Genomic DNA, 57,671 nt, shown 5'->3' with positions numbered 1-57,671 from the left:
AAGTAATGGTCCAATGTCGAGCGTTTTAATGACATGACCCATATGCTCGTCATATTGCTGATCCGATACTTTATACACTTTTTTCAGTAATCTGAATGATTCTTGAACGGCAATATCCCACCATAATTGCGAGCGTTGACCAAATACAACACCGATGGTCCGAGTGAATTTTTCCCGTTCACGATGTGGATCCATTCCATTTACGCGTACTTTTCCTGAAGTTGGTTCTAGGATTCCTGTCAACATTTTAATCGTTGTTGATTTACCCGCTCCATTTTCGCCAATATAAGCTACCATCTCGCCTTGTTTTACAGTAAAATTAATATCGTTTACTGCTGGGACAATTTTATAGTTTCGTGTCAACAAATCACGAAATGCACCTTTTAATCCTGTACGACTGGAATATGATTTGAATTCCTTTCGCAGTTGAGTTACTTCAATTGCATTGTTCATATACTATTCCTCCAATTGCCTTAGTTCCCAATGAATTAGTCTATCTAAAGCTAAGATGTAAAACAATAAAAATGCCTAGAAGGTTTGATACCCATTGAAAGCGAGTTGAGTTGAATGAATGAAATTGGTTCTGTACAACAATTCATATTATCACAAGTTGAAAAGCTGGCTCAAAACAGCGGATACGATTTTCTTTTTGAAGCAGATTATGGAGAGCTGCTAGCACAAATTATTGAAAGAGATGATTCAGGTTCCATTACCGGAACACCTATCAGCTTTAAGTTATTTGTTAATGAGGAAAAAGGTGCTGGTAAAATTATACCTTACAATCCCAAAGGCGAACTACGCCACCAGGAATTCAACATCCAAAACCCCCAAACCATTATCGCACTTCTCACCTTTATCAAGACGTATCTTTAGGGGGCAGACCCTATTTCCCAGGTTTTCTTCCCCTTCACAAATTCGCTTTTAGCAAGGGGGGATGGATGTAAAGGCAGGGGCCAGACCCCATTTCCCGGATTAATGGTATGATAGGAATGAAGTTATTTTAGGAGGTTGGTTTTGAGTGAATTTTACGAATTCGGAGCGTTTACATAAGGAAGCGTTAGAGCATATTGTTGGAGGGGTTAATAGTCCTTCTCGTTCATATAAAGCGGTTGGCGGTGGTTCGCCGGTTGTGATGGAGCGCGGCGAGGGTGCTTATTTCTGGGATGTAGACGGCAATAAGTATATTGATTACTTAGCTGCATATGGCCCAATCATTACAGGTCACGCACACCCCCATATTACAGAAGCGATTAAGAAAGCTGCTGAGACAGGGGTCCTCTATGGAACTCCTACTCCTCATGAAGTGAAGTTCGCGAAATTGCTTAAAGAAGCTATGCCTTTTATGGATAAGGTTCGTTTTGTCAATTCAGGTACAGAGGCAGTCATGACTACAATACGCGTAGCACGTGCTTATACAGGCCGCGATAAAATCATTAAATTTGCTGGCTGCTACCACGGCCATTCTGATCTTGTTCTTGTTGCTGCTGGTTCTGGCCCAGCAACACTTGGCACGCCTGATTCGGCTGGAGTAACAAAAGCAATCGCGAAAGAAGTAATTACCGTTCCATTCAATGATATCGAGCCATTTAAAGAAGCACTAAAAACATGGGGCAGTGAAGTCGCTGCTGTCCTTGTCGAACCAATTGTCGGCAACTTCGGCATCGTTGAACCGAATCCAGGGTTCTTAGAAGAGGTCCTTGAATTAACACACGAGGCTGGCGGACTTGTTATATTTGATGAAGTCATCACTGCATTCCGTTTCTGTTATGGCGGTGCCCAAGACATGCTCGGAGTTCAGCCAGACTTAACTGCGCTTGGAAAAATCATCGGTGGTGGGTTACCAATTGGAGCATACGGTGGGAAAAAGGAAATCATGGAAACCGTTGCACCGCTGGGACCAGCCTATCAAGCTGGAACAATGGCTGGTAACCCGGCTTCAATGTTATCGGGTATTGCCTGCCTAGAAGTTCTTAAACAAGAAGGCATTTATGACGAATTAGATCGACTAGGTGCCATTCTTGAAGAAGGCATCCTAAAAGCTGCCCAAAAACATGGTACAGAAATTACGATTAACCGTTTAAAAGGTGCTTTAACGATTTTCTTCACAAACGAAAAAGTTGAAAACTACGAACAAGCAGAAAATACAAATGGAGAAGTATTTGCGAAGTTCTTCAAACTTATGCTTCACCAAGGAATTAACCTTGCACCTTCAAAATATGAAGCTTGGTTTTTAACGACCGCTCATACAGAGGAAGATATTCACAATACGTTAATTGCTATTGAGCACGTATTCAAAATGCTAAAGGAACAAAAATAATCACATATTGATACTCTTTCGTCCAAATCTAGAAGTCCATGACTTCTAGATTTTTCTTAATTCCTGACTTTTCTGATTTACCTTATCAAGAAAGAACAAAATGAATCATCAAGCAATTTTCCAAATTCCTTAATACTCACTTAGCTTAACTGCACCGAACCATCTATGCTGTTTACGAACAATAAAGTTCTTTAAAAAATAATAAAGTTCTTTAAAAATGAAGACCCGAAACTAACAATTGAGATTGTGAATAAATGTACTTACACTAACGGGGGCTTTAGTTCCGTAAGAAATGATCAGACTTTATTATAAAACCTTGATTCTTGATCTCAATTAAGTGACGTTTGTCAGTTAAGCTGAATAAAATGCCTACATAGGGAGTGATGATATTGAATGAGACCTGTGAATTGGATACAAATAAAAAAGGAATTCACTCCTTTCAACGTAGTATCGAAATTACTTCAGCAATCCTATTATTAACAGGGCAAATTACAATCATTGGAGTGTTTGTCAGACCAGGCAGATTTAGTCTCTCGTTAGGTGGTCCTCTTTTTGGAGGGTATCGTTTAGAAGGGAGGGACCACTCGCAAGAAGGAAACCTTTTTATCGATATACTGGACATCATTATAGCTATACTATTAATCAATGATGTAATACATGTGACTGGCACATTTGTTTCGTCTGGTGATTTTTCAATTAATGTTTCAGGTCCTATTTTCGGTTATCCTGAAGTTCTTCCGGCACTGCCACTTGAAGATTATAACTTTTTTAATAAAATAGTAACGCAGCATTATATCGTTCCACCAGAATTATTAACTAATATAAAAGGGAATGAGTAAAATGTCATTAACAGATATTCCTACAGTAAAAACTTCTAGAAACAATACATTTTTAATAGCGCTCCCCATTATCATTTTCATATTTTTCTTCACTCAGCAAAAGTCCACAGATGTCTAAAAGAAGGAAAGATCTTAAACCTAAAACCTAGAAAAGATGGGAGTTGTTAAATTTAGGTTAGGGGCTAAACCCATTTTAGTTATTATTATTGGAGTAAATGATTTAGAGATAGTTAGCAAATTTATTGAGCCTTTAAACCAAATAGGATATGAATTTGTTTACCATGAAGAATTTCCCAAAAGACGTTTCTTCCGAAAAGGAAAATGGAGAGCTGGTACACATCATTTGCATTTTTATCAGTTTGAAGGAGAACACTGGAACAATCAAATTTTATTCAGAAATTATTTAAGAAGTAATCCTGATGTTTTAAAAGAATATCACCAATTAAAAGTTGATTTGTTAGCAACGTTTCGTTTTGACAGAGTTTCTTATACTAAAAATAAATCTCTTTTTATTCAAAATGTATTACAAAAAGCAAAAAAAGAAGAAGAACAGACAAAAAATTAAACAACTTTATTATCTTTAAAGATCGTAAAATAAAGGAAAATCTAAATTTTTAAACATCTTTAATAACCATCTATCTGATAAGTCGATAGATGGTTATTAATTTTTTTTAGGGATAAAATTAAACAACTTTATTATTTCTACATATATGCCAAATGTCACTCAAAACCCACAGAACAAAAGCAATGTTCTCTTTTTTAAATTTGAATCATACATTTTTGATTCGTCGCATATATTTTAATTTCGACGCAAAATAAACGTTTTTCATTTATTTTCTATGAACTAACCCTTCTTTATTACATACGAAGTAGTTCATCCAAAGGTATCTGTCCATATACTTGCCTACCTTGCTTATATCAGCCTCAAAAACTGGATTCCTAATCACTATATATAAGAAAAGTTGGGAATTATCTTATTTTAAATTTTAACTGTGTTATATGCCACTGTTGATTTTAACAATAATATTGCTTAACATAGCCTAAATTTTTAAAAACAACACCTCTACTTTTGAAGTGCTTTAATTGGCTCATTTTTAAGCTTATTACCCTTCTTTCTATCTATCTTTCCTAATTTATCAGTTCATTTGCGATTTTCACTTGAAAGTATGCTAATAACCCTGTATATTACATTATTGTTTACTTGTAATCTTTTACGTGTAAAGTAGTACATAGACGAATCCTTACTTTCATAATTAAATAATTACCGTATACATGTATAGAAAAGAACTGAAGAAGAAAGGAATTTAACTCATGAAGTTTGGTGCCCGCATAATTAAGACGGGAATCGCAATTGTTTTGGCATTATATTTAGCTCAACTTCTTAACCTGCCAGCTCCAGTGTTTGCTGGGATTTCTGCTATTTTTGCAATTCAACCGACGATTTATCGATCATTTAAGACAGTAATGGAACAAATACAAGGAAATATCATTGGGGCAATCGTTGCGGTTTTATTCGTATTGCTTTTTGGAAATAATATTTTTCTCGTCGGATTGGCCGTAGTGGTTGTCATTACGATAAATTTAAAGTTAAAAATGGATAATACGATTGTTCTAACAGTTGTTACCGTCATCGCGGTTATGGAGAATCAGCAAGGTAATTTTCTGGAATTCGCATCTTTCCGATTTCTGTCCATTTTATTAGGAATTCTCTCTTCATTCCTTGTGAATTTGGTATTCATCCCTCCAAAGTATGAAGCTAAGGTATATTCACAAATTAGTAACACCACCGAAGATATCTTAAAATGGATTCGAATTAGTACACGCCATGCCTCAGGGCATACGCTACTAAAAAAAGATATCGGCCGTTTCAAGGATGAGTTATTAAAAATAGAACAACTTTTTTCCATGTTTAAGGAAGAACGCAAATACAAGAAAGAAAACATCTCTACATCCAGAAAGCTTGTCGTATATCGGCAACTCATCATCACAACAAAAAAAGCCTACGAAACATTAAGGCGGATTCATAAATTTGAAAATGAAATTAATATGATGCCTGATGATTTCCAATTAAAAATTATTCAGCATATCGATTGCCTCATTTACAAGCACGAAGAAATGCTGTTGAAACATATTAGGAAGATTCGAACAGGGAGTTACGCTGAAGACTGGATGGAAAATTGCTTAACTAGAGAAGAACTGCTGGATTTATTTTTCAAACAGCATAATGAAATGAATCATGAGCTGGCTGAGCTTTCTACTAGATTAGTTCCTCTCATTGCATACATTAATGAGTATGACGAGCAACTCGAGCATCTTGAAAAGTTAATTAACAGTTTCCAATCGTATCATAAAGATGAAAACCATGTATCAGTTAATCTAGATGATTGAGTCAGGAGTCAGTTTAGATTCATGGATAACGAAAAAGAGGATGACATATGTCGTCCTCTTTTTCGTTATCCAGTTTCTTTTTAGCTAATACTCGACATCAAGATCACGATAATCTCCGCATTAGTCCGTTGACTGATATGTTAAGTTGAGTTGTTGAACTTGGAATAATTGGTAATAACGTCCTTGCAATTTCATTAATTCATCATGTGTACCTATTTCGGCTATTTCCCCTTGATCAATTAAGACAATTCGATTTGCATGAGTGATTGTCGATAGTCGGTGGGCTACGATAAACGTAGTTCGTTCTTTCGCCAATGTTTCGAGGGCTTCTTGAATAAGATGCTCACTTTCTAAATCAAGTGCAGATGTTGCTTCATCCAAAATAAGTAACGGCGGATTTTTTAGAAAAACCCGGGCAATAGCTACCCGCTGTTTCTGCCCACCTGATAGCTTGACTCCACGTTCACCAACCTTTGTTTCGTACCCTTCCGTAAGATTCATAATAAATTCATGTGCATTCGCAGCTTTAGCTGCCTCTACCACTTCTTCGTCTGAGGCATCCGGCTTACCCATTAGGATATTCGCTTTCACAGATTCACTAAATAAAATATTATCTTGTAGCACCATCCCAATTTTGTCCCGCAGACTATGAACCTTAAAGTCACGGATGTCTTTTCCATCAATTAAAATTCTTCCTTTACTAACATCATAAAAGCGCGGAATTAAACTAATTAGTGATGACTTCCCACCGCCACTCTTTCCAACGAGAGCGATCGTTTCTCCTTCATTTACATCCAGATGAATATTTTTCAGTACCTCTGGTTCATTGTCCGCATAGGCGAATGAAACATTGTCAAAAGTAATTTCACCTGCAACTTGCTTTAATTCTACGGCTCCTTTCTTATCATCAATGTCATATTTTTCATCTACTAATTCAAACACTCGATCCATCGATGCCAAAGTTTGAGTCATAGTCGTTGAGGAGTTGACGAGACGACGCAGCGGGTTATAAAGTCGATCAATAAAGCCAATGAAAGCCACCATCGTTCCCAATGTCATATTCCCATGAATCACCTCATAACCTGCGTAGCCGATTACCATAAGCGGCGCAATATCGGTAATCGTGTTCACAACAGCAAACGATTTCGCATTCCACCCCGTATGCTGAAGGGCTTTATCAAGGAAGTTCTTATTTTGTTTACTAAACCGCTCTTGTTCATAATCCTCGATGGCAAAGCTCTTTATAACTGGCATTCCTTGAACTCTTTCATGTAAATGACTCTGTAGGTCGGCAAGAGCTTGGGAACGAATTCTTGTATATCCACGCAACCTACCAAAGAAATACTTGATTGAGAATACATAGAATGGCAGCATAATTAAGCTGACGACTGTTAACTTAGCATCCATCGTATACATGATGGCCACAGAAAAGAATATCGTTGCAATGTCTAGCCATAAGTTCATCAAGCCTGTTATGACAAAATTCTTCGTTTGTTCTACATCATTAATCACCCGAGAAATCACTTCTCCAGCTCTTGTGTTGCTATAATACTTAAAGCTGAGCTTTTGAATATGGGTGAATAAGCTATTTCGAATGTCATAGAGAATCTTTGTACCTGCCCATTGAGCAAAATATTGCCGATAATATTCAATCGGCGGACGTAGCACAACAAAGATAAACAGCATGATCCCAATGACCCAGAACAGTTGATTTGTTTTTTCATCCACAGACTGTGTGCTTGCAATAATGTCATCTACGACATATTTGGATAAAAGCGGAATTAATAACGGAATCGCGAATTTAAGCAAACCGATTAATATTGTACCTGCGATCGGCCATTTATAAGGTTTTACAAAGTGCAAATATCTTTTTATGCTATCCACAAAAATCCTCCATTTTTTCTATAGGTGATACTAAATTACATAACGCAATTTCAACAATCTATTGTCTTTCCACTTACATCGTTGTTGATTCGAAAGAAATAGGATGTCCCAAAAAGGTCCTGACCTCACATTCTATATACCGTTTATTGCGTCATGTTCACGTCTTAAACAATATAGAGTAGATGTGAGGTCTGACCCCTTTCGTTATGGGACATCCTTTGGTTCAACGGTAAGTCAAATATCTTTCATACCACGAATCGATAAATTCTGCAGAGAAAGGTCCTTTTCGTTGCCGAATCATATAAATCAAATAATCAACGTTCGTTCTCAATATTTGATCGATTTCTTCCGGGTAATTCATTTCTTTTCGATGCCTTTCATACTCATCCTCATCCAGCAGATTAAAGGTCATATCCGGAAACACCTTAATATCCAGGTCATAATCAATGTACTTAAGCGCTTCCGAATCATAAATAAACGGAGAGCTAATATTGCAATAATAATAAACACCGTCTTCTCTCAGCATACCTATCACATTGAACCAGTACTTCGAGTGGAAGTAGCAGATAGCCGGCTCTCTCGTTATCCATGTTCTTCCATCGGACTCCGTTACCATTGCGCGATCATTAGCAGCGATGACAATATTCTGTGTTCCCTTCAAAACGGTGGTTTCTTCCCAGATTCGGTGGATGTGACCGTTATGCTTGTAACTCTGAATTTGGATCCTTCCTCCTTCAGTGGGAATCTCCATATTAATTTCCCCTACTTTCTTTTACCAACTTCTGTTTTAAGTTCATGCAAGTCAATTTGTATATACTCCTGTCAAGTTTCCTATATCTCTTTATTATAGCGATTTATCGCTGATTTTAAAACAAAAGAGATTAATCATTCAGTAAAAATGTGTAAAAAAACGGAGAAAGCAGTGAAAAACATTGATTTTCCATGTTTCTACTGACTTTATACGCTTTACACATCTTGACGAATAATTAATCTCTACACAATTATTTCGCTGTTGTCAGTTCATTTTGATAATACTCAATGACTTCTTCGGTTTGTTTTTCAAACTGATTTTGAATATCATTTAGTTCTTGCTTCATCTGCTTAATCTCGTCTTGCAGAGTACCCAACTGCGATTTTCGCTCTAAGTCATGTAATTCTTTCTCAATCGCTTGGCATCGTTCCAGTTCTGTTTGTAGAAATAATAATTTATCCATCGTTTTTAATTGCTCACTAATCAGTCTGTCAAATTCTCGCATTTAGGTCCCACCTCACCGAAAGAATATTTATCTATATGTATTCTTGCTTCATAGTAAATTTCCTTTAAAAGATTATGTAGAGATTATAGAAGTTTTGTCGTTATATTCTTTGTATGGTACCGGATGTTGTCGAAATACAATTTGAACATAAACTCCCACTTTTTTTTGCATAAAAAAAGGAAAAAACACCCTCATATAAGGGTGCCTTTTCACTGGTGGAAATGATTAGTCTTAAAATTGGTTGTTACTGTTTTTTTGAGCTTCTGCTTGTTGATTTTGCTTTTTAACTTCTTGAACATTCGTTTCACTTGCAAATTCAGTACCATATTGTCCTGATGCTTGAGCGCCGTAGCTTTTACCAGCTGCCGCTTGTTGATTTTGTTGCTTTACTTCTTGGGCATTCGTTTCGCTCGCAAATTCAGTGCCGTATTGTCCTGATGCTTGAGCGCCGTAGCTTTTACCAGCTGCCGCTTGTTGATTTTGTTGCTTTACTTCTTGGACATTCGTTTCGCTCGCAAATTCAGTGCCGTATTGTCCTGATGCTTGAGCGCCGTAGCTTTTACCAGCTGCCGCTTGTTGATTTTGTTGCTTTACTTCTTGGACATTCGTTTCGCTCGCAAATTCAGTGCCGTATTGCCCAGAAGATGCAGCATTATTTTGTTTTTGCACTTGTTGAATATCTGTGCCTGCTTTTGATTTCTTTGCCATTCGTAATCACCTCCACGAATAATAAGATAACCAGGAAGGCTGTTAGATATCCATGATTCTAAAACTAAATTTATCCAATTATTCTTTTCCGTTTACACTAAAAGAGAAATACCTCCATCGACAATAATTGTCTGACCACGGATCATGCTTGCATCTTCAGATATCAAGAACATGATTGTATTGACCATATCTTCCATTGAAACGATTCGTCCAGCTGGTGTTTCTGCAGCTGCTTCCGCCAATAATTCTTCACGGTTCGGAAAATGCTTGAGTGCATCCGTATCAATAACACCGCCTGAAACCGCATTAACGCAAATATTCTTCGGTGCCAGTTCAACTGCAAGGTAGCGGGTTAGTGCTTCCAATGCCGCCTTGGAGACCCCAACAGCTGTGTAGTTTTTCAGATATCGAATCGAACCAAGTGAACTGATACTGACCATCTTGCCGCCGCCATTTTTCTCCATAAGCTTCGCAGCTTGCTGTGCACAGAACAGGAATGCTTTGCTGTTAATATCCATCGTCCAATTCCAGTGAGACTCTTCAAGTTCCATGACAGGTCTCTGAACGCCCGATGCCGCGTTGTTGATAAACACATCCAATCTGCCAAACGCTTCTTCGATTTCTGAAAACATTGTTTTAATTTTTTCTACATCTCCCACATTCGCCTTTACAACTAATGCTTTTCTGCCCATCGCTTCAATCTCAGCTGCTACTTCCAATGCCTTCGATTTACTGCGTGCGTAATTAATTACTACATCATAACCTGCCGCAGCAAGCGTCAATGCGGTGCTTCGGCCAAGTCCTTTACTGCTTCCTGTTACAAGTGCTACTTTTTGTGTCATAGGTTGATCCATCCTTCCAGAGTTAAGAATAAAATTTTCTTTTTAAATGAAAAATAGAATGATTATGCAAAAAGGAGTGTTCCAATATGTATGTTGGTCGTGATATGACAGAATTGTCGATGCTGCCAAAGTCAGAGTGGGGCAAAGAAGAGCTTGCCTTTTTTCATCACTCTCTTCAACAAATGGTACCCTATTTAAACCAAGAAGGACAAGTGATTCATCGAGAAATTGTTGAAGAAATCGTAAATCGGGGCGGGCTGGATAGTCAGAACATGTGAAGTCTAGGGGACCCTGCGTAATTCTTTGCTTTTTCTAACCCTACAAACTAGGGAAAAGGGTCTGACCTCGCACTAACTCACAGATTCTAGCGGTACATTCACTTAATTTGAAATGCAAATAGTAATTGCGGGGTCTGACTCTTTCTAATTGGAACGCCTTCCTCTATTTCACATATTTTTTTCTTTAAAAGCCGCCATCATTTTCTGGTATGGGACAGGGAATGCATACTGTTCAAGGTCAATCTCACTTACCCATTGGAATTGATGCTTTTTCATGATATTTTGATCCATTTCTGTTGGAATGACACCAGAAAATGTATCAACATTCCAAACTAGATGTGAAAAGACATGCTCTATTTTTACCAAAAGCTCGCCAAGCTCTGATGTCACACCTAATAACTCTTTTAATTCCTGATTGAAAAAATCGCGCTTTGCCAAAAGGCCAGTGTGAATTTCAAAGTTAGGGAACTCCCAGAGATTAGCTAATAAGCCTTCACTTGGTCGTTTATGAATTAAAAATTCACCTTTATGATTAGTAAGTATCGCCGCCACAAGTGGTACCGTACGGGTTTTTTTCTTTTGGATTTTGATTGGCAGCTCTGATTGGACACCTTCCTTGAATGCTTCGCAATGCTCTTGCACCGGACATAATAAACATGCTGGTTTTCCGGGTGTACAGATTAAAGCACCAAGTTCCATAAGGGCTTGATTGAAAAACGAAGTATTCTCATGGTCAATTAAAGCTCGAACTGCTACTTCAAAAGTCTTTCTCGTTTTCGGCTTAGCAATATCTTCTCGAATCAGTAAAATGCGTGAAAGTACACGCATCACGTTCCCATCTACAGCTGGTTCTGGTTTACCATATGCAATGCTTAAAATCGCACCTGCCGTATATGGTCCAACTCCTTTTAATTTTGCGATTTCTTCTGGCGTATCTGGAACCACACCGCCATACGTTGCCTTCACTTCTTTTACAGCGCTATGCAGATTTCTGACACGTGAATAATAGCCTAGACCTTCCCATGCCTTTAAAACACGTTCTTCATCTGCTTCTGCGAATTCATCAAGAGTCGGAAACCACTCCATAAATCGATTAAAGTAAGGAATCACGGTGTCGACGCGAGTTTGCTGAAGCATGATTTCTGAAACCCAAACCCGGTATGGATCTTTATTTTCTCGCCATGGCAAATCTCGATGCTCACTTGCAAACCAAGAAATTAAATCATGTTGAAATTGTTTACTATCAATTGTCTTTAATGCATTTATTTCTTCTTTCACATTTCTGCCTCCAAAGATGTTAACCTCATTAAAAAAAGGGAATATAAATAAGGGTAAACGTACATTTTATTTCTTAACGTTTCAAAGTATATCATGTGATTGAATGAAGTATAGTAGGAATAAAGTAAAACTTCCATCAGTGTTTTTTATCCCCCACCTATTCTTTTCTTAATTCTCTAAACAAAAATTGAGGTGGGGTCTTACTGCCCGTTAATGCGGGATAAATACGATTCGTTTTATTCTATGATAAAATAACGGTATATTAACATCGATAATTTCATCTAGACGTTATTAAAAAGCGATTCATTACACGTAAGCTATTACTATCAAATACAAAGGGGTTGGCTTTTTGGATACAGGTACTCACTTTGTCATGGGAATTGCTCTTGGAGGTCTGGCCACTTTAGATCCTATCGTGGCAGACAATGCACTCACTGCCCAAGCAGTTATGTTAGGTACAATTATTGGTTCCCAGGCTCCAGACATCGATACCATACTTAAATTGAGGAACAATGCTATTTATATTCGAAATCACCGGGGAATTACCCATTCTATTCCAGCTGTATTGCTTTGGCCAATTTTAATTACTGGCTTTCTTTATAGTATATTTTCTTCTTCTAACCTTCTACATCTATGGCTTTGGACTTTTTTTGCCGTATTTCTCCACATGTTTGTTGACATTTTTAATGCCTATGGCACGCAAGCCATTCGACCGATTTCTTCAAAGTGGGTAGCATTTGGTATCATCAATACATTTGATCCATTTATTTTCGGAATTCATGTTGCCGGCCTCATTCTTTGGGGATTCGGATTTCCGCCTGGCTATACGTTTCTTACGATTTACTTCGTTCTGATTATCTACTATATCGCTCGCTTCCGAGAACAGCGATTCATAAAAGCAGCTGTCAAAAAGGCAATTCCAGCTGCAACAAAGATTATTTTATCACCAACGATGCGCTATCATCGCTGGAAAGTTGCGGTTATCGCTGAGAAACATTATTATGTCGCTCGTGCAGAAAATGGCAATGTGACGATTCTTGATACATTTGATCGGATTCCACTTCCCGATAGTGAGATTCTCCATGCAGCGAAACATGATAAAAATTTAGCAGCTTTCTTGTCTTTTTCACCGATATATCGCTTTGAAATTGCTGAATTCGACGAATTTTTCGAGGTTCGGTTCATTGACCTCAGATACCGCAGCAACGGATTTTATCCTTTTGTTGCAGTTGTTCATCTGGACCATGATTTTCAAATTAAAAATTCCTATACAGGCTGGATATTTAGCGAAGACAAATTGCGCAAGAAATTGAAGCTAATCCCTCTTTAAGAAAAGATGATAATTCAAAAATCAAAGGGTCAGACCCCGCGACTCCAACACACAGTTTAAATGAAGGGTAAAGAACCTGTAAACTGTGTGTTGGTTGCAAGGTCAGACCCTTCTTAGATTCTCGATTTCGTAAAAATCAAATCTCATTCTTCCCTTGAAGCAAATGACGATATTTCGGATTTTTCGCTACAAAGTCATGCAGGCGCTCTCCATAATTATCAATTAATTGTGTAACAACCTTCAATGTCATTTCCGCTCCTGCATATTCATGTCCCGCTTTTGCATAGGTGGCTTCAAAATCTTCCCACAGTAACTCTACCCAAGTTAATGCTTGATCATAAGTAATTTGATCATTTTTTTGTAACAATCGTTCAGTTAATTGTTCTTTATATTCTTCCATCTTATATACTCTCCTTTACCAATTTTTTAACTATAGTTTTAATCATACTTCCCAGATATTTTCCTCATACTAATCGTACGTGCCTAAGAAGCGCGACGACTTCTACTGTTTGGAGGAGAAATAATAATGAGAAATAAAGCGAGTAATTTCCAAAATCAAAACAAAAATAGGTTCGAAGGTGGGCCTCGTGCAAAAGCTGAATTTTCGTCAAAGCGTGCCGATGGATCGATTAATGACCATCCTCAAGAACGCATGAGAGCCTCAAACGAAAGAACCTCAGATAGCTGAGAAAGTATTTAAACTGCAGTGATATCTCATATGGATATGACCTTGTACTCTACACAACTGTAGTTGTAGTGGCAAGGTCTGTCCTTGCTTTTATTTTAAAGATGTTAACATTGAGATTGGCAGCGCCTCATCCTGCTTCGTGCCGCTTAGCCGATAGCCCCAGGCAAAGACCCCATTCAAGTAATCAATCTTGAAATACGTTCCTGGATCTCCTTCAATGCTGTACATTTCACCAGGCTTGAAGTCTTTTGGATTAAGAAGATATGCTTTTGCCATAATCGCTTTACGTTCAAGGACAGCAAATTCATTTACCATGCCAAGTTGTTCCGCTTTACGCGCTTTCTCATGCAAACCAGCAATTTCTTGTTGAAGTTCATACGCTGACATTTGGCTATATCTTGTTGCACTCATTTTAGCACCTCTTTATAAATACACCGATTCTTGGCTTTACTTTTAGGCTTTGTTAATTGACTTTGTTGATTTTTGACTCATTTTAACCCTGACTTTAGGATACGATTGGAGCCAAGAGTTCCTTTTGCTTTACTGAATGGTGTGACTATATCAACAATATTGTTTAATATAGCCTGTTTTTAATTAAGTGGTACAACTCACACTTAAGCTTACCGAAACGAATTGACATCAGTCAACAGGTTTGATTAATCTTGTTCTTCATCAGATAAATATCGGTCAATCATTTCAATTGCAAATCCTTTACCAAATAATGCCTGCTTCATTCGCTGCTCATATTCATATCCGGTATACCCCTGATATCGTCGTTTTATTTTTTCAGCCTGAAACATGAGTGACCGCCATTCTTCGTCATCATCTTTCTCAACCGTAACCTCTTGAAGTGCAATCGATATCACATCTCTAGTGAAGCCTTTTCGAGATAATATTTGGTCCAGCTTTTGTTTTAAGGCCCGCTCAGAAAGCTTCGTCTCTTTCTTACTTGCTTTCTCAGCCATCATGACAGCATGTTCAATTTGCTGTTCACTTGGATATTCCACCATCGCTTGCTCAATAATCGATAGCTTGACTCCTTTTTCTCTTAACTCTTGCTGAATGATAATCGGTCCTTTATTTCCACCGTTCATATAAGTTCTTACAAAAGCACGAGCAAATTCGAGATCATCCAAGTACTTATATTTATATAGCTTCAAAACCGTTTCTTGTATAATAGGTTCATCTATTTCTTTTTTCTTTAAATACATACGAATTTCTTGCTCTGAACGCATACGGTGCGATAAATAATTCAATGCACTTGTAAAGCTTTTCTGAATTTCATCATACAGTTGAATATCGGCAAGATCATATTCATTGATTTCCATGCCTTTTTTTAGCTGAAATTTCAATAATACTTCTTCATCAACACTAAAGGCGTACTCCTCGCCTTTTCCCTTTCCATAATCCATGAAGACATTATAGCGGTCTGTTCGTTTTTGTTGAGTTGTTATTTTCGTAATAACGGCCAAGAATACCACCTCTTTGTCTAATGTACCATATTTGAAAGAAGGTTTATGCGAAAAAGAATCGAAATAAGTAACGATGGGAAAAAGAGAAACTTCCATCAGTTGGGGTATTACAGCTTGTTAAACGGGGATAAAGCTTGAATCAAGGAGGCAAATGATGAAAATTGCCATAGCAGGCGGAAGCGGCTTTGTCGGTATGGCTCTTATTCAAGAGCTTAGAAAAGAAAACCATGAAATCTATATACTTACAAGAAATCCAGAAAACAAAAAGCCTATTACCGGTGTAAAATATGTAAAATGGCTTGATCAATCTGCAAGCCCTGAGAATGAGTTGGCTGGCATTGATGCATTCATTAATCTTTCTGGGGAATCGTTGAATAGCGGGCGTTGGACAAATAAACGTAAACGCATAATCGTTGAGAGTCGGGTCGAGACAACGCGAGAAATGACTCGGATCCTTTCGATGCTTACAAAAAAACCAGCAGTGGTCATTAATGCCAGTGCAATTGGATATTATGGGACATCAGAAAAAGAGGTTTTTACTGAAAAGAGCGAAACAATTGAAGAAGACTTTCTATCACGTACAGTACAATTATGGGAAAAAGAAGCGTCAAGAGCGAAAGCATATTGCGGCCGGTTAGTATTTGCACGTTTCGGCGTCATACTTGGCAAGAGTGCGGGGGCGCTTCCTATGATGGTCACTCCTTATCAATTATTTGCTGGCGGCACAATTGGAACAGGCCGGCAATGGTTGTCTTGGATTCATGTTAAGGATGTTGCTAGAGCGCTTTTGTTTTGTGTGAATCATGAAGCGATTAATGGACCTGTTAATTTCAGCGCCCCATCCCCACAGCAAATGAAGTACTTCGGGAAAACGATAGGTACCGTTCTGCATCGCCCTCATTGGTTTCCTGTGCCACCGTTTTTGTTAAAAACCATGCTCGGCGAAATGAGTACCCTCGTATTAGAAGGACAAAAGGTGATTCCAGACGTTTTACAACATCATGAATTCACCTTTGCTTATCCCGATCTAAAAGCAGCTCTTCACGATTTATTAAAATAATTTTTAAACGTTAAGGACCATTTTGGGTCCTTTTTCTTTTCTAGTCTTTTTAGACAAATTTCTACCTACTTATGATTAAATAAGTAAATAGATCCCATCATAAGCACAATAGCTACCATTTTCTTTAAGTCAAGCGCGATTCTTTCCCCTCCAAACAGGCCAAAATGGTCGATGATCGCTCCCATTATAATCTGCCCTGCAATGACGGCAAAGAGAGCTGAAGAAACTCCGAGCTTCGGAACTGTCATTACCATGATGATTACATAAAAAGCGCCAAGTAATCCGCCAATTAATTGTCCTTTCGGAGCCTCAGAAATCGCAAGTAAATTCCCCTTTCCGAAAAAAAGCACAATGAAAAATAAAGCTGCTGTGCCGACAGAAAATGAAATCAACGAAGCTTCTAATGTCCCAACTTTTTTTCCAAGACCTCCGTTGGTCACTGCCTGGACTCCAACAGCAAGTCCACCAGCTAGTGCCATCAACAAGTATATCCATTTCACAAACTCCATCTCCCTTATGTACTCTACTTTATGTTCTTACAAAAATCCTACATATGGATTTGCGATAAACTCGAGAAACATCCCAAATTCCATTATCGAATATTTCCAACGATTCCAATTATGCAGGAATCTAAACAAATTGTGAAGGAGAACTTCTGAATAGGCAAATTTCAGCCCATTAAAAATATTATCATTGTTTATTTACTTATTGGGAGTCTTTTCAATTATTTTAGAAATTTAGGCAACAACGTAGATTTAGGATGGCAGTAAGATGAAGGAGAATTTCCGTTATTTCTCTACATAAAAAAAAGCAATATTCCTCAAGCTTTTTGCTTTTGAATATTGACCTCTATTGGTTTTATAATTTTATTACCACACTCTTTACAAATCTCAGTCTTCCTAGTCAACGTTAAACAATAATTACAATAGTATCGCTTCATACTCAACCTCCTTTTCATATATTTAGTTTAATCCAGCTTTATTTTATCTGTGTATGAATTTTGTTAAGAAATTCTAAACTTTGACACTTACTGGGATCCGCCTTAAAAGATTCATCGTATAAAATCAGTTTGATTGGAAAAAATATGAACAACTGCTAAATAGGAGCTGATGAAAATGGGAAGCAAAAGAAAAGAAAAACTGGTCAAGAACAAATTAACATCCACACAAGAATTTCTTTACTCAAGGGACTTTAAAAAAGCGGATCGTGCTGGTGGATACGCGTCATCCGGCAAACTATATTAAGCTGGAGGGAATTTCCGCTCATGATACTTTGATTTCTACAAAAGCTAAATGAGGGTATCTCAAAAGCAAAGGGTCAGACCCCGCAACAACTAAATACAGTACATAATTAGTATCTGAAACATTACATACTGATTTAGAGTGCGAGGTCAGACCCTTATGAGACGTTCTCATTTTGCATGATAGGGGGAATTAAGAATGGCGAAAGAGCTTAACCAACAATCAGTTCAACGATTCAAAAATCAGAAAAGCGATGGACTTGATATTGAATTTTCCCAAGAACTTGCTGACCATGACGATTTAGAAGCACAACAACGCTCACAAGCAGCCGATAAGCGGGCAAAACAGAAACGTAATACACATTAAGAAGAGGATGACTCACTGAGTCATCCTCTTCTTAAGCTTAATGAGCAATTTCTCTTTTGCGAAAAACCTTTCCATTCCCCTTATCTTTACCTATCCATCCTTTAATGAATGGAATTGCAAAGCGGTCTACACCATAATTATATGCTCCTGCTCCTGCAAAAAGGAGAATGATGGCGATTGTATAGAAAACTGGATTCGTGCTTATCGTCCCTGCTAAAAGGAAGTTAAGATTCATGAAAGCTCCTGCAATTAACGCTGGAATTGTTGCCGCTCCAAGAATTAGTCCGACCCCTACTAATATTTCACCCCATTGAACGAAGAAGCTAAATAGTTCTGCATTTGGTAAAGCCACTTGTTCAAGGAAGCTTGCGTACCAACCTTGAACTGCCGGGTGGTCTCCACCAGCTTTCGCTATCGCTCCTTGGATAAATCCACCTGCATTGAATTCACCACTAGTAAGTTTGCCCCAACCACCCATTACCCATTGAATGCCTAACCAAATTCTCAATACTGCCCAAACTCCACTAATAATCGGTCCGTTATTCCAATTCGTTTTCATTCTACATCTCTCCTTAAAAATAATTTAACGTAAGTTTGTGAAATTATTCACATGAGTGCTTAAAAAAAATGCTTGCTGTTCCATGATTAGTTTGTCTAAAATATAGTTTGTGAATGTTTTCACTAACTTTCTGTACATTCATCATACTACCCTCCTTTCACATTTGCAATAGCGTTCACAAAGTAGTAACAAATATTTTTTATTCCTTTTTTCACTAAATAAAATTTTTAATATGCACTACAGGTTTATGTCTTCTACGCTGGGCATTCAATTCGAAAGTCCCATAGAGCTATACCGACAATATGATACATAATCTTTTACGCTTGCTATAATATTGAGCTCATTCAAATTCAAACATTGCCGCCGATTATTAAATAATCTATAAAGTGAAACTTCAATGAGTGGGAGGTCTTACTCCCCAACTCATTGTTAGTCCCGTTCTAAAGACGCTAATATCTTCGCTCAGCAAAGATATTAGCGTCTCTACGAACCGGGATAAACTTCCACCGATCCTGGACACAGACTTTTCACCTTTCTACAAAAGCTCCTTTTCAACGACCATACATCACCAGCGGCAAGCCATTAGCTGTATAACATTAGCTAGATTCAGTTTTTTTACGTTTTTTTTTCCGTAAAACAGCTATCAACAACAACAACAGCGGAATAATCGTTTGAACGATTATTCCGAACATTGGGAAGGTTCCTTCATTAAAACGCTCTATTTCCAATGTATTAGGAATTGACCAAAAACCAAATACTACGATTAGAATCCCGATCGGCCATATAATAGGACGATAGTCCGAAAGTTTTAGCCATTGTGCAGTACTTAAAACAGCCACATAATAAAACCCTGATATTTTGATAAACGTACCTACAATCCAAATAGCCATGACGGCAGACTCGAAATTTTCAAAAAATTCAGCGATACTGATATAGCGTGCTACATTCATCAGAGGATAAACCTTTGAGCTTGTTGCTGACCCGAGTACAAAAAGAACAACCAGATTCACCACAACCAACGTCACCATTACAGCAAATACCGTCAGCATTCCATATTTCATTCCCTTTTTTTTATCCGTTAAAAAAGGGAATAGAAAAATCACCATAAAAAATTCGGTGAACCATCCACTTGGCACAATCGCCCCCTTGATTGGCGGCCAGATTCCGTCCCCTAATATCGGGAAGATATTCTTAAATTCAAAATCAGGCACTACTAAGATAATTAAAATGAGAAGTGGAAAGACAAAAAGAGGGAAAAACAATTGAGCAGCCCTCCCTATTACTTCTAAACCTCCATATACAATAAAAGCACATAATAATACCATCGATGCCATGGTAACGCTAATTGGAGTACGAACTAGAAACGAATCGACAATAAATTCGGCATACTCTCTGAGAATTACTCCTGTAGTTTGGATATAAAAAAATAAAAATAATAAACCAAGAATTTTACCCAGTAACCTACCTAAAATATATTCACTAAATTGAATAACGGTTTGTTTTGGGTAAAGTTCATGCAGTTTATACACGATATACACCGTCACATACCCGATGATGGATGCGAAAATGGGGGACAACCATAAGTCGTTTTTAGCATATTTGGCTGTTATGCTCGGCACCCCAAGAATAGCAGAAGCTACAATCATTGGATACATCATAATTGCCATCTGAAGCGCAGAAATTTTACCTTTCTCCATCATCTTGCTCCTTTCTACGATAGTAAGGAAATATGAGATGCCTTCCACTTATACAATTACTTTTCCATAAACTTGCCAAACGGCTTGAAAAGCGTGACAATCCATGAAGTCGGTCCTCCCATATGGGGAAGATCGAACATGGATAGCACCCAACCGATGAGGAGAAGTGTAAAAAAAGCCACTTTGTCTTTATTAGGGGTTTGTTTCATTTTCGGCCATTCATACAAAATGATCAGTACCACGATGATCGTTGTACTTACAAAAGCCCCCCATCTCATTGTTCTTTCACCTCTTTTTCAGGCATTCCACCTGGTTTGTTTATATAGCCCTGTCTACGAACATGAGCCTTTATTTCGATTTCTAATTCTATCTCAGGGTATATCTTATCCCAGCGACCTTCGTTTTCTTTCCATTGTTTAGGGTATTTACGAAAGAACTCTTCACCGAAACCTACAATATCAGCCTTCAACACTTGCTGTGTTTGTTGAAAAGCTAGTTTAATACGCTTTTCTATTTCTTTTGCAAATGCTTTTTCTACAGCCCTTATTAATTTTGTACTTGAAAGGTTCAAATTCGTTCCATTCTGGATGATAGATCCTTCTGTATCAATCTTTACGACCATTATCCATTTCTTATTTTGAATTACAGGAACCAACTTTATAGTAGCCTCAATGGGATTTATTGATATCTTCCCTTTTTCAGCACCTAGTTTAAAGGTAACTGTGGATGCCTCTATTTCATTTCTTATCCACAATATTCCTCTTGTTTCATTTTCCGTCAGCTTTCCAATCATTTTATCTTTTTTAAACACTGCCGTCCCAACAATGTAAGGCTTCCCTTGTGATTTCTCTTGCCCCTTCTCTGGGGGTAGAATATCAACTCTTGGAAGTGCGGCTGCTTGAGCAATACCGATTAACTTTTCATCTAAATCCTGCAATGTTACCTGCATTCCGAGATGTAAATCAGAAATTTCCCGAAGTCTTTCCGCGGAATAGCGCTCTAAAGGAGCAAATAATTCGAGGATAGGCTTTGCTTTTCCTTCACTGACATACACATACGCTCTCTCTCTTGGCTGCGGATGACGGAGCAAAAAATCCATCTGTTCTTGGATTCCTGCCTTCGCTAACCTTTCGCCGAATATAAACACTTTACAATGTCCCCAAAAAACTCTGCGTGGGAACTCGCTTTGAAGCTTGGATAATGCATCTGAAATATTAGAACCTTTATGGGATGTCACCAACGTAACAGCTCCTCCTCCCCCCGTTCCCCCTCCTTGACCACCTCCGCTACTTAATGCTTTAGGGATAAATATTTGGAGGGATAGTTCGATTTGATTGTCATCTTTTTTATCGATTGCTGCTGCTGTAACAATGGCCAAATCATTAACTTCCACTCGATCCCAGCAACCGCTTACTAATAAGGTTACTCCGCTTACTAAGACCAAAAGAAAGATGTTCTTCATAAAGAGACGCCCCTTTCCTTTCTCCAATTTTTTATCCCGTCTTCAATCTTTTATTCCGTTCCACCTCCCCTTTTTGGATTTGGTGCCTGTTCTGGGGACTGACGGTATAAGTTAGATTCTCCAGTGAGGCGTGGTCGTGTATCCATCATCCACCAAGGAGCTCGCCATAGCACATCTTTCAACTCACCGCCTTTTAAAGGTGCTAGTGGCGATAAATAGGGGATGCCGAAAGAACGTAAACTGCATAAGTGAATGACTATAGCGATAATTCCCATCATAATGCCGAGCAATCCTAATGTACCTGCAAGTAGGATGATCGGAAAACGCAGCATCCTGATCGCAATTCCAGCAATATAACGAGGCATCATGAAAGAAGCAATTCCCGTAATCGCCACGACAATGACCATTGGTGCTGAAACCAATCCTGCTTGAACGGACGCTTGGCCAATCACAAGCGCTCCAACAATACTGACAGCGGAGCCTATTTGCTTCGGCAATCGAACCCCTGCCTCCCTCAGTGCCTCAAACGTAATCTCCATGATCAACGCCTCTACTATGGCAGGAAAAGGAACCGCTTCTCGAGACGCTGATATGCTAAGCAGTAGCGCTGTTGGTACCGCTTCCTGATGGAAAGTCAAAATAGCAACATAAAGGGAAGGTAGCAAAAGAGAAATTCCAAGAAATGCAAAACGTAACCATCTGATAAACGTGCCAACCATAAAGCGTTGATAATAATCCTCATGTGATTGAATTAAAGAAAAGAAGGATATGGGAGCAATTAAAGTAAAAGGAGTACCTTCTACAAGAATGACAGCCCTACCCTCCAGCAAATTAGAACAAGCGATATCCGGCCGTTCTGTTGACATAATCTGAGGGAATGGTGAATACGGATTGTCCTCAATCATTTCCTCAATGTACCCACTTTCTAAAATGCCGTCTATCTCGATTCGCTCCAATCGACTCGTTATCTCTTCAATTAGCGCTTGATCTACAAGGCCATCAATATACGCAACCGCAACAGTCGTCTTCGTATAATTCCCGATTTTCATCGATTGGATTTTAAGAGCAGGACTTTTAATAATACGTCGTAATTGAGACGTATTTATTTCTAAAGATTCATTAAATCCTTCTCGAGATCCCCTAATTCCTCCCTCTGCTATTGGTTCTTCAATCCCCCGCTTTTCCCATTTGGCCAACCCTAAGGAAAATCCCTCACTCTTCCCTTCATAGAGAAGTATCGGATTTCCAGAAGAGATGGATTCTATACAATCTGCCAACATATTCATTCTTGTTACTTGGGAAACGGGCAGTTTATGTTCAAGAAATTCATTGATTGATTGTGGCTCGTTGACTGGTTCCTGCATGAGTGGAGAAAAGACAAATTCTTCTATCTTCTCAATGTCAGAAAGACCCTCAATATAAATAACCATCGCTCTTATTTTTCCGAAAAGTAAGAATGGACGGAAAACGACATCTGAACAATTATTATAAACGGAACGAAATGTTTCGACATTTTGGTTGAAGTTTTTATAAAGGGTATCCTGTGGCTTAGAATCCTCGTGATTCTTTTGTAGATGAGGCTTCTTTTCTTTTGTTTTCCCTACTAATTTACTCACATTACGAATCAAGCTGATCCCCCTCTTTTTACTGGTGACCCTAACTCCTTCTTCTATAATTCTACATTTAGGGTATTCTATACAATAAATCCTGAATTTGGTGAGGACATATTTTTCGTTTTGCAATGACCTTTTAAGAAAACATATATATGTAAATAACGGATTCTAAAAAAACTTCTCCCTATGTAAGATGGATCTAGCTGTTGACCACATAATTTTCTTTTATTAGGAAATTATAGTAATTAATTGTATTAATACAGTGAAACTTCAATCAGTAGGTTTTTCTTCATCCCCCACCTACGTTCTTCAATTCCTTTAAGTCTTGAAGTGGGGTCTTACTGCCCGTTAATGCGGGATAAATTAAAGTTGATCGTGGAGACGTGAATATGTTGAACCTTTTATCTTATTTTACTTTTGCAATGATAGCCATCTTGTTTGTTTTATTTTTATTCATGCTCGTTGGTTGGCGGTGGATGATAAAACGATTCGTAAAGCAGACTGGAAAAATCATTTTAACCGATAGTTATCAAGAAAATATTATGGAGTTGATGCCAGGGCTTCGCCATATGGGCATTCAAAATGTGCTTGAAAATAGCTTACGTGCAGAAACTGGCGATCTCCTTCATCGCCCACTTGGTTCTTCAAAAAAATGGCCGCATTTGGATCCGATTACCTTTATACCTGCCCAGACGACACCGTTTCCTACTGGTGGTGAAGAAGAAGTTGATATGAACATTACTATTGGACCAAAAGCAAAAAAACCTATGAAAATACAAATTCCGCTTATGATCAGCGGGATGGCCTATGGAATCGCACTAAGTGAACAAGTAAGGCTATCTTTAGCAGGAGCAGCTAAAAATGTAGGAACCGCGATTAATTCTGGAGAAGGTGGTATTTTACCCGAAGAATTAGACACAGCAGGAAAATATATTTTGCAGTTTTCCAAAACAGAGTGGTCCAAGGAAGAAGACCTTATTAAGCGTGCAGACATGATTGAAATTAAACTCGGACAAGGGGCATTACTCGGGATGGGTGGGAAAATATCTCCCGAAAATTTAACAGGTCGTGCTCGTGAAATTATGGGGCTTAAAGAAAATGAGGACGGAGTCATTTTTGAACATTTTTTTGAAGATCAGACATTAGAAGATATAAAAGAACTTGTTAAGGAACTTCGGAACATATCAGGTGGTGTTCCAATTGGTGTAAAAATGGGAGCAGGTGGAAAAATCGAAGAAGATATTGATCATTTAATTGAGATTGGTGTTGATTATATCGCGATTGATGGCGGACAAGCAGCCACACACGGTGCGCCCCCCATTTTATCAGACGACTTCGGAATACCGACATTGCATGCGGTTGTCCGGGCTGCCAATCATTTAGAAAAAAGAAAGATGAAAGGGCAAATTAGTTTAATTATCTCAGGAGGTCTTTTAGTACCTGGACATTTTTTAAAAGTGCTTGCACTCGGTGCTGATGCTGTATATTTAGGATCCACTATATTATTTGCTGTCGCACATAGTCAAACATTGAATGCCCTTCCCTTTGAACCACCTACACAAAGTGTTTGGAATCAAGGAAAATTCAAAGACCAATTTAATGTAGAAGAAGGAGCCAAGGCTGCGGAAAAATTCTTAACTGCAAGTATAGAAGAAATGAAAATTGCATTAAGAGCAATGGGGAAACGCTCTTTAAAGGAGTTGTCAAAAAAAGATTTAGTATCCTACGACGAGCTGACAGCCAAAATGATTGGCATTCCATTTTCCTTTGAACCATGGGAAGACAAACAAGAAAAAAAGTAAGTGAATGTATATAAAGATTGAATACTCCACTGGATACGAAACAGTTAATTCAAGATGGAAATTTCTTTGGATAGCGTATGTATAAGTGGAGATACTAACAAGATATCGTTTGTGGGAAAAGGGTGAAATCATGATTTATATATACAATGATTATGCCGGAACACATAGCACAGCAATCGCGGCAGCGTATCATTTAAACAAATTACCTACTGGTCGAACGCTGACCAAAGAAGAAATTTTAGATATTGATTATTTCAATAAGTTAACGAACCATGATATGGGCCGAATCATCTTTCATGGCGTAGATGAGGATGAAAACTCTGTCTATACACTGGGCCGAAAGAACGATAAACTCGTTGTTCCTGCTTTAAAAAATTTAGGTGAAATATTGCAGGAAGCATTTCAAGGAGATGAAAAGATTGTTTTGTCCAACACTTCCCCAACTGTACCATTTGCTATGACAATGGGGGGGCTTTTTTCTAGACGGCTAAAAATAGACTTTATCGGTGTCCCCCTATTAGTATTAGGTGCAAAGCAATGCTATTCTGATATTATTCAATTAGTTGAATATACGAAACAAATAGGACATTCGGCAAAAACAAGGGTCGTTATCATAGAGAATAAGGGTTTTACCTAAGGGTGGCTTATGTTCCATCCTGTCTATAAAAACTCTGAGAAGTGTGTCGGTCCAATTTCTACTGAGTGAAAAGGGTGCACGTCTGCTATTTATAAGTAGGATAAGTTATCCACACCCCTGTGTATAATGTGGATAAAAATTCAGATTATTTAAATAATAAGGGTGAGTTAAAGAGAATTACTCACTTCCTTTTCCTGTTACTTATGGATAACTTTGTGGGCAATGTTAATTAGCTTGACTATTATGTATAATCAGATATTCACCCCTGTGGATAAACTCATTTCCTATATTTTATTAAAAACAGTCCCCTTTCTAAAATACCGAATGCGACTATTTTGTAAGGTAACCGTGTACATAAATATCTAGAATTTGCTCAAGCTAAAACGGAAGGAAAGGAGAATGAGGAACAATGAATACATGTGATTTTTCGCCGATGAAACAGAAGATTGAAGCAGATATTAAGGAAATTATCGAGCAGCTCGAGAAATCATTGAACGTACTTCAAAAGGAAAGTAATTGTTTATTGGGGAGCTTTGAGGAGATTAAGAATCGTTTTGTTCAAGTTCAATCAGCAGCAGCTAGCTTTTATATGAATTGTTATTTATCAGAATACACAGCAAAATATGAAGATATATCAAGATGTATTCAACAACTTTCCTTGATTCGTCACGGGGCCCTTCTTGTAATTGAACGATCAATCGTTGTAGATAGCTTCATTCAAAAAGGAACGTTGATTCGTGCTGAACTTACCCCACAATTATTAGCTACAATCTTTTATCCTGGAAATCCGCTACATGATGGGGCTGTCCTCATTCGCGGAAATGAAATTTTCTCTGCTGCCAATATCCTTCCTTTAACTAAGCAACAAGTCGGAGAAAAGAAATTAGGTACGCGACACCGTGCAGCATTAGGCTTGTCTGAGCAATGTGATGCAGTTATTCTTGTTGTATCTGAAGAAACGGGCAAAATTTCCTTCACTATCGATGGTAGTTTTTATCCGATAAGTACGAGCACCACTTAGATTGAGGTAGTCCTTATTCTATTTCTCCTTCTTCTTTAAAACAGATTCCAAAGCTCCCACAACATCGATCTCATAATGAGTTCCGGTTAACCGTTTAATTTCGTCCATTGCAAATTAAGCAGAAAAAGCTGTACGATATGCGCGATCCTCTGTCATCGAGTCGAACGTATCTGCAACACCAATGATTTTAGATGGCAAAAGGATTTCATCTTCTTTGATACCTAATTTAGCTGCTTTCGTAACTCCTTTAGCAGTCAGCGCGTCGACATAATGAATTATTTGGTCAAGTGATGCATTATATGCGCTTGTACGTTCTGCAAAGACTGAAGATTGCTCGCTAATTTTACCTCAGCGCTGCTTACTTCTGTTTTAAAGTAGCTACTTGCTCTGAAAGACTAGCAATCTCACTTTGTATTAATTACCATTTCGTCTGGTTTTTGGCCATATTTCTATATTACTCATTGCAATAGTAAGGTTAATTGGGTGAATTAGGCACTTTTTGTTCAATTTCCGCTTAGTTTTTAGAAGATATTATCAAAGTAATGCATCGGATTGTGCTCCGAAATTCGAAAGCCTTCCGTTATTCATTTATATGAGCAAGAAGTCGCTAAATTAAAACAGAATTCCTCCTTCCCAATCACCAAACAAATTTTCATGAACGCGCAAGATATTGGTTTCGCGAAAATTTATCTCCTCATTCTTGAGAGAAGTCCTGAAAAACTAGTCGGAGCTGTAGTAATGAAATAACACCTAATCCACGCTCCAACTCATAAAGCATACTAAGATTGGCCGAGATTTTGATTAAAATATGAGAAGAAAAACTTCTGGCAACCTCATACTCACCTAGAACTCGCGACTAAATCTCATAAAGTGAAACTTCCATCAGTGGGGGGGTCACCCTCACTGATAATTAGTCCCGTTCTACTGAAGGTATTATATAGTCTATTAAACCGGGATAAAAAATGGATGTTCAAAAAGGATAGAACCAAGCAGATGGAAATCTACTTGATACTATCCTTTTTTCATTTAACCTTATTTTTCTTTATGAGTGGTTTTCCAGTATCATTTGGTATTTCTAGCATATCAATGACGAAGATAAAGATTGGAATCCCAATGATTAACCCCCAAGTTCCAAGGAAATGCTCGGATACAAGCAATACGACCAAAGTGAAAAATGTAGGCAGGTTTGTCTTGACCGACATGAACTTAGGATTGAGCACATAAGCCTCCAATGAATGAATAACAGCAACCATCACTAGAATCGCGATCACCTTTGTAAGGCCTCCAATGCTATAGGCGATCATACAAAGTGGAATTAAGGAAATAATTACACCCGCTACCGGAATTAAGCCAAGAAAGAAAATCATAATTCCAAGGCCTAGTAACTGCGGAAAACCGAGAATCCATAAGAACAGAACAGACAGCACGGAATTTGTTGTGGCAATCAAAAATTGTACTTCAATGACTTTTCCAAACGAATTCGTGAATTTTTTCCCAAAATGTTCAATGTTTAAGAAAAACTCACCGAACTTTCCATACTTAAATTTGGAAGTGAAGCGGATAATTTTATCTTTTTCAAGCAAGATAAACAAGCTTAAAATGATTGAAATAAGCACCTGAATGGCAAGTGAACCTACTCCTGATATATAACCGTACACAGCAGTAAATTGCTTCGGGATGTCAAAAGACGATTCAGGACTATTAATAAAACCTTTTATATAATGAATCACCTGGTTATCGGGCGGGTGCTGATAAAAGTGGAAAATTTGTCTAACTAATTCAGAAATTTGCATCGTTATGACAGGGAGATATTTATACAGCACATATGCTAACGCAAGTGCAAATACTGTGTATAATACAGCTAGGATCAACTTAGGGTTAATTCTCACGTATCTATTTGCGTAGGTTGACAAAAGGTTTTGAAGCCGGCCCATTAGAAACGTAAAGATGAACGTAAATAAAACGAGATTAACCATACTTCCCATACTATAAAGCACAATAATCAATATCAATAATGTTAAGAACCTAGTAAAGCCTTTACTTTTCAAAAAATTCATTACTTCATTCACTTATCTATCTCCTTATCTCTACGGTGCTTTCTAGTTTTTCCATTTCTATGTGTTTTACACGTTTTATGGATTTAGGACTGTATGCAGAACAATTCGATTATAATTTAAAAGCTGATTTCCGCTTTACTTGTGTAGCAGCAGGCTTGTATTTTCGCATCGGCCCGCGTTTAAGTATCTCCTGCAAATATAAGTCACCGTATGGATTTTGTTTTTTGATAAGTTCAAGTAAATATGTAATGTCATCCATAGCTCTATGAGATTGAACGTTCGATATAGCATGATGTTGCAATAATGTCAATAATTTACTGTTATACATGCCATAATCCTTCCAAGCGACACTTCTCATGGTGCAATACCATTTCAGTTCATTAACTTCTGGATACATCCGAACTAAGAAACTACGATCAAACGATGCATTATGGGCGAAAATAGCATCTGCACGATTAAAGTATGTCTTAATCTTTACATCATAAAAGCTTTTCCCACAGACCAGCTCGAACGGGATTCCATGAACTTCATAGGCATGATCATAGTTCCGCCTTGCACTCGTAGACATGGGCTCCCTAAGAAATGAGTCTTCATCAATCACTTCCAATACTTCCCCTGTCGACTCATTATAAGAAAATAGCTTCATAGCAAGCTCAATCATTTCATCTTCATTTGGGCTTAAACCCGTTGTCTCTACATCTAGTACCAAACCCACCTTTTTTTGAATGCTCAAACTAGATCCCCCTTGTCTTTAATCCTCATCCTTAATATCTAAATCCTCAGGGATCGGTTCACTTAAAATATCTTCAAGCTGTTTTTTGTATGTCTCAACTTGCTCGAAATGAGTCTTAAACTGATCCTTGTATATTAAATATTGCTCACCGTCATGAACGGTTCGAATTTTATTCTGCAAAATCAAACTTTCAATATAAGATTCAGGCATCGATAAATATTCAGCTGTCTCTTTAATCGTCAAATACATGGCCATCACCTCTTTTAAGTCTCTCTTACTACTATACTAAAAATAATTGGCGAGCACTAAATATTTTGATCAAAAATTTTTAGGTAACTTGACTGGAAATTTCATCAATTGGATGTTGTTTGGAAGATTTGAATCGATTTGTTTGATTGGGAGTATTTAACTCCCCCGTGTTCAAGTACTTTGGTATGCAATTGGGAGACATTTTTGTGCTCGATTCTAGCGGTGAGTAAACAAAGAATAATTACTTTTCTTTCTCAACAATACCTTTTTTCATCATCAACCGGTTCATCTACATACAAATCTACAATTTCATTCAAAATACTTCTTTGAAACTCCACTTTATCTAAAAAAGAAAAGACTCTTCTATATGAATTCCTTTGTTTTAGAATTATGTTTTAGTCTTATTTGTTTTTCCCTTCTTTTTTTGAACAAAAGCAATTATCGTATCAGCAAATAATATAAAAACGAAAAGAAATAGAACAACTAATTCGGGCGTTTCCATCACAACAAAGGGATTATATGCGTTTTTTAACGAAGTTCTGAAATCAAAGCCTTGTAGAATATCCAAGTACAGCGAAAAACTAAATAAAAGTGCCAACATTAAACAAGTCACACCAAGAATTTTCACTTTTATTCACTTCCTTTCACTAAATATTGTTCACTTGTTTGCAAAAAGTAAACCTGTTTTAAGAGGATGTTCAAAAAGTCTGGTAAAAATAGCTGTCGAATTTCTTCGTCGCTCTGTCTCTTCGGTCCTCGAACCTCTCGCCTCTTTTTATCCTCCTTTTGAACACGCACTTTTAGGGGCTACCGTCTAACTTAAAAATTGTGACTTTAAAACCAAGGTATATTTTGCATAGATAGAAAATTATTAGAAATAATAAAAGAAATAAAAAGAAAGGGGTCTTCTGCGATGCCTCCATTTTTTAAATATAAAAAGCAAAAAGTACATACGGATCAAAGCAAAGATACCCAAGATTCGGCAAATCATCATGTACCAGAGCCTATTGAATCTTCCCTGTCAGCTAATCTTGATAGCATTAAGCAAAAGACTGGACACAGCTCAGATATTATCGTCCGAACAATCATTACTGGTAATACTTCTTTGCATAAAGCGTCCGTTGTTTATGTTGCTGGCTTGGTTGATACTCAGGCCATCAATGAGTTTTTAATTGAACCATTGCAAACAAATCACGATTTACTTGAAAAGCTATATCAGCAAGATGGATTAGATAAAGTTACAAAGGAATTCATTACGCTTGGAAGTGTACATCCGGTAACGAATTGGGATGAGCTATTTTTATCGTTGATGTCAGGTGATACGATCATTCTCATCGACGGATCTAATAAGGCATGGAGTGCGAGCTCAAAAGGCGGAGAAAGACGTTCCATACAAGAACCGAGTACACAAGTATCTGTCCGTGGTTCAAAAGAAAGTTTTACTGAGTCAATCGGGACAAATATAGCGATGGTACGTCGAATCATTAATAATCCCGATTTATGGATTGAGACGATGAAAATCGGCAAAGTGACTCGAACTGACGTTTCTATTATGTATATAAACGGCATTGCCAAAACTGAAGTAGTTGATGAAGTACGTAAACGATTAAAAAGGATTAATATCGATAGCATCCTTGAATCGGGCTATATTGAACAATTGATTGAGGATCAGACCATCACACCATTTCCGACCATTTTCACGACAGAAAGGCCAGATATCACCGCAGGAAATCTCCTTGAAGGCCGAGTAGCGATTTTTGTAAATGGCTCTCCGGATGCGCTCCTGGCCCCTGCTTTATTTATTGGTTTTTTTCAAGCCGTTGAAGATTATTATTCCCGCTACGATATCGCAACAGCCACGCGCTTTATACGAGTCTTAGCTTTCTTTATTTCCTTGATAGGACCAGCTGCTTATATTGCCATCACAACCTTTCACCAAGAAATGATTCCGACACAGCTGTTAATCATTGTTGCGGCTCAACGAGATTCAGTGCCTTTCCCTGCATTTGTCGAAGCCATCATCATGGAAATAGCATTTGAAATTTTGCGCGAAGCAGGGATCCGAATGCCAAAAGTGATCGGCTCGACGATATCAATCGTCGGGGCACTGGTTATCGGTCAAGGTGCGATACAAGCTGGCATTGTTTCGCCGGCAACGGTTATTGTCGTAGCCATCACGGCGATTGCCAATTTTGCTACGCCTTCCTATACGGTCGCAATTTCTGCCCGTTTGATTCGATTTCTCTTTATGATAATTGCCGCGGTGTTTGGATTTTACGGAATTATCTTAGGATTCATTATGCTTTTGGTTCATCTGGTCAGCCTACGCTCATTCGGTGTTCCATATATGACACCGCTCGCACCATTCATTCCGAAAAACCTAGGGGATACGATTATCCGAACTCCGCTATGGGCAGAGAAAATAAGACCAAGATTAATTAGTAGCACTGATAATCCAGTTCGTGCAGGGGAAGATCAGAAGCCCGCACCTCCCCAAAAACGTGGTATGAAGAAAAAAAACACTAGATAAGGGGACCACAATGAAACGTAAATGGTTTTTTCTTTTCTTGATCTTGACAAGCACCTCATTGATTTCGGGCTGCTGGAATGCAAGAGAGTTACCGGATCTTGCAATCGTCTCTGCTCTTGGAATTGATAAAAATGAAGATGGAAAATATGTGGGGACCTTCCAAATTATCAATCCAAGTTACGTAACAGGTGGATTACAAGGTGGTGGAGGTGGGCAAGGTCCTCCCGTTACTGTCTATTCTTCTACTGGAGACAATATTTATGAATTAACTCGACGGCTTTCAACCAAATCCTCACGAACACTATATTATGCCCATACCAATCTATTGGTCATTAGTGAAGACTTGGCAAAGAAAGATGGGATTACCAATATTCTTGATGCCTTTGAACGTGACTATGAATTTCGGACAACGGCAATGATTGTGATTGCGCATCGCTCAAAAGCTGAGGACATTATAAAAACGTTGACCCCCCTCGATAAAGTCTCTGCTGTAAAAGTGATTAAAACCTTAAAGAACGCGGAGAGCTTATTGGGTGAAGAGCCGACCGTCACCCTTCAAGAAGTCATTCGTTACCTCGTATCCCCTGGAAAAGAACCTTTAATTAGCGGAATTACGTTGATTGGGAAGAAAAAAAACGCAAACAAAGTTGCAAATACTCAAGAATCCTCCACTCCCCAAGCCAGGCTTGAATCGGATGGTATTGCCGTTTTTAAGGATGGCAAATTGGTCGATTGGCTTCACGGGAAAACGGCCAGAGGGACAGCATGGGTTTTAAATAGGATCAAATCAACAATTGTGAATATTAGCTGGGAAAGAGAAAAACCAGCAATAGAATATACAGTAATGCGTCAAAAAACAAAAGTTTCTGCACATACAAAAAAAGGCCAACCCCAAATATCCATTCATATCCATGCTGAAGGAGATATCGGAGAGGTAAGTGTGCCAGTCAATCTAAATGATCCGCATGTGCTGAGGAAAATTGAAATAGAAGTAGCAAAAACAATCAAGAAAGATGTAAATGATGCGATTCATCGTGCCCAGGAGAATAAAACGGATATTCTTGGGTTTGGCGAAGCGTTTCATCGTTCTGATCCGAAAGAATGGAATAAGCTGAAAACCAATTGGAATGATGTAACATTCCCTAAGTTAGAAGTAAATGTGACTGTAGAGGCTTTTGTACGCCGCTCTGGCTTAAGAAACAAATCATACCTTTCTGAACTTAAAAATAAGCGTTAACAAAAAGGAGGAGATATCTGTGGAAAAGGCGAAAATCAGCGCATACCAGCTATTCGTCCTCATTGTTTTATTCGAAGTGGGCAGTACCTTGTTGATCCCTCTTGCGTTAGATGCAAAACAGGATGCCTGGCTTACCATTCTGCTTGGGATGGTAGGCGGCTTTTTCTTATTCTTAGTCAATTTTCGACTTTTTCACTATTATCCCGATATCCTCCCAACGGAATATATGCAAAAAATAGTGGGGAAATCTTTCGGAAAATTTCTTGCCTTTCTCTACATCCTCTACTTTATGTATATGGCAGCAAAGGTGGTGCGAGACTTTGGAGAGATGTTGATAACATCTACTTATCCACAAACACCCTTGTTTATTATAATTGCCTTATTCCTCGTTGTTATCATCTATACAATTCGGAAAGGAATCGAGGTAGTAGCAAGAACAGGTGAATTGCTTTTTCTAATATTACTTTTGCTTGGCATTAGTGGAACTATTCTTATAGCCATTTCTGGTATAGTGGATCTCAAAAACTTACTACCCGTTCTTGAAGAAGGGATTATGCCCGTTTTGAAAACAACATTCACTCAAACTTTGTACATTCCATTTGGGGAAGCCGTTGTTTTTTCAATGATTTTACCGTATTTGAATCAATCTAAAAAGGGGAAACGCATTGGTGTATACGCCCTAGGGTTTAGCGGCCTCGCTCTAACACTAGTAGTGGCTATTAACATCAGCGTTCTCGGTGTAAACCTCACTGCACGCTCGCAATTTCCCCTTCTTTCAACCATACAGACCATTCAGATAGATGAATTTTTGGAACGTCTTGATGTCTATTTTATGCTTACTTTGATTCTTGGAGGTTTCTTTAAAATAAGTTTGTATTTCTACGTAGCTGTAGCAGGAATCGCAAATTTGTTTAACTTCAAAGAACCATCAAGGCTCGTTTATCCGATGGGAATTGTTATTTTGATTTTGTCAATCACGATTGCCAGCAATTACGCGGAACATATTAGTGAAGGGACGCGGTTTATCTCGCTTCGCATATTTCTCCCTTTTCAAGTGATTATTCCTGTTTCGCTTCTTATTATTGCTTTTTTTAAACATAGGAAAAAGCGTGGGAAATAGATGATCCTAGGGCTATAAAGAATAATTCTTATAGGACATGTTCAAGAGGAGGTGAGATATCTGTGGAAAAGGCGAAAATCAGCGCATACCAGCTATTCGTGCTCATTGTTTTATTCGAATTAGGCAGTGCTTTACTGATTCCTATTGCTTTAGAGGCGAAACAGGATGCCTGGCTTGCCATTCTGCTGGGGATGGCAGGCAGCTTTTTTTTATTTTTAGTCTATTATCGGCTTTTTCACTATTATCCCGATATCCTTCCAACGGAATATATGCAAAAAATAGTGGGGAAATCTTTCGGAAAATTTCTTGCCTTTCTTTACATCCTCTACTTTATGTATTTAGCGGCAAGGGTATTGCGAGATTTCGGTGAAATGTTGATTACATTTGCCTATCCGCGAACACCTTTGTTTATTGTAAATGCCTTATTCCTCCTTGTTATCATCTATTCAACCCGAAAAGGAATCGAGGTAGTAGCAAGAACTGGAGAATTGATTTTTGTATTAATATTTTTTCTGGGCATTAGTGGAAATATTCTTATATTCATTTCTGGTATAATCGATTTCAAAAACTTACTACCCGTTCTTGAAGAAGGGATTATGCCCGTTTTGAAAACAACATTCACTCAAACTTTGTACATTCCATTTGGGGAAGCCATTGTTTTTGCAATGATTTTGCCGTATTTGAATCAATCAAAAAAGGCAAAATTCGCTGGTTTATTCGCCCTCGGGTTAAGCGGCCTTATACTAGCGTTCATAATGGTTATTAACATCAGCGTTCTCGGTGTAAACCTCACTTCGCGCTCGCAGTTTCCCCTTCTTTCAACCATACAGACGATCCAGATAGATGGATTTCTGGAACGTCTAGATGCCTATTTTATGATTACATTGATTTTTGGAGGTTTCTTTAAAATAAGTTTGTATTTCTATGGGGCTGTAACAGGAATCGCAAACCTGTTTAACTTCAAAGCACCGTCGCGACTCGTTTATCCGATTGGGATTGTCATTTTACTTTTGTCGATCACCATTGCCAGTAATTACGCGGAGCATATTAGTGAAGGGACAAAGTTTATCCAGCTTCCCATACAGCTCCCATTTCAAGTGATTATTCCTGTTTTACTTCTTATCATTGCTTTTTTTAAACATAGGAAAAAGCGTGGGAAATAGATGATCCCGGGTTATACAGAATAATTCTTTTTTTAGATTTTAAAAGTAGTATGATCAGTTTTCATGGTGGTTGATGGCTTCTGCAACAATACCAAGTTATCCCTACAACAAATGGCTGTATACTTAAATCGCACTATTAAATATCGCAAGTAAAATAACAAAGCCCTCTCGTACTTGTTGCGTGCAAGGAATACAGAGAATTAAGAAACTTACAGGAAAAAGAACAATATGAATCTGTATTGGAGTGCTTGTTAGATTGGCTTATTTCTGGAATAGATCAGAGAAGGCATCGGGATATACAATTGATGCCTTCTCTGATTTCATTACTTAACATCGATAATCGTAAATCGGTCACAAACTAAAAGTATATCCTCGATGAACTTCTTCGACATCACAACCACTGAGAAGCATCTTCATTCTTGTGACCATGGAGTAGATAACCGTTGATGTTTTCAATATTCTTTTTCAAAATAAGCATTGATGCTCACCTCAGTTTTATTTTTCTTAATTACGAATGCTTCTCTCCTTCATGTAAACTAGAAAGTAGCAGTTTCAGCTCTTCATTTGTTAGCCCCCGATAGGCCCCGCGTTCTAGGCCAGTTAATGTAAGATTCATAATTCGTACCCGTTCAAGCTTTGTCACTTTATAGCCGAGAGCCTTTGACATTCTCCGTATTTGCCGGTTGAGGCCTTGTGTCAAAATGATCTTAAACTCATAATCATTCATACTAATTACTTCACATGGCTTTGTCATGACGCCCAGAATTTCGACACCACTGGCCATTTTTTCGATAAAATCGTCTGTAATCGGCCGATCAACCGTAACCAAGTATTCCTTCTCATGAGCATTCTCCGAGCGCATCATCTTATTCACGATATCGCCATCATTCGTTAAAAGAATCAATCCTTCCGACGCCTTATCCAATCTTCCCACAGCAAAAATTCGGATCGGATAGTTGACGTATTCAATAATATTACCTGCAACATGAGGAGCGGCAGTACAGGTAATTCCAACCGGTTTATTCAGTAGAAGATAGACCGAATCTGCTTTTTTCGGTATCGTCTTGCCATCAATCAACACCACATCCCCTGGTGCTACCGTATCTCCAGTTTCACAAACTATTTCGTTAATGGTAATTCTCTTTGCTTCAATTAATCGGTCCGTTTCCCGTCTTGAACAGAAGCCCGTTTCACTTATATATTTATTAATTCTCATCAATCTCTCACTTTCAAGGTTGCTAGATTCATTTTAAAGGAAGTTTTCCCCTATTCAAAGGAGCTTTTTTGCGTATATCAGCCGATTTTTCATTTTATCAGCCATATTACACATATATCAGCGGTTTTTACTATTATATCAGCCATTATCATTTTTCCCCTCAAAAAAATGATAAACCCTCCCTTTATTCGTTCCTGAAAAGGGAATATTCATAGCAATCAGCAGTTTGCGGGCAATCGAATCAGAAGATACATGTAGAAAATCTCGACATTGACGGTTCGTGATTGAGGAATCGATGAGAAGATAGTAATCTTGAAGTGCCTGCAAATGTACGTCTTTCTCTTTAGATAAGCATAAAGGGCAATACCAACTGCTCTTTTTCCGTTCCATCACTGAATACAAGCATGTAGAACAGAAAATACCTGTAAGAACGTCTGAAATTGGTATCGAGTAATTGCCCAATACATCCGTTACAAGTGGCGTATCTTTTTTCAGAAGTAATCGAGCAAGTCTTTTTATCTCTTTCCATTCGGCTTTTCTTCAAGATACATTTGTTCCAGATTGGCCCATTTATTCGGCAGATTTGCTGCATGCATGATTCGATCTTTAATCCGGTAATTGAGAGGTGATGTTTTAATGATTGTAGCTGGATTGCTGATGATTATGTACGATTTAATTGGCAAAGCAGACAGATGTTGTTCTACCAGTTGACCAACTGTTTTTCCTGACGCTGAATTTGTAGAAAAGGATCTGGAAACGCGGTTTCCTTTTCATTATATGTTCGAATCATTTGTTGGAAATTTTCATCAAAATATAAGGTACCCGATATATTTTTGCTTTCAAGTAAAAATATGAATGTTTGTGTGAGAATGATGGTATCAAGTTGAAAATAGTGGGAGCTTGCCTTCAAACGAAGATCATGTAAAATGAGGGATTGCTTATTCGGAACATCCATTAAATGAAAATCAACAGCCTTTTCACCACGATAACCTGCCAGTCGTTTCACCAAATCCTTTTCAACTAGCGGCCTTTTCGGATGATTTTCTGGCAATCTTCCTACTAATGCCTCTAATTTTTGCACAATCAGCGGCCGTTGCCTCTTTTTAAAAATTAAATCATCACTTCCTTTCTTGTCTCGACATACCTTCTGCACCATATAAGTATTTTCCTGCTGCTAGAAGAATATCATTTTGCTTTCTAAAAAATTAGCCTAAGGATTCATCTATGCACCGATCTTTTGTCGGTTAATAGTAATCGATCAAACAAGGACATATCTTTCCATTAAAAAATAAAAACAGAAAGTGACAATCACTTTCTGCAAAAAGTATGCGTCTTAATTCCTTTGAATGCTTTCTTTAAAAAGTCCGACAGACAGTCCCATCCAAAGTTCACGCTATAAACTTCTGCAAGCATACAGGTCTCTGACAGAACGTAATAATTTTTCCCTCACACCCTGTCAGGACACAAGGTTTTAAATGACTTCCGCTCCTTGCTTTAATGAAATAATTTGTTTCGTTTCATTGGATTCGAGCGCAGCCAAAACAATTTGCAGCGATTTCATTCCTTCTTCTCCACTAATAAGCGGTTCTTTATCGTTAATGATGCATTCAATAAAGTGATCAATCACATGCGTCGTCGTGTTCCCCCCTTCTTCATTTGTTTGAATTTTATCTAGTTTATGATGGACTGTTTCGCCAGTCCGATATTCTTCAATCAATGAATATACAGGATCGGCTTCAAGACGTAGTACACCTTTTTCTCCATAAATAACAGTAGAGTTATCGCCGCCTGTTACATATGACCAGCTTGCTGCCAGCGTACCGATAATACCTGATGATGTACGTAAAATATAAACCGCATTGTCATCCACTTCAGTATTTTCTTTTGCATTTGTTTCAATAAATGCCCCTACTTCGGTAAATTCACCAAGTAAATAGCGCATTAAATCTGCTTTATGTACGCCGAGATCCCCCATGGCCCCGATAAATGCCTGCTCTTTATTAAAGAACCAGCTTCCTGCGCCGTCGATACTCCATGCTTCCGGACCCGGATGACCAAATGTTGTTTTAAAACTGTAAATTTTCCCGAGCTTCCCACTGTCAATGAGTTCCTTCGCTTTTTGGTGAGAAGAAACAAAGCGTTGATTATGAGCAATCATCAGCTTTTTGCCACTCATTTCTGCCGCTTCTATCATGGCTTTCGCTTCTTCCTCTGATGTGGCCATTGGCTTTTCACATAGAACATGTTTTCCAGCCATAAGCGCATCAATGGAAACTGGTGCGTGCAAATAGTTTGGCAGACAGATACTGACCGCATCAATTTCTGCTAAACGTAACAGTTCTTTGTAGTCTGTGAATGCCTTTGCAGCATACTTTTTGGCACTTTCTGCAGCCCGCTCTGCTTTAAGATCGCAAACAGCAACAATTTCCACCTGTTCATTTGCTTCATATTCAATTAAATGCCGACGCCTCGCAATACTGCCACAGCCAATCACACCTACTTTTAACTTTTTCATATTATTTCCTCCTCGTATATTCAGCTAATAGATCTAGATTTCTTAATGTATATAGCACAATACCTTTTACCCTTTAACAGATCCACCCGCCAAACCTTTAACTACTTTTTCCTGAGTGAAGAAGTACACAACGAGAATTGGCAGACTAAATAGTGTTAATGCAGCCATTAACCCCGGAACGTTTACTGAAAACTCGCCATAAAAGTCCTGGAGACCAAGTGGAATCGTCCGATTTTCAGGACTTGAAAGTAAGACTAAGGCGAAAATAAATTCATTCCATAAGTGAATCATATTATAGATAAATACGGTCATCAATGCTGGTGTCAACATCGGCAAAATGACCCGCCAGAAAATACCGAAAGGCGTACAGCCGTCCATCTCCGCTGCTTCCTCTAGTGACTTTGGAATCTCCTGCATAAACTGTGTCAAAATAAAAATGGAAATCGGTAAACTAAAAGCAATATATGGTCCTAACAGCGCCCATAATGTATCGTAAATCCCCATACTTTGAGTCAGTTTAAAAATAGGAATTAGCGTTGCGTGAATAGGAAGCATCATTCCAGAAATAAATAATAGGAAGAGTGGACGATTAAACTTAAATTTCATCCTACTTAGTGGATAACTTGCCAATGCCGCAATAAACATAACAATCACGACAGCAGCCACTGATATGATTAAACTGTTAAAGAAGTAGTGGCTGATCCCCATTTCGAAAACAGAAGTATAATTACTGAAATTAAAAGAACTAAAGAGAGAGAACGGTTTTTCAAAGAAATCTCCTTGTGTTTTTAACGACGTGGAAATCATATAGAGAAATGGATAACCAGTAAAAACAAGCAATAATAAAGCTATGATATAAAGGGGGGATTTTTTCATAACTGCCATTACTCGTATCCTCCTTTTCGCTTACGTACGGATTCTAGGACTTGAATAATAATTGTGACGATTAACGCAAGAAAAAACATCAAGAAGGCGATAGCACTGGCATAACCCATATTGAAATTATTAAACGCCTGTTTAAACATATAAGTACCCATTAATTCAGTTGCGCCGTTCGGCCCGCCACCAGTCATAATATAGAAAATATCAAATGCTTTAAGTGATCCAACAATCGCTAAGATTGAAGAGCTGATAATTGTCGGCAATAAAAGGGGAATCGTAATATTTTTAAATTTTTGCCATGTATTTGCCCCATCAATTTGGGCGGCTTCATATAATTCTTCAGAAATTCCAACAAGTGCTGCTTTAAACAAAATCATATAAAATGGAGAAAACTGCCAGACGACGACTAATAAAACAGCTATCATCGCTGTATTTTCATCGCTGAGCCAAGCGATATTTTCAAATCCAAGAAAATTAATAAACAAATTAATGACACCATTGATTGGGTCAAACATGAGCACCCAGAGCATGCCAATTGCCACTGTAGACATTAAAAATGGGAGAAAATAAATACTGTTAAATAAACGAAGCCCTTTGATAGGAGCAAATAGCATAAGCGCCATAATCAAACCTAGCGGAATCTGAACAAAAACAGATGTAAGAACAACCCAGACATTATTTTTCAGCGCAGTCCAAAATATCGCATCTTTGAAAAGCTCTACATAGTTTCCAAGACCAACAAATGTTTTTTCAGTTGTCCCGTCCCAATTGTAAAAGCTATAATTTAACGTCGCAAATATAGGATATACAACGTATAGAAGGTAAACGAGCAAGGCTGGGGCAATGAATAAGCAAATTGTCATTATATGTTTAGTACGTGCTGTTTTCCTCGACTTTACTTTTTCAGTTTTCTGTATGATCTCTATTCTTTCTGTCTGAGCATTCATAATAATCCCTCCTTTGTTTGTCCCAAATGGGTCTCGACCTCACACTCTATACACCCGTTTATTGTGTTTTCTACGCGATTTATAGGAAATGTGGGGTCTGACCCGTTTTTCATGGGACAGCCTCTACTTTTACTTATCAAGCATTTCTTTCGCTTTCGCTTCCATCTTCTTTCCTGCTTCCTTCGGTGTCATTGTTAGCCCGAAAAGTGCCTGAGTTGTGTCTTTATGAAGTTCAGCGAGTTCTGGCGGCAATGTTTGATCGTACGGCATTTGCATGAACGTTGCATTTTGAATCAACTCATAAAGTGGCTTCATCGTTTCATCAGTTGGAATAGCACCTTTTATCGCTGTTAAAGAGCCCGTCTTATCTGTATAGATTTGCGCATTTTCCTTTGTTGTCAATTCATTAATCAGCTGTGCAGCAAGATCGGGCTCTTTTGCGCTTTTCGATACAGAAAAAACAGGACCTGTTGCTGCGCCGATTTCCGTTTGAATCCCTTTACCATCCGGTACTGTCGGGAATGGGAAGAAACCTAGTTTCTTTTCAAAATCCGGATTTTCTGCCCGTATATTATTAATGAAAGAAGTAGTCATATCCATCATGGCTGCTTCACCTGTGTATAGAAGTTGACGACCACGCCCTTCATCAACAGGAATGCCATTTGCTCCTGGATTAAACGCTTCCATTTTCACTAATTCTTGAATATACTCACCGGCTTGTATAAATGCTGGGTCATCAAATCCGCTTCCTGTTCGTTTAAACGCACTATCAAATAATTCAGGGCCTGCGATGCGGCCAACAAAATTCATAAAGAAGTAAGCGCCCGGCCATTTTGTTTTATTTGTTAATGCTATTGGAATGATTTTATTTTCTTTTAGTGTCTCAATCACTTGAACAAATTCTTCATATGTTTTCGGTTCTTTCAAATTGTACTTAGCAAAGATTTCTTTATTATAGAACATAACATCTGTTGAAATACCTAGAGGGACGCCGTATACTTTTTCATCAAATTTCGTGTTAGCAATGGCATTTTCAAGGTACAAATCTTGGTCGACTTGGTCTGTAATATCAAGTACGTTACCCTGATCAACAAAGTTTTTCAGCCAGCCACCACCCCAGCTTTGAAAAACATCAGGAGGATTACCGCCCGACATAGCTACGGAAAGCTTTTGCTTGTAAGCATCATTTGGAATACGAACGAGTTTTACTTTTGTACCTGGGTGATCTTGCTCAAACTGAGCTACTACATTTTCAAAATATTTTTCCCGCTCTCCCGGTTCGATATGCCACACTTCAATCACTTTTTCACCCGATCCACTTTTCCCTGTCGCTTTTGAGCCGGTTCCCTCTCCTCCACAAGCTGCGAGCATGATCATTGAGGCAGCCGTTAACGTTGCTAGAAATTTTCTCATAGTCTTCCCTCCTGGTTTATATGAATATAGTAGTTTACACGTTCGCTAAGTGAGGCAATCGCTTCTTCAAATACTTCATGCTCATTTCAATGCTTTCAAGTGGTGAACGCCTGCTTCTATCTTGTTCCACAACCCACCATTCCACATTGGCTTCTTCACCTATTCCAAGTACAGATTCAAGGTCAACGCCTCCAGTACCCAATTCGGCAAAAAACTGTTCTTCATCAGTTGTCATGTCTTTCAAGTGAATAATCGGTGTTCTGTTAGGATATTGCTTGATCCAAGCTAACGGATTTTGCCCGGCTTTAGTCAGCCAATATATATCAAATTCCGCTTTCACCCATTCTGGATTCGTTTCCTCAAAAATCGTTTCAAGCGCTGTACGCCCATCCGAAAGTTTTTCTAATTCAAAATCATGGTTGTGATAGCATAGTGTAATGCCTTCTTTGCTGCATATTTCTCCAAAACGATTTAATAGCGTAATGAGTTCACGGTAATCTTCTTCTGTTCTTCTTTCGGGAGGAAGATAGGGACAAACAAGCTTATTGCTCCCAATTCTATGCTGATCATCAATTATTTTAGTTAAATCTGCCTCCATCTCTATAAGAGGTATATGGCTGGATGCTGCACGAAGACCTAAATCATCCATAACGACTTTTAATTCTGTCGTTGTTAAATCGCCATACCCGGCAAATTCAATCCCTTGGTAGCCGAACTCTGCTACTTTTTTCAATGTGCCAGTAAAATCTTTGCTGCTTTCCTCTCTTAATGTAAACATTTGAAGTGCAACTGGAATAGCTGTCATGAAAATCCCCCTTTTCAATTTATTGGAATGTAATCGATTACATTTTCCTTCTACATAAAATTACTGTCCTTTTATGTTGGCGCCACATGATTCACGAATGATAAACTGACTTTCAATGACATATTTTTCATGTTCAAGTGCCTCATCATTCATAATTTTCCAAAGCCATTCCATAGATTTTCTACCCATCTCATGAAACGGTTGAGCAATCGTTGTCAGTGCTGGATCAAAAACAGCTGAAAATTTAATATCATCAAATCCAATCACTGCTAAATCTTCCGGTACTCTAATTCCCATTTCTTTTGCTGCTTTGATTCCACCCATTGCCATTTCATCGTTTCCAAAGAAAATAGCAGTTGGCTGATTGTCCTGCTTCATTAATTTTCTTACCGATGAATAGCCACTTCCAATTGAGTAATCTGCTTCAATCATAAGCGATTCATCAAAAGGTATATTGTAATGATGTAATGCTTTACGATACCCTTTTACGCGCTCACGACTGATTGCCACATCGAGAGCCCCTGAAACATGAGCAATTTTTTGATGGCCTAATTTTATTAAATGCTCGGTTATTTGATACCCACAGTTGATATTGTCAATACAAACAGCAGGTATGTCTAGGTCTTCAACAAAATCAGAAGCAAGTACAATCGGATAGTCGTGAGCAATCTCCTCCCATAGCTCCTGAGCTAATTTAACTGTTAATAAAATAACGCCATCTACTTGTTTCTGTTTTAAATGATTAATATAACTTTGTGCTTTTTCTATCTCTTTATTTGTATTACCCAACAAAACTTGATAGCCTTTTTCGGTTGCTACTGTGTCAATCCCGGAAATCATTTCTGAGAACACTAAATTCGTTAAACTAGGTACAACAACTAGAATCGTCTTTGTTTGATTCGTTCGAAAATGACGGGCTAAAATGTTTGGCTGATAATCTAGCTGTTTAATGGCTTCAAAAACCTTTTGCCGGGTTATCTTTTTGACAGTTTCAGGATTTCTAAGCACTCTCGACACGGTAGCTGTTGATACATTCGCCAGTTTTGCCACATCACTCATTTTCACCATTTTCTTCTACCCCTTACTTTAAATGTAATCGATTACATTTATTGTCTTGATTCTAACTCGTTCATTTTAATTACGCAATAGTTTTTTGAAAATTTAATTAATTATATCCTCAAAACCGACTTCAAACTTATAATTTATTGGAAATAGATTATAAATTTGAAGCTACTACCCTTCTCACAAAAAAAAAACCAAACAACAAAATATCTGCTGTTTGGGTACCTATTACTCTACAATTGCATTCAGTTTTTCTTCCAATGCATGAATGTCACTTACTTCTTTATCAATTGTCTGCTTTAATAGAGCCTTCTGATTTTCTTCTGCATTCTTCAATGCCTGGATTTCAGCATCCACTTTCGAGTCTTTCGTATCAGACTTCGATTGAAGACTGTTGATTACGTCATATAGATCCTCATGTCCTATGATTTTCCCGTTCCCCCAGCTTAATCGATCTGCACCTTGGTCAAGTACCTGATTCGTAAAAAAGTCAAATGTTTCACGATCAAAATGATAGGCATACCAGTTATTATCAACGAGCCATAAATATTCATCAAGCGCCACATTCACATCCCCTTTTTGCAAAACGTCTAATGCAAGGCTAATCGCATCAAGGTTGTTCTGTGCATGCTCATGAGGAAAAAGCGGCTCATCTTCCCATGTTAGTTTCAAGAAGTTATCTTGAGAATAACGGAAAATTTCACGCAATTTCTCATTAAAATCCTTATTTTTAGATAGTAATTTATTCGCTTTATTCTCATCTCCGTCTACAAGTGCAGCCTTATAATCAGCATTAATCTTATTGACTTGTTTGGTTACTTTTTCAGCAGTAGCAATTACCATATCCAATCCTGCATTCAATTCTGTAGTATCAATTCCTGCAGTAGCATTCACATCTTTATTGATAGTTTCTTTCATCGCTTTAAAACGTTCTGTAAAATCCAACGGCATAACAGCTGTTTGATCATATGCTTGAACGAGCAAGCCATACAGATTATGATGGAATTCAAAAGCTTTTTCGTTATAAGTAGATTCATTATCGAACTGAGAATGATAATGAGTTTTCATAAAATCAGAGTCTTGAAAATCATTGCGCAGTGCAGGAATTCCTCCCAATGAATAAGAAAAATCGTCAGACCATGTTCGTAATGGAGAAACAACACTAATTCCATCTTTATAAACTCCGTCTACTTTCGGTACTTCTTTCGAAAACTTTGTCAAAAACTGATCTAATTCATAAATGGATCGTATTTCATCTGCGCTTGTATGCTCATAGGCAGGTAATTCAAAGTTAATGTTTGCGACAACTTGTTTCTGCCATTCTGGACGCGCTTCAAAGATTTGTCCATAGGCACCCGTGGACCAATCATATCTTGAATTAGCAATTCCCCATTCTTCTGCAGCCTGAGCGACAAATACAATGGTTTTCTCCGGTTCGTAGTTGCTGTCAATTAGCCCTTTGGCAATACCAGCTAACAAGCCAATCGCAGCGGAATCATCTTGGAAGCCATCAAAATACGCATCATAATGAGCGCTTAACAGAATGATAGAATCCTTGTCTTTCCCTGGAATTTCGCCAACAATATTATACGACTTCGCATCTTTCTCAACGATTGATACGGCGTCCAATGTTACCCGTAAGTTTTCTTGTTTCGTCTCATTCATTAATGCAAGTAAACCGTCTGCATCTTTTCTCGAAATTGAAAACGCTGGAGTATCATCCGGTCCGCACAAATCTTGTGCATTCAATGCCTCTGGGTCTATCTCCCCATATCCCCCCTTTTGTGCAGCAAGAACCGCTTTTGCCCCTTTTAACGAAGCTTGATAAGCAGGGTAATTAATCCACCATTCATCTCTTTGATTAATATCTATTAAAACTAATTTTCCTTTCACATCAAGACCTTCCAGATCCTGTTTCGTTCCTTTTCCTGCATAGACGACTTCAAATTCTTCAGGTCCATCTGTTACAAATTTCGCCTGATAGCCGCCTAAGACCAATTCATGTCTCTCATTATTTTGATCAACATATGTGAGGTCTGCTTTCTCAAACTCCCAGCTATCTACAGTTACTTCGTCCTTCGTAACATTCTTCAATCCAATCTTTTTAAATTCTTCTGTCAGCATTTCTCCAGCCTCAAACTCAGCTTTCGAGCCTGCTGGTCGATAGCCTAATTTCTCGTTTGATTTATAGGTTGTTAGCTTTTTAGTCAAATCAAAAGAATAATTTGTATCTACCTTTTCAAGATATCTCGAAGCACTCGTTTCTTTTTGAGAAACATCTTTCTTCTCAGATTCAGGCTCAAATTTGATGCTAAAATACCCTGCAATTAGGATCACGATAATAAGTACGATTGTTAAACTCCCTTTTTTCAATGACGATTTCCTCCAAATTTGTTTAATTTTCTACCAATATGAAATATATCAACTATGCTATTGAACAGCAAGGCTTTTTTTAATGCCAGTCAACATTCGAATTTCTCTAAAAAAAGCAAAGGATCAGACCTCGCAACAACTAAATACAGTACAAGATTAGTGTATGGAACACTACATACTGATTTAGATACGAGGTCAGACCCTTATACGCCCTCTTTCTTTGATTCCTCTTCCAATCAATAAAGATCAATTACTTTATAGTTTTTAATTGTTAAAGATGATTATTACTTACAATTTCTTTGTCAGAAATTCATCTACTAAATAGCCTGCTTGAGGAAAGTGTAATCCTAATTGCCAGGCTCCAATTCCTTTTAACCGGTAATCAACTACCATTTGGAGTTTTTGAGCAAGAGCCTTTGCGTCTTCGAACCAAACGATATGTAGCTTACCAGATTCATCCTGGTAGCGATAGAAAGGTTGTTGATCTTGAATGGAATATTGAATGGGTACCTGATATTTCATAGCTGTCTCGATTGCATCCTTAACAGAAATAGCACGTGCGTTCATAACAGTCCCATTAGACATTGTCCAATCATATCCATACCTTGGTACACCAAGGATGATTTTATTTCTTCTCATGAACTTTTGAGCATATTCGATTGTTTTTCTCACTTCTTTTATAGGAGCAACAGGGCCAGGTGGACTACTTGCTTCATGCCAGTCATAGGCCATAATAAAGACAAAATCAACAGCAGCACCAATTCCTCCATAATCATATCCTTGTAACCAGGATATATCATCACTTGTTTTCGCGGGCACGGCAACGGACGTATAATATCCTTCTGGCTTTAATCGCTCTCGTAACAAACGTAAGAAACCACTATATATATCCCGATCTACCCCACGCACTCTTTCAAAATCAATATTCACCCCAGCGTAGTTCTTACTTTTGATCAGATTGTAAATATGATCAATCGCCCGCTGTCTTAATTCAGGATTATTTAAGATTTTTCCTACTAAATCTGGATTAAATCCCGTCTCCGTTAAATTGGTTATTACAGCCAGTGGTGCTACTTGATTCCCTCTGATTAATGTAATAAATTGTTGGTCATTAGCTATTGAGCTTAAACTTCCATCTTCAAGAATATGATACTCAAAAACGCCATAATAAGAAGTGATGGAGGCAAATCTTTGAACATTGATTTGATTCTTTCCAGGTGTGGAAGGCGTAAGATAACCGAAATCTTGTGCAATATATTTCAACCTGGGTGGAATATATATATTCATACCAACCCATAATTCATCCGAACATAGACAATTTATAAGACGGATCGTTTCCACTGAAAGTAAAGCCATTTGGGCTATAGTATAAAGAGAATCCCCTGGTTGAACAATATACACATTCGTAGGGACGATTAAATCTTGTCCAGGTACCAGGCGATCTGTTTTTAATGCGTTTTTAAACCAGATACTATCCATTGAAACATGATATTTTGTTGCAATGGAATATATGGAATCCCCTGCTTTAACCACATAGATAAACATACCCCACCTCATTTATCCGTTCTTAGCCACTATCAAATATATTCATCTACCGAATAGAATATGTGATTCATCGCTACATTTATCAGGGTTGAAAAAGGGTAGATCAAATACGTCATACTTAGCTACGCCGTTAACATGTCATACATTAAGCTGAGATATGGAAATGTACATTTTTCGAATTTTCCACTTATGCAGTAGTTTAAAAATCGGAGGCAATACAAGACAAACTGCAATGATTCGGAGCGGCTGTAAGCGGTTGGTGAAGAGGGAGCGGTTCCATATTCAAGACGTTCTTTTCTAATTTTTAAACGAGCTGCAGATCTTCATAGTTTTTTAGTTGTTATCAAGGAAGGCATATTACTTCTCCCCTTTTATATGCTTCAATGGTTTGTAACACCGTTCTTGCTAAAATCTCCGCCCCTGTATAGATACAATCATGATTAAAGGTCATATGTGGATGATGTAGCCCCGGTTGTAAATCACAGCCTAAGCCAAGCATTGTCGTTTTTAAATGAGGGTTTTTTAGTCTATAAAAATGAAAATCCTCGCCACCTGAAGAAACAATTGGCTTCCTTAGATGCTTCGCTCCAATGCTTTCAACAATTGCTTTTTCCATATAGCCTCTTGCCTCTTGATTCACAACTGCCGCAGCTACATCCCCCTTCGCTTCCAAATGGATTTTCACCCCATATAAATTCGCCAATGCACTTGCTATTTTCTCGACTTTTTCAGTTAGCTCATCCATTACTTCATTCGTTTGCGCCCGTAAATCTATACAAAACGAAGCTTTCCCTGGAATTAGATTTCCAGAATCACCACCAGCTATAAATTTAGTCATTTTCGCTGTATAAGGAACCATTGGATCGAGGTGAATACCCTTTATTTCCTGAATAAATGAGGAACCGATTTCAATCGCATTCTGCCCAAGATGAGGACGTGCACCGTGAGCATCCTCGCCGATAATTTCTCCTTCGATAAATTTCACTGCGCCATGGTAAATCGCGGCAACCGCTAGACCGCTCCTCAACTCTTGAATCGGTCTTAAGTGAACACCATAAAGAAAATCAACATTGTCCACAACGTGCTTTTCAATCATCTTTAACGCGCCGGTTCCTTTCTCTTCTGCTGGTTGAAAAATAAACTTGAACCTTCCTTTTTGAAAGGCGTTCATTTTTTTTAGAAGTAGCATGGCTCCAATCGTCATCGTCATATGTGCATCATGACCACAGCTATGGTTGGCTTGAAATTGACCGTTCACTTCTTGCCAAAGCGCATCCATGTCTGTTCTCAGACCCACACAAAAATCACCGCTACCCATTTCTACAACAAGCCCTGTACAATCAACAAACATATGGACTGGAAAACCATGTGCTTCAAGTACCTGCTGAAGATACGCAGTTGTCTCATATTCCTTCCAACTGACCTCTGGATGCTGATGCAAATGCTCAAATATGCCATCTAGCGTCGGTTTAAGCTGTTCGATGTATTTCTTCATGTTGCCTACCTCCGTCTCTAAATTTATCTATTTACTAAAATAATAACATCTTTCCATTCTGGTCGTTTTGAAAGCATATATCATGGGCAAATCCCCCCTTAAAGACTGTGGCTAGTTGCCCAACCACACTGAATTTCATTGCAAGAACTTCATCAGCTACAAATAAACCATCAAAATTTTCCTAATATAACCAAAATTTTATCATAAATTACTATACTTAATCGGAAGTATGTTAAAATTCAAAATAAATTATTTGGAGGGGATATTATGTTTGTACATAAAATGGATGAAGACTTATCTTTAAAACTAATGGAATTAAGAGATGGGGAAAGGGTATTTGAATTAACAAATCATTCAAGAGAATATCTTAAAGAATGGCTTCCTTGGTTAAACACTACAACAAAACTTGAAGATACATTAGAGTTTATCAAAATAGCTTTAAAGGATCTCGCTGAAAATAAGAGCCTGAATACAGTTATTTTATTTAAAGGGAAAATTGTTGGAGTGGCAGGTTACAATAGTATAAATTGGTCCAACAAAACAGCTTATATCGGTTATTGGCTTGGAGAAGACTACCAAGGAAATGGAATTATGACCAAGGTGGCGAAAGCATTGACGGATTATGCTTTTAGTGAGTTAGACCTTAATAAAGTGGAGATTAGAGCTGCGGTTGGAAATAAGAAGAGTAGAAGTATTCCCGAAAGATTAAACTTTGTAAATGAAGGATCTATTAGACAAGCAGAATGGCTATATGACCATTATGTTGACCACGTTGTTTACGGGATTTTGGCAGAAGAATGGAATAAAAATAGATCAACGTTTAATACAAACATATAAGTTTTCCTCCTTTCTCTTTTTATGTCTATAGAGTAATTACACATATTCTAATAAATATGTACAAAAAAATGGGCTATGTTATATGAAGATCTTGTTTTTTGCTAAACATAGCCAAAAACGTAAAAAAAGTCGAACCATTATTGTTTCATAAGAAACACCTGGTTCGACCTCACTATCATCCGACCTCTGAAGAAGTGAACTTTCTCATTCGGGGATTCTCCTTATCCTTTTACAGGGTCCAGTTTCTCTTTTGAAAAAAACCAGCCGCCTAGTGCAATCAAAATCAACATGACATAAAAGATAATCTTCCAAGCTGCTGAATGGGCGAACGCTTCAGGCAATATGGCTAGCGCTGGATGTGATAACGTGTAAATAGCTAGTTTCACACCGACCCATCCGACGATCATAAATGCAGCCACTTCAAGGCCCGGTCGAGTATGCAGTAGTTTCACAAACACATTGGCCGCAAAACGCATGATAATTAATCCGATTAATCCACCTGCAAAGATTACGATAAACTTACCGCCGTCTAGGCCGCCAATATTCGGTAAGTTCGTATTAGGAAGCGCCATCGCCAATGCAACGGCGGCAAGTATTGAATCTACTGCAAACGCAATATCCGCTAGTTCAACTTTGAAAACCGTCGTCCAAAATCCCGATTTCTTCGTTTCTTTTTCCTCAGAAATGTTTTTTTCACTCTTCTTTACTAGAAGTTTTCTAAATATATGGTTCAAAGCAATAAATATTAAATATATGGCGCCAATCGCTTGAACCTGCCATACATCGACAAGATACGAAATCGCAAACAGCGAGCCAAAACGGAAAACAAACGCTCCTGCAAGTCCATAGAATAACGCTTTTTTCCTTTCTTCTTCTGGTAGATGCCTTACCATTATCGCCAACACAAGCGCATTATCAGCTGCTAAAAGCCCTTCAAGTGCAACCAACACAAGTAGTACCCAACCATACTCAAGTAAAATTGAAAATTCCATATGCCCTAACTTCCCCTCTTTCATTTAATTAAATAGGTTACCTCATTAGCCTATGTTTTTTCTTAAGTGTTTCCGGTGACAACAGAACCATCCAGTTCACAACAATTCCAGCAATCATCAGATCATCCACTATTCCAAGGAACGAGAGGAAATCCGGAATCAAGTCAAATGGAAATACCACGTACCCAATCATGAATACTATTCCCAACACTTTTTTATAAAGCTGAACTTCACGCGAAATGAAGAAGTCCTTTAGAAACGGAAGAAACGTCCAGAACTTAAGGATAAATAGAAATTGTTTAGCCAATTTACCGACTGAACTCACCTCGCCTTTACTAAGAGTTGAAAAATAATCAAACAAAAAACCCTTACCAAAATACGGTAAAGGTTTGAAATTCTATGGTTTTACCTTTACCCTTCTTCGGTAAAGGTCTTGCTAACAACATTACGTTGCCAACAAAGCCGAGAGAAATCCTCTGGAATGACGACTTTGTTGTAAAAGCTACTCCCCTTTAGGAGAATATTCAATTATTTAAAATTATTATATGATACATATTGCAGTTTTGTCAATTGAACTACCCCTCCTTAACGCCCTTACGGTTGTTTGAAGAAGGGGATTCCTAAGAACACCAACCTATCGGTCAGTTATGGATTAGGCGATCTCCGTAGTCCCTACGGTTAAACGTCTTATTGCTTCATTTTTAAGATTGATTCCTGCGTTAATATCCCTATGGTGATGCGTTCTACAGGATGGGCAATCCCATTCACGCAAACCGAGATTTTTAACGTCTTTATTTTTATAACCACAACACGAACACAATTGACTACTGGCAAAGTTTTTGGCAACCGTGACCACTTGTTTTCCGTACCATTTTGCTTTGTATGCCACCATACTTTTGAAAGTTGACCAAGATACTTCATGAATGGCTTTGGCTACATTGTGATTTTGCACCAAATTTTTCACCGACAATTCTTCCATCCCAATTATGTCGTGGTTTTTGACAATTTTGGTTGAAATCTTATCGAGATAATCTTTTCGTGCATGTGTCATTTGTTCATGAATTCGAGCCACTTTAATACGCTGTTTATTCCAATTTGAGCCACCCATCGTCCGTCTAGTAAGAATTCGTTGTGCCTTTGCTAACTTCTCTTCTAATGTGCGAAAAAATTTGGGATTGGAATAGACCGTTCCATCCGAGAGAATCGCAAAGTCTTTGATCCCGACATCGATTCCTATGGCCGACCCCGTTTTCGGTATTTCTAACACATCCGTTTCAGTTGCTAGAGAAACAAAATATTTTCCAGACGGAGTACGTCTAATCGTTGCACTTAAAATCCTCCCTTCCACTTCACGACTTTTTGCATAACGAACAAGACCGAGTTTAGGTAATTTCATATGCTTATCTAATGCAGCAATATTTCCGTTCGTTCGTTTTGTCGTGTAGGACTGTAGCGGGTTCTTTTTTGTCTTAAAACGAGGCTGCTTGTTCTGTTTTATATAATAACGATCATAAGCATCACTGAGATTTTCAACAGACTTTTGCAGAGCGATGCTGTCCACTTCTTTTAAGAAAGGGTAATGTTTCTTTAACTCAGGAAGTGATTTAACGGTTTCGTATTGATTTAAACGGTTACCTTTCCAGTTATTGGCCGTAAGCTGACCGTTCTGCCTCATTTCTTCTGTGATAGACCAATACGCATCTTTTTCTCTTTGTTTGGTAAGGAAAAAATTGAATACAAAACGCGAACAACCGATTGTTTTATGAATGAGATTAGTCTGTTTCTGGTTGGGGTAGATACGAAATTTATAAGATTTATTTACTAGCATACGATTCCACCTCCTCTTTTCCCTATCTAAATTTTACCAGCAATCAACAAAAATACAAACATTCGTTCCTGTTTTTTGGGATTTTCTATTGATTATTTATGCGCAGAAGATAGAAAAAGAGAGCTAGGACTCGTTTGATGATTATTTTTAAATGACGGAAGAAGCACTCGAACAGTCGGACAAGGGATGGCTAAGCCACCCCTTGTCCGAAGGCGATTCATCCCCTCCCTACTCATTGGGTTTCACCCTTCGCGTTCCTTGAGGAAGGGGTATTCTCGCCTAATTTCGATATAGTGTAACTTCCATCAGTGGTTTTTTCCCCACTGATGGTTAGTCCCGTTCTAGTGTAGCTAAATCTTTAGAAAATTATTACAATACTTCCCTTGTACGTAACATGATATCAAGAGATGATGAGCTAAAATGATATTCTGTTGCGGTTAAAATAAAATGAATAGGAGCTAGGTAATGAATAGGAAGAAATTGAATCATTTTAAAACACTTTCAGAAGTACTCTTAATATCAACAAGACTTGGGCTCACATCGTTTGGCGGACCAACCGCCCATTTAGGGTATTTTCGAAATGAATATGTAGAACGAAGAAAGTGGATCGATGAGAAAAGCTACGCGGATTTAGTTGCTTTATGTCAGTTCTTACCTGGACCCGCAAGCAGCCAGGTTGGAATTGGGATTGGAGTCATGCGAGCAGGTGTATTAGGCGGAATCCTTGCGTTTATTGGTTTTACTTTGCCCTCTGCTCTTGTAATGATACTCTTCTCTATCTTACTTGAAGGTTTTCAACTAGGAAATTCCGGATGGGTTCATGGTTTAAAAATTGTAGCTGTAGCAATAGTCGCCCAAGCCATTTTAGGGATGGCTCAGAATTTAACACCTGACATAAAACGAAAGGCCATTGCTTTATTTGCATTAGTTGGAACATTAATGTGGCAGTCTGTATTCAGCCAGATTGTCGTCATCCTCCTTTCTGGTCTAGTTGGGTACTTTATATACAAACAACATAAAGAGGGTAATGAGCCCACTACATATTTTCCAGTTTCTCGTAGGTTCGGCATCATTTGTTTAACTTTCTTTTTCAGCCTGCTTATAATCCTTCCCATCTTAAGGGAAGTCTCATCTTTAAATTGGATTGCAACGTTTGATAGTTTTTATAGGTCAGGTTCTTTAGTGTTCGGCGGCGGACATGTCGTATTACCATTACTGGAACGTGAATTTGTCACTGGAGGCTGGATAGACAAAGAAGCATTTCTTGCTGGCTATGGCGCTGCACAAGCAATGCCGGGTCCTTTATTTACATTTGCTCCGTATCTTGGTGGGCTTATTAATGGCTGGCAAGGCGGGATACTAGCAACCATTGCGATATTCTTGCCTGCCTTTCTTCTGATTGTGGGTACCTTGCCTTTTTGGGATGCATTACGCCACACTCCAAATATTAAAGGCGCTTTGCTCGGGATGAATGCTGCTGTCGTCGGCCTCTTACTTGCAGCATTTTATCAGCCAATCTGGACTAGTTCAATTTTCGTTCCCATGGATTTTGCTTTTGCAGCCATATTATTCAGCATGCTCGCATTTTGGAAGCTACCTCCTTGGATCATTGTTGTGACAGGAACAGTTGGTGGATACCTCCTTTCACTTCTGTAAAATGAAGTAGAAGTGAAAGGAGGTATCTACATCATATGAAACCTTCAGAAAAAATTCTAAACGCAAAAAGAAGCAGAAGGCCCTGATACGAATGACCTTCTGCTTCTAAGCTCGTTCAATATTGATTAAATGGTGCCATACACTATTATCTTAGCTCTCAGTCGAAGTAGCTGCCTTACGTTCATTTCTCTTATGAATGACAAACGTAATTAAGAACGCCACAACGATGATGCCAAAAAATGCTGTATGTGGGATATGGATTTCAAATACACTTAATAGCATTTTAAGAGCAATAATACCAATTAAAATGAAAGCCGTATTTTCAAGTTCAGGAATTTTATCAATTAGAGTTAGGAATACTCGAGCTACTGTACGCATTAATAAAATCCCAATCATACCGCCCAATAATAGGACCCAAACTTGATCCGAGATTGCAAAAGCTGCCAAAATTGAGTCAGCCGAGAAGGCGATGTCCATTCCTTCTACCATAATGACCGTTGCCCAAAACGTTCCAAATGTACGGACTAACCAAGTATTTTTATCGAATTCTTTTACTTCATCTTCCTCGCCGGATTTTTTCCGGAAATGACTGAAAGCAATCCATCCAAGATAAAGTGCACCTAATACTTTAATCCACCAGAAGTTAACTAAGTATACTCCGATTCCGATGAAAATGAATCTAAAAACATAAGCACCTAATAAACCATACATCAATGCTTTTTTTCGTTTTTCTTCAGGAAGATGTTTAACCATGACTGCAAGCACAAGTGCGTTATCAGCTGATAGTAACCCTTCCATAATAATTAATGTCCCGATTAATCCCCAAGCAACAGGATCCGTTAACACTTCTCCCCACATTTGCCAGTCGAAAAATAGAGCGTACGTACTAAACATTTGATTTAAAATTTCCAAAAAAAGATAACCTCCCTAAAATATTGGACTCTAAAATCAGCTTGGATATGAAAACACAGTATCTTTCTTTTTTAAAAGATAATCCCATAATCCGCACTATATTCCACATTAATCACGCCAGCGTGATTCCTATAGTCTAAATAATAACATGAGTAAGAGAGTAGGACAATTATTAATTACTTTTTTACAAAAAAATAACACCATTCCCTCTAAGGATGGAGTTAGTATCTTTGGATTTTCATTTTTTAATACTCCTTTAAGTAAACACCCTTTTTAAGGAATATCGATATAGTGAAACTTCCATCAGTGGGGTGTAGTTCCCCACTGATGGTTAGTTGAACCGACCGGGGATTTACAGCCTGTTAAACCGGGATAAAATTTCCCTCTTTACAATTCATCATTACAACTTATAATAGGATGTAATAGTGATATACTAAAAGCTGCATTACAAGTTTGCGGCAGGTGGATTTTTCTTAAAGTTTACAACTTTACTTTTCGCCACCCATCCTTTATTAAAGGGATGGGTGGCTTTATTGTTTTACGGGAGGTTTTTTAATGGGGATATGGAAATATGCTTTACTAGTCTTTCTTGGCGGCTGTTCGTACGGAGTTATCTCGTCATTTGTTAAATTAGGCTATGGGGACGGTTTTGGAATAGGTGATTTGACGGGCAGTCAGTATTTGCTGGGAGCCATTATGTTATGGATCATTACAATCTTTGTTCCTAAAATTAGATTGAGTGTTAAACAGTGGTTGATTTTGTTGATAAGCGGGATGCCTATGGGTTTAACTGGGTTTTTATATAATAAATCACTGGGGTATGTAGATGCTTCATTTGCTATTATCCTACTGCTACAATTCACTTGGATTAGCATTATTTTACAATACATTTTTGATAAAAAAATTCCGGACCGTAAGAGTATTATTGCAACGGCAATCATCCTTTGCGGCTCCGTTTTAGCCTCAGGTTTTTTGAGTAGTGAACTCACCTTTTCGCTTGTCGGAATTGGCTGGGGGCTACTTTCGGCATTATCCTTCGCCACCTTTATTTATGTAAGCGGGCGTGCAAGCATAACGATTCATCCAATCTACAAAAGCGCAATCATGACGACCGGAGCGACACTTCTCGTATTCATCCTACTTCCTCCAGTGTTTCTCTTAAATGGAGCATTTGCAGATGGTTTGCTTAAATACGGTCTGCTCATTGGTTTCTTTGGCTCACTCGTCCCTCCACTTTTATTTAATATCGGCATGCCTAAAGTAGGCAGTGGCCTCGGCACCATCCTAAGTGCCTCCGAACTACCAACAGCCATACTCATGTCCACAATTGTGCTGCATGAAGTTGTCACCCTTTCTCAATGGACCG

At 38.2% G+C, this 57,671-nt stretch carries 56 protein-coding genes (2 of these 56 running past the window's edge); 21 read left to right on the top strand and 35 right to left on the bottom strand.

Going from position 1 to position 57,671, the window contains the following annotated elements:
- Positions 1-453 carry the 5' portion of an ABC transporter ATP-binding protein gene (locus AC625_RS04510; RefSeq protein WP_049680198.1) on the bottom strand. Its footprint begins 555 nt before the window's first position, so only the first 453 of its 1,008 coding nucleotides appear in the window; its start codon is at positions 451-453; the stop codon falls past the left edge of the window.
- 114 nt (positions 454-567) lie between these two features.
- Between AC625_RS04510 and AC625_RS04505 the strand changes: the two genes are divergently transcribed.
- The 5 genes from AC625_RS04505 (at position 568) to AC625_RS04485 (ending at position 5,544) form a co-directional block, all read left to right on the top strand.
- The gene (locus AC625_RS04505) at positions 568-873 is read left to right on the top strand and encodes a hypothetical protein (protein ID WP_049680197.1); all 306 of its coding nucleotides are present in this window, start codon (positions 568-570) and stop codon (positions 871-873) included.
- Between the two features lie 145 nt (positions 874-1,018).
- Positions 1,019-2,317 (top strand): glutamate-1-semialdehyde 2,1-aminomutase, encoded by a 1,299-nt coding sequence (locus tag AC625_RS04500; RefSeq protein WP_049680196.1) that lies wholly within the window; start codon positions 1,019-1,021, stop codon positions 2,315-2,317.
- A 383-nt stretch (positions 2,318-2,700) separates the two neighbouring features.
- Complete coding sequence (locus AC625_RS04495) at positions 2,701-3,156, top strand: hypothetical protein (protein WP_049680195.1); 456 nt, start codon at positions 2,701-2,703, stop codon at positions 3,154-3,156.
- Positions 3,157-3,310: 154 nt separating this feature from the next.
- A complete protein-coding gene (locus AC625_RS04490) occupies positions 3,311-3,721 on the top strand; it encodes a GrpB family protein (protein ID WP_049680194.1) in 411 nt (136 codons plus the stop codon).
- A gap of 746 nt (positions 3,722-4,467) precedes the next feature.
- Complete coding sequence (locus AC625_RS04485; RefSeq protein ID WP_049680193.1) at positions 4,468-5,544, top strand: FUSC family protein; 1,077 nt, start codon at positions 4,468-4,470, stop codon at positions 5,542-5,544.
- A 120-nt stretch (positions 5,545-5,664) separates the two neighbouring features.
- Here AC625_RS04485 and AC625_RS04480 read toward each other — a convergent pair whose 3' ends face one another.
- The 5 genes from AC625_RS04480 to fabL all read right to left on the bottom strand — a co-directional run bounded on the left by AC625_RS04480 (position 5,665) and on the right by fabL (position 10,234).
- On the bottom strand, positions 5,665-7,428 hold the full coding sequence (locus tag AC625_RS04480; RefSeq protein WP_049680192.1) for an ABC transporter ATP-binding protein: 1,764 nt from the start codon (positions 7,426-7,428) through the stop codon (positions 5,665-5,667).
- Between the two features lie 223 nt (positions 7,429-7,651).
- Positions 7,652-8,179: a nucleoside tri-diphosphate phosphatase gene (ntdP, locus tag AC625_RS04475; RefSeq protein ID WP_049680191.1), complete on the bottom strand. Its 528-nt coding sequence runs from the start codon at positions 8,177-8,179 to the stop codon at positions 7,652-7,654.
- 250 nt (positions 8,180-8,429) lie between these two features.
- Positions 8,430-8,684 (bottom strand): YgaB family protein, encoded by a 255-nt coding sequence (locus AC625_RS04470; RefSeq protein WP_049680190.1) that lies wholly within the window; start codon positions 8,682-8,684, stop codon positions 8,430-8,432.
- Between the two features lie 231 nt (positions 8,685-8,915).
- Entirely contained in the window at positions 8,916-9,392 is a 477-nt protein-coding gene (locus tag AC625_RS04465) for a gamma-type small acid-soluble spore protein (protein WP_049680189.1), read from the bottom strand.
- Positions 9,393-9,484: 92 nt separating this feature from the next.
- Positions 9,485-10,234, bottom strand: a complete 750-nt coding sequence (gene fabL / locus AC625_RS04460) for an enoyl-[acyl-carrier-protein] reductase FabL (protein ID WP_049680188.1) — start codon at positions 10,232-10,234, stop codon at positions 9,485-9,487.
- Positions 10,235-10,320: 86 nt separating this feature from the next.
- On the opposite strand from fabL, the gene AC625_RS04455 reads away from it, so the two are divergent.
- Positions 10,321-10,512, top strand: coding sequence for a hypothetical protein (locus AC625_RS04455; protein WP_049680187.1), 192 nt, complete (start codon positions 10,321-10,323; stop codon positions 10,510-10,512).
- A gap of 168 nt (positions 10,513-10,680) precedes the next feature.
- On the opposite strand, the gene mutY is transcribed toward AC625_RS04455, so the two are convergent.
- The gene (gene mutY, locus AC625_RS04450; RefSeq protein WP_049680186.1) at positions 10,681-11,790 is read right to left on the bottom strand and encodes an A/G-specific adenine glycosylase; all 1,110 of its coding nucleotides are present in this window, start codon (positions 11,788-11,790) and stop codon (positions 10,681-10,683) included.
- 349 nt (positions 11,791-12,139) lie between these two features.
- Between mutY and AC625_RS04445 the strand changes: the two genes are divergently transcribed.
- Complete coding sequence (locus tag AC625_RS04445) at positions 12,140-13,120, top strand: metal-dependent hydrolase (protein WP_049680185.1); 981 nt, start codon at positions 12,140-12,142, stop codon at positions 13,118-13,120.
- 136 nt (positions 13,121-13,256) lie between these two features.
- Here the strand turns inward: AC625_RS04445 and AC625_RS04440 are convergent, their stop codons facing one another.
- Positions 13,257-13,520: a YfhJ family protein gene (locus AC625_RS04440; protein ID WP_049680184.1), complete on the bottom strand. Its 264-nt coding sequence runs from the start codon at positions 13,518-13,520 to the stop codon at positions 13,257-13,259.
- A gap of 126 nt (positions 13,521-13,646) precedes the next feature.
- Between AC625_RS04440 and AC625_RS04435 the strand changes: the two genes are divergently transcribed.
- Positions 13,647-13,808, top strand: a complete 162-nt coding sequence (locus AC625_RS04435) for a small, acid-soluble spore protein K (RefSeq protein WP_049680183.1) — start codon at positions 13,647-13,649, stop codon at positions 13,806-13,808.
- A 90-nt stretch (positions 13,809-13,898) separates the two neighbouring features.
- On the opposite strand, the gene AC625_RS04430 is transcribed toward AC625_RS04435, so the two are convergent.
- Both AC625_RS04430 and recX read right to left on the bottom strand, forming a co-directional pair.
- Entirely contained in the window at positions 13,899-14,219 is a 321-nt protein-coding gene (locus AC625_RS04430; protein WP_049680182.1) for a YfhH family protein, read from the bottom strand.
- A 245-nt stretch (positions 14,220-14,464) separates the two neighbouring features.
- A complete protein-coding gene (gene recX, locus AC625_RS04425; RefSeq protein WP_342671009.1) occupies positions 14,465-15,289 on the bottom strand; it encodes a recombination regulator RecX in 825 nt (274 codons plus the stop codon).
- A gap of 145 nt (positions 15,290-15,434) precedes the next feature.
- Here recX and AC625_RS04420 point away from each other — a divergent pair, with 145 nt between their 5' ends.
- Entirely contained in the window at positions 15,435-16,340 is a 906-nt protein-coding gene (locus AC625_RS04420) for a TIGR01777 family oxidoreductase (RefSeq protein ID WP_049680180.1), read from the top strand.
- A 65-nt stretch (positions 16,341-16,405) separates the two neighbouring features.
- Here AC625_RS04420 and AC625_RS04415 read toward each other — a convergent pair whose 3' ends face one another.
- Positions 16,406-16,840 (bottom strand): DMT family transporter, encoded by a 435-nt coding sequence (locus AC625_RS04415; protein ID WP_049680179.1) that lies wholly within the window; start codon positions 16,838-16,840, stop codon positions 16,406-16,408.
- A gap of 615 nt (positions 16,841-17,455) precedes the next feature.
- Here AC625_RS04415 and AC625_RS25430 point away from each other — a divergent pair.
- Both AC625_RS25430 and AC625_RS25425 read left to right on the top strand, forming a co-directional pair.
- Positions 17,456-17,584: a YfhE family protein gene (locus tag AC625_RS25430; protein ID WP_082190940.1), complete on the top strand. Its 129-nt coding sequence runs from the start codon at positions 17,456-17,458 to the stop codon at positions 17,582-17,584.
- Between the two features lie 195 nt (positions 17,585-17,779).
- Positions 17,780-17,947: a YfhD family protein gene (locus AC625_RS25425; protein WP_082190939.1), complete on the top strand. Its 168-nt coding sequence runs from the start codon at positions 17,780-17,782 to the stop codon at positions 17,945-17,947.
- A gap of 37 nt (positions 17,948-17,984) precedes the next feature.
- Here the strand turns inward: AC625_RS25425 and AC625_RS04410 are convergent, their stop codons facing one another.
- From AC625_RS04410 to AC625_RS04390, 5 genes are all read right to left on the bottom strand, one after another.
- The gene (locus tag AC625_RS04410) at positions 17,985-18,506 is read right to left on the bottom strand and encodes a DoxX family protein (protein WP_049680178.1); all 522 of its coding nucleotides are present in this window, start codon (positions 18,504-18,506) and stop codon (positions 17,985-17,987) included.
- Positions 18,507-19,102: 596 nt separating this feature from the next.
- The gene (locus tag AC625_RS04405) at positions 19,103-20,203 is read right to left on the bottom strand and encodes a GerAB/ArcD/ProY family transporter (protein WP_049680177.1); all 1,101 of its coding nucleotides are present in this window, start codon (positions 20,201-20,203) and stop codon (positions 19,103-19,105) included.
- Positions 20,204-20,259: 56 nt separating this feature from the next.
- Entirely contained in the window at positions 20,260-20,481 is a 222-nt protein-coding gene (locus tag AC625_RS04400; RefSeq protein WP_049680176.1) for a hypothetical protein, read from the bottom strand.
- The gene (locus AC625_RS04395) at positions 20,478-21,665 is read right to left on the bottom strand and encodes a Ger(x)C family spore germination protein (protein WP_049680175.1); all 1,188 of its coding nucleotides are present in this window, start codon (positions 21,663-21,665) and stop codon (positions 20,478-20,480) included. The genes AC625_RS04400 and AC625_RS04395 overlap by 4 nt, the downstream gene beginning before the upstream one ends.
- Positions 21,666-21,715: 50 nt before the next feature.
- The gene (locus tag AC625_RS04390; RefSeq protein WP_049680174.1) at positions 21,716-23,293 is read right to left on the bottom strand and encodes a spore germination protein; all 1,578 of its coding nucleotides are present in this window, start codon (positions 23,291-23,293) and stop codon (positions 21,716-21,718) included.
- A 374-nt stretch (positions 23,294-23,667) separates the two neighbouring features.
- Here AC625_RS04390 and AC625_RS04385 point away from each other — a divergent pair, with 374 nt between their 5' ends.
- The 3 genes from AC625_RS04385 (at position 23,668) to cdaS (ending at position 26,738) form a co-directional block, all read left to right on the top strand.
- The gene (locus tag AC625_RS04385; protein ID WP_049680173.1) at positions 23,668-25,080 is read left to right on the top strand and encodes an FMN-binding glutamate synthase family protein; all 1,413 of its coding nucleotides are present in this window, start codon (positions 23,668-23,670) and stop codon (positions 25,078-25,080) included.
- A 130-nt stretch (positions 25,081-25,210) separates the two neighbouring features.
- The gene (locus AC625_RS04380; RefSeq protein WP_049680172.1) at positions 25,211-25,717 is read left to right on the top strand and encodes a DUF3189 family protein; all 507 of its coding nucleotides are present in this window, start codon (positions 25,211-25,213) and stop codon (positions 25,715-25,717) included.
- 409 nt (positions 25,718-26,126) lie between these two features.
- Positions 26,127-26,738 carry a sporulation-specific diadenylate cyclase CdaS gene (cdaS, locus tag AC625_RS04375; protein ID WP_049680171.1) on the top strand — a complete coding sequence of 204 codons (612 nt, stop codon included), beginning with the start codon at positions 26,127-26,129 and terminating at the stop codon, positions 26,736-26,738.
- 1,022 nt (positions 26,739-27,760) lie between these two features.
- Here the strand turns inward: cdaS and AC625_RS04370 are convergent.
- The 4 genes from AC625_RS04370 to AC625_RS28730 form a co-directional block, all read right to left on the bottom strand.
- The gene (locus AC625_RS04370) at positions 27,761-28,795 is read right to left on the bottom strand and encodes an AI-2E family transporter (RefSeq protein ID WP_082191237.1); all 1,035 of its coding nucleotides are present in this window, start codon (positions 28,793-28,795) and stop codon (positions 27,761-27,763) included.
- Between the two features lie 109 nt (positions 28,796-28,904).
- A complete protein-coding gene (locus AC625_RS04365) occupies positions 28,905-29,528 on the bottom strand; it encodes an exonuclease domain-containing protein (protein ID WP_049680169.1) in 624 nt (207 codons plus the stop codon).
- 18 nt (positions 29,529-29,546) lie between these two features.
- Positions 29,547-29,777 carry an excisionase family DNA-binding protein gene (locus tag AC625_RS04360; protein WP_049680168.1) on the bottom strand — a complete coding sequence of 77 codons (231 nt, stop codon included), beginning with the start codon at positions 29,775-29,777 and terminating at the stop codon, positions 29,547-29,549.
- Between the two features lie 388 nt (positions 29,778-30,165).
- Positions 30,166-30,390 carry a YczF family membrane protein gene (locus tag AC625_RS28730; protein WP_483824133.1) on the bottom strand — a complete coding sequence of 75 codons (225 nt, stop codon included), beginning with the start codon at positions 30,388-30,390 and terminating at the stop codon, positions 30,166-30,168.
- 300 nt (positions 30,391-30,690) lie between these two features.
- On the opposite strand from AC625_RS28730, the gene AC625_RS04350 reads away from it, so the two are divergent.
- The 4 genes from AC625_RS04350 to AC625_RS04335 all read left to right on the top strand — a co-directional run bounded on the left by AC625_RS04350 (position 30,691) and on the right by AC625_RS04335 (position 35,827).
- Positions 30,691-32,307: a spore germination protein gene (locus AC625_RS04350; protein ID WP_049680166.1), complete on the top strand. Its 1,617-nt coding sequence runs from the start codon at positions 30,691-30,693 to the stop codon at positions 32,305-32,307.
- A 10-nt stretch (positions 32,308-32,317) separates the two neighbouring features.
- Positions 32,318-33,544 carry a Ger(x)C family spore germination protein gene (locus tag AC625_RS04345; RefSeq protein ID WP_049680165.1) on the top strand — a complete coding sequence of 409 codons (1,227 nt, stop codon included), beginning with the start codon at positions 32,318-32,320 and terminating at the stop codon, positions 33,542-33,544.
- A 19-nt stretch (positions 33,545-33,563) separates the two neighbouring features.
- Positions 33,564-34,664: a GerAB/ArcD/ProY family transporter gene (locus AC625_RS04340; protein WP_049680164.1), complete on the top strand. Its 1,101-nt coding sequence runs from the start codon at positions 33,564-33,566 to the stop codon at positions 34,662-34,664.
- Positions 34,665-34,726: 62 nt separating this feature from the next.
- Complete coding sequence (locus AC625_RS04335; protein ID WP_049680163.1) at positions 34,727-35,827, top strand: GerAB/ArcD/ProY family transporter; 1,101 nt, start codon at positions 34,727-34,729, stop codon at positions 35,825-35,827.
- Positions 35,828-36,335: 508 nt separating this feature from the next.
- Here the strand turns inward: AC625_RS04335 and AC625_RS04330 are convergent.
- From AC625_RS04330 to AC625_RS04275, 11 genes are all read right to left on the bottom strand, one after another.
- On the bottom strand, positions 36,336-37,043 hold the full coding sequence (locus AC625_RS04330) for a pseudouridine synthase (RefSeq protein ID WP_049680162.1): 708 nt from the start codon (positions 37,041-37,043) through the stop codon (positions 36,336-36,338).
- Positions 37,044-37,743: 700 nt separating this feature from the next.
- Positions 37,744-38,199, bottom strand: coding sequence for a nuclease-related domain-containing protein (locus AC625_RS04320; protein ID WP_049680160.1), 456 nt, complete (start codon positions 38,197-38,199; stop codon positions 37,744-37,746).
- Positions 38,200-38,514: 315 nt separating this feature from the next.
- Positions 38,515-39,558, bottom strand: a complete 1,044-nt coding sequence (locus AC625_RS04315) for a Gfo/Idh/MocA family protein (RefSeq protein WP_049680159.1) — start codon at positions 39,556-39,558, stop codon at positions 38,515-38,517.
- A 66-nt stretch (positions 39,559-39,624) separates the two neighbouring features.
- A complete protein-coding gene (locus AC625_RS04310; RefSeq protein ID WP_049680158.1) occupies positions 39,625-40,443 on the bottom strand; it encodes a carbohydrate ABC transporter permease in 819 nt (272 codons plus the stop codon).
- Complete coding sequence (locus AC625_RS04305; RefSeq protein WP_049680157.1) at positions 40,443-41,387, bottom strand: carbohydrate ABC transporter permease; 945 nt, start codon at positions 41,385-41,387, stop codon at positions 40,443-40,445. Before AC625_RS04305 ends, AC625_RS04310 begins: the two co-directional genes overlap by 1 nt.
- A 129-nt stretch (positions 41,388-41,516) precedes the next feature.
- Entirely contained in the window at positions 41,517-42,800 is a 1,284-nt protein-coding gene (locus tag AC625_RS04300) for an ABC transporter substrate-binding protein (protein WP_049680156.1), read from the bottom strand.
- Positions 42,801-42,834: 34 nt separating this feature from the next.
- Positions 42,835-43,605 (bottom strand): sugar phosphate isomerase/epimerase family protein, encoded by a 771-nt coding sequence (locus tag AC625_RS04295; RefSeq protein ID WP_049680155.1) that lies wholly within the window; start codon positions 43,603-43,605, stop codon positions 42,835-42,837.
- A gap of 60 nt (positions 43,606-43,665) precedes the next feature.
- The gene (locus AC625_RS04290) at positions 43,666-44,673 is read right to left on the bottom strand and encodes a LacI family DNA-binding transcriptional regulator (RefSeq protein WP_049680154.1); all 1,008 of its coding nucleotides are present in this window, start codon (positions 44,671-44,673) and stop codon (positions 43,666-43,668) included.
- A gap of 222 nt (positions 44,674-44,895) precedes the next feature.
- Positions 44,896-47,040 (bottom strand): M28 family peptidase, encoded by a 2,145-nt coding sequence (locus tag AC625_RS04285; RefSeq protein ID WP_082190938.1) that lies wholly within the window; start codon positions 47,038-47,040, stop codon positions 44,896-44,898.
- 288 nt (positions 47,041-47,328) lie between these two features.
- Positions 47,329-48,585 (bottom strand): glycoside hydrolase family 18 protein, encoded by a 1,257-nt coding sequence (locus tag AC625_RS04280; RefSeq protein ID WP_049680153.1) that lies wholly within the window; start codon positions 48,583-48,585, stop codon positions 47,329-47,331.
- 343 nt (positions 48,586-48,928) lie between these two features.
- On the bottom strand, positions 48,929-50,080 hold the full coding sequence (locus tag AC625_RS04275) for a M20 peptidase aminoacylase family protein (protein WP_049680152.1): 1,152 nt from the start codon (positions 50,078-50,080) through the stop codon (positions 48,929-48,931).
- A gap of 267 nt (positions 50,081-50,347) precedes the next feature.
- On the opposite strand from AC625_RS04275, the gene AC625_RS04270 reads away from it, so the two are divergent.
- On the top strand, positions 50,348-50,917 hold the full coding sequence (locus tag AC625_RS04270; RefSeq protein ID WP_049680151.1) for a GNAT family N-acetyltransferase: 570 nt from the start codon (positions 50,348-50,350) through the stop codon (positions 50,915-50,917).
- Between the two features lie 221 nt (positions 50,918-51,138).
- Here the strand turns inward: AC625_RS04270 and AC625_RS04265 are convergent, their stop codons facing one another.
- The 3 genes from AC625_RS04265 to tnpB form a co-directional block, all read right to left on the bottom strand.
- The gene (locus tag AC625_RS04265) at positions 51,139-51,909 is read right to left on the bottom strand and encodes a TerC family protein (protein WP_049680150.1); all 771 of its coding nucleotides are present in this window, start codon (positions 51,907-51,909) and stop codon (positions 51,139-51,141) included.
- Positions 51,910-51,946: 37 nt separating this feature from the next.
- Complete coding sequence (locus AC625_RS27585; protein WP_281177263.1) at positions 51,947-52,120, bottom strand: YkvA family protein; 174 nt, start codon at positions 52,118-52,120, stop codon at positions 51,947-51,949.
- Between the two features lie 441 nt (positions 52,121-52,561).
- On the bottom strand, positions 52,562-53,737 hold the full coding sequence (tnpB, locus tag AC625_RS04255) for an IS200/IS605 family element RNA-guided endonuclease TnpB (RefSeq protein ID WP_049680149.1): 1,176 nt from the start codon (positions 53,735-53,737) through the stop codon (positions 52,562-52,564).
- Between the two features lie 465 nt (positions 53,738-54,202).
- On the opposite strand from tnpB, the gene AC625_RS04250 reads away from it, so the two are divergent.
- The gene (locus tag AC625_RS04250; protein WP_049680148.1) at positions 54,203-55,393 is read left to right on the top strand and encodes a chromate transporter; all 1,191 of its coding nucleotides are present in this window, start codon (positions 54,203-54,205) and stop codon (positions 55,391-55,393) included.
- 150 nt (positions 55,394-55,543) lie between these two features.
- Here AC625_RS04250 and AC625_RS04245 read toward each other — a convergent pair whose 3' ends face one another.
- Complete coding sequence (locus AC625_RS04245; protein WP_049680147.1) at positions 55,544-56,305, bottom strand: TerC family protein; 762 nt, start codon at positions 56,303-56,305, stop codon at positions 55,544-55,546.
- 555 nt (positions 56,306-56,860) lie between these two features.
- Between AC625_RS04245 and AC625_RS04240 the strand changes: the two genes are divergently transcribed.
- Positions 56,861-57,671, top strand: the 5' portion of a protein-coding gene (locus tag AC625_RS04240) for an EamA family transporter (RefSeq protein WP_049680146.1). The gene runs 71 nt beyond the window's last position; 811 of the gene's 882 nt are visible here — the first part of the coding sequence; the start codon lies at positions 56,861-56,863; its stop codon lies off the right edge, out of view.

It is taken from the genome of Peribacillus loiseleuriae (genome assembly GCF_001183985.1).
GTDB lineage: Bacteria > Bacillota > Bacilli > Bacillales > DSM-1321 > Peribacillus > Peribacillus loiseleuriae.
Note: the sequence above shows the minus strand (reverse complement) of the source record. Positions and strands in the feature narration are given on the sequence as shown.

Bases quoted from the DNA above. Each gene is read 5' to 3' on its own strand.
- fabL (WP_049680188.1), bottom strand. From the start codon at position 10,234: ATGACACAAAAAGTAGCACTTGTAACAGGAAGCAGTAAAGGACTTGGC.
- tnpB (WP_049680149.1), bottom strand. From the start codon at position 53,737: ATGCTAGTAAATAAATCTTATAAATTTCGTATCTACCCCAACCAGAAA.
- AC625_RS04485 (WP_049680193.1), top strand. From the start codon at position 4,468: ATGAAGTTTGGTGCCCGCATAATTAAGACGGGAATCGCAATTGTTTTG.
- AC625_RS04290 (WP_049680154.1), bottom strand. From the start codon at position 44,673: ATGGTGAAAATGAGTGATGTGGCAAAACTGGCGAATGTATCAACAGCT.
- AC625_RS04440 (WP_049680184.1), bottom strand. From the start codon at position 13,520: ATGGAAGAATATAAAGAACAATTAACTGAACGATTGTTACAAAAAAAT.
- AC625_RS04400 (WP_049680176.1), bottom strand. From the start codon at position 20,481: ATGAGATGGGGGGCTTTTGTAAGTACAACGATCATCGTGGTACTGATC.
- AC625_RS04275 (WP_049680152.1), bottom strand. From the start codon at position 50,080: ATGAAGAAATACATCGAACAGCTTAAACCGACGCTAGATGGCATATTT.
- AC625_RS04470 (WP_049680190.1), bottom strand. From the start codon at position 8,684: ATGCGAGAATTTGACAGACTGATTAGTGAGCAATTAAAAACGATGGAT.
- AC625_RS04380 (WP_049680172.1), top strand. From the start codon at position 25,211: ATGATTTATATATACAATGATTATGCCGGAACACATAGCACAGCAATC.
- AC625_RS04455 (WP_049680187.1), top strand. From the start codon at position 10,321: ATGTATGTTGGTCGTGATATGACAGAATTGTCGATGCTGCCAAAGTCA.
- cdaS (WP_049680171.1), top strand. From the start codon at position 26,127: ATGAATACATGTGATTTTTCGCCGATGAAACAGAAGATTGAAGCAGAT.
- AC625_RS25425 (WP_082190939.1), top strand. From the start codon at position 17,780: ATGGCGAAAGAGCTTAACCAACAATCAGTTCAACGATTCAAAAATCAG.
- AC625_RS04330 (WP_049680162.1), bottom strand. From the start codon at position 37,043: ATGAGAATTAATAAATATATAAGTGAAACGGGCTTCTGTTCAAGACGG.
- AC625_RS04385 (WP_049680173.1), top strand. From the start codon at position 23,668: ATGTTGAACCTTTTATCTTATTTTACTTTTGCAATGATAGCCATCTTG.
- AC625_RS04350 (WP_049680166.1), top strand. From the start codon at position 30,691: ATGCCTCCATTTTTTAAATATAAAAAGCAAAAAGTACATACGGATCAA.
- AC625_RS04305 (WP_049680157.1), bottom strand. From the start codon at position 41,387: ATGAATGCTCAGACAGAAAGAATAGAGATCATACAGAAAACTGAAAAA.
- ntdP (WP_049680191.1), bottom strand. From the start codon at position 8,179: ATGGAGATTCCCACTGAAGGAGGAAGGATCCAAATTCAGAGTTACAAG.
- AC625_RS04280 (WP_049680153.1), bottom strand. From the start codon at position 48,585: ATGTTTATCTATGTGGTTAAAGCAGGGGATTCCATATATTCCATTGCA.
- AC625_RS04420 (WP_049680180.1), top strand. From the start codon at position 15,435: ATGAAAATTGCCATAGCAGGCGGAAGCGGCTTTGTCGGTATGGCTCTT.
- AC625_RS04315 (WP_049680159.1), bottom strand. From the start codon at position 39,558: ATGAAAAAGTTAAAAGTAGGTGTGATTGGCTGTGGCAGTATTGCGAGG.
- AC625_RS04345 (WP_049680165.1), top strand. From the start codon at position 32,318: ATGAAACGTAAATGGTTTTTTCTTTTCTTGATCTTGACAAGCACCTCA.
- AC625_RS25430 (WP_082190940.1), top strand. From the start codon at position 17,456: ATGGGAAGCAAAAGAAAAGAAAAACTGGTCAAGAACAAATTAACATCC.
- AC625_RS04505 (WP_049680197.1), top strand. From the start codon at position 568: ATGAATGAAATTGGTTCTGTACAACAATTCATATTATCACAAGTTGAA.
- AC625_RS04270 (WP_049680151.1), top strand. From the start codon at position 50,348: ATGTTTGTACATAAAATGGATGAAGACTTATCTTTAAAACTAATGGAA.
- AC625_RS04410 (WP_049680178.1), bottom strand. From the start codon at position 18,506: ATGAAAACGAATTGGAATAACGGACCGATTATTAGTGGAGTTTGGGCA.
- AC625_RS04250 (WP_049680148.1), top strand. From the start codon at position 54,203: ATGAATAGGAAGAAATTGAATCATTTTAAAACACTTTCAGAAGTACTC.
- AC625_RS04300 (WP_049680156.1), bottom strand. From the start codon at position 42,800: ATGAGAAAATTTCTAGCAACGTTAACGGCTGCCTCAATGATCATGCTC.
- AC625_RS04430 (WP_049680182.1), bottom strand. From the start codon at position 14,219: ATGAGTGCAACAAGATATAGCCAAATGTCAGCGTATGAACTTCAACAA.
- AC625_RS04320 (WP_049680160.1), bottom strand. From the start codon at position 38,199: ATGGTGCAGAAGGTATGTCGAGACAAGAAAGGAAGTGATGATTTAATT.
- AC625_RS04495 (WP_049680195.1), top strand. From the start codon at position 2,701: ATGATATTGAATGAGACCTGTGAATTGGATACAAATAAAAAAGGAATT.
- AC625_RS04370 (WP_082191237.1), bottom strand. From the start codon at position 28,795: ATGAATTTTTTGAAAAGTAAAGGCTTTACTAGGTTCTTAACATTATTG.
- AC625_RS04490 (WP_049680194.1), top strand. From the start codon at position 3,311: ATGGGAGTTGTTAAATTTAGGTTAGGGGCTAAACCCATTTTAGTTATT.
- AC625_RS04310 (WP_049680158.1), bottom strand. From the start codon at position 40,443: ATGGCAGTTATGAAAAAATCCCCCCTTTATATCATAGCTTTATTATTG.
- AC625_RS04265 (WP_049680150.1), bottom strand. From the start codon at position 51,909: ATGGAATTTTCAATTTTACTTGAGTATGGTTGGGTACTACTTGTGTTG.
- AC625_RS04395 (WP_049680175.1), bottom strand. From the start codon at position 21,665: ATGAAGAACATCTTTCTTTTGGTCTTAGTAAGCGGAGTAACCTTATTA.
- AC625_RS04465 (WP_049680189.1), bottom strand. From the start codon at position 9,392: ATGGCAAAGAAATCAAAAGCAGGCACAGATATTCAACAAGTGCAAAAA.
- AC625_RS04405 (WP_049680177.1), bottom strand. From the start codon at position 20,203: ATGGAGAAAGGTAAAATTTCTGCGCTTCAGATGGCAATTATGATGTAT.
- AC625_RS04360 (WP_049680168.1), bottom strand. From the start codon at position 29,777: ATGTATTTGACGATTAAAGAGACAGCTGAATATTTATCGATGCCTGAA.
- AC625_RS04295 (WP_049680155.1), bottom strand. From the start codon at position 43,605: ATGACAGCTATTCCAGTTGCACTTCAAATGTTTACATTAAGAGAGGAA.
- AC625_RS04435 (WP_049680183.1), top strand. From the start codon at position 13,647: ATGAGAAATAAAGCGAGTAATTTCCAAAATCAAAACAAAAATAGGTTC.